Origin of the sequence: Streptomyces glaucus, from assembly GCF_039533365.1 — a bacterium.
GTDB classification, from domain to species: Bacteria; Actinomycetota; Actinomycetes; order Streptomycetales; family Streptomycetaceae; genus Streptomyces; species Streptomyces glaucus.
On the sequence record NZ_BAAATK010000010.1, the window covers coordinates 18509 to 76179 of the forward strand.

Genomic DNA, 57671 nt, shown 5'->3' on the forward strand with positions numbered 1-57671 from the left:
GCCCCCCCGCCCCGCCCGCGTTCCCCCCGCCGCCCGCCGGGCCCGGGGCGCGGGCGCCGCCGGCCGGAAGGCGGCCCGCCCCGCGCCCGAGCGGTCCCCGGCGCCGCCCTCACAGCGCCGCGGCGCCGTGCTCCCGCAACGCCTGGTCGTACTGTTGCAGCACCCACAGCTCGTTCTGCACGGCGGCCAGCTCGGCCGGGTCGCCGTGGGCGCCCAGGCGGGTCAGCCGGCTCTGGATGTCGCGGACGCGGCGCTCGACGGCCCGGCGGCGGACCCGGACCAGCACCTCGCCCGCGTAGACCTCGTCGACCGTACGGCGCATGATCGCCTCGACGGCGAGTTCGGTGACCATCGCGCGGACGGTGTCGTCGGGGGCCGCCTCCCGGACCCGGACCAGGTACTCCTGCGGGTCCGGGACGCCGTACTCCGCGCCGCCCGCGTCCAGGATCGCCTGGCGCACGGCGGCGTACGGCGGGGCGGTGAACTCGTCGACGCCGTACGCGTCGAAGGCCGGGGAGACCAGCTCCGGGCGCTGGAGGGCGAGTTTGAGCAGTTCGCGCTCGGTGGCGTAGACGGGGTTGCGGAGGTTGAGCGCCGGGCCGCGGGGGACGGCCGGCGCGGGGACGGCGGCGTACTGCTGCGCCGGGCGCTGCCCGTTCGCCGGGGCCGGGCCCCGGCCGCCGCGCTCGCGGGCCCAGCGGGCCAGCTGGGCCACCCGCCTGACCACGAACTGCGTGTCGAGGATGCCGAGCATGCCCGCGAGCTGCACGGCGACCTCGTGCTGGGCGCCGCTGTTCTTGATGCGGGCGACGACGGGGGCGGCCTCGTCCAGGGCGGCGGCGCGGCCCGCGGGGGTGTCCAGGTCGTAGCGGCCGACGATCTGGCGCAGGGCGAACTCGAAGAGCGGGGTGCGGGGCTCGACCAGGTCGGCGACCGCCTCGTCGCCCTTGGCCAGGCGCAGGTCGCAGGGGTCCATGCCGTCGGGGGCGATGGCGATGTAGGTCTCGGCGGCGAACTTCTGGTCGTCCTCGAAGGCGCGCAGGGCCGCCTTCTGGCCGGCCGCGTCACCGTCGAAGGTGAAGATCACGCGGGCCGAGCCGTTGTCCATCAGCAGCCGGCGCAGGATCTTGATGTGCTCGCCGCCGAAGGCCGTGCCGCAGGTGGCGATCGCGGTCGTCACACCGGCGAGGTGACAGGCCATGACGTCCGTGTAGCCCTCGACCACCACCGCGCGGGAGGTCTTGGCGATCTCCTTCTTCGCCAGGTCGATGCCGTACAGGACCTGGGACTTCTTGTAGATCGCCGTCTCGGGGGTGTTGAGGTACTTCGGGCCGTTGTCCGCCTCGTGGAGCTTGCGCGCGCCGAAGCCGACGACGTCGCCGCCGATGTCGCGGATGGGCCACATCAGACGGCCCCGGAACCGGTCGATGGGGCCGCGGCGGCCCTCCTGGGACAGGCCGGCCAGCAGCAGCTCCTTGTCGCTGAAGCCCTTGCCGCGCAAGTAGCGGGTGAGGTGGTCCCAGCCCTGCGGGCTGTAGCCGACGCCGAAGTGCACGGCGGCGGCCTGGTCGAAGCCGCGTTCGGCGAGGAAGACCCGGCCGGCCTCGGCCTCGGGGCTGGTGGCGAGCTGTTCGGCGTACCACTCGGCGGCGAGTTTGTGGGCCTCGACCAGGCGGATGCGCTCGCCGCGCTGGTGGGCGGGGTTGTACCCGCCCTCCTCGTAGCGCAGGGTGATGCCGGCCTGGGCGGCCAGGCGCTCGACCGCCTCCGAGAAGGAGAGGTGGTCGATCTTCATCACGAACGTGATGGTGTCGCCGCCCTCCTGGCAGCCGAAGCAGTGGAACAGCCCCTTGCTGGGACTGACCTGGAAGGACGGCGACTTCTCGTCGTGGAAGGGGCACAGGCCCTTGAGGTTGCCGCCGCCGGCGTTGCGCAGCTGGAGGTACTCGGACACCACGGCGTCGATCGGGACCGCGTCCCGTACCGCCTTCACGTCCTCGTCGTTGATCCGTCCTGCCACGGAGTGATTCTACGGGGCGGCACGGACACTCCCGGGGCCGGACGCCCGGTCCCCGGCCGGGGTCCGGTCCGCCGCGCGGCGGGCGGGAAGGCGCCGGCAGGGTCTAGGGGACCAGGCCGTCCAGCGGCACGTGCGGGTCCGCCAGCGCCTCGGTGTCCACCCGGGCCCGGGAACGGATCAGCTTCCGGACCGGCTCCGTGACGTTCCGCACGTTCACGCTCATCCCGGCCAGCACGCGCCCCCGCGCCACCCAGAACGCGACGAACTCCCGCTTCCCCGCGTCGCCGCGGATCACCACCTGGTCGTACGTCCCCGGGGGCGCCCAGCCGCTGTACTCCATGCCCAGGTCGTACTGGTCGGAGAAGAAGCAGGGCACCCGGTCGTAGGTCACCGCACGGCCGAGCATCGCGCGGGCGGCGGCCGGGCCGCCGTTCAGGGCGTTGTCCCAGTGCTCGACGCGCAGCCGGGTGCCGAAGAGCGGGTGCGGGATGGAGGCGACGTCGCCGGCGGCGTGGATGTCGGGATCGGAGGTGCGCAGCCGCTCGTCGACGACGATGCCGCCGCCGTGGGCGCGGTCGGCGATCTCCAGCCCCGCCGCCCGGGCGAGGGCGTCCCGCGGGACCGCGCCGACGGCGGCGAGGACGTCGTGCGCGGGGTGCTCCTCGCCGTCGTCCGTGCGGGCCGCGAGGACCGCGCCGTCCTCGCCGACGATCTCGGTGAGCCGGACGCCGAAGCGGAAGCGGACGCCGCGCTCGCGGTGCAGCTCGGCGAAGAGCTGGCCCAGTTCGGGGCCGAGGGCCGCGTACAGCGGGGTCGGCTCGGGCTCGACGACGGTGACCTCGGCGCCGTACTGGCGGGCCGCCGCCGCGACCTCCAGGCCGATCCAGCCGGCGCCGGCGATCACGATGTGGCCGTTGTCCCGGCCGAGGTTGGCCAGCACGGTCCTGAGGCGTTCGGCGTGGGCGAGGCGGCGCAGGTGGTGCACGCCCAGGAGGTCCGTGCCCGGGACGTCGAGGCGGCGGGGCTCCGCGCCGGTCGCCAGCAGCAGCTTGTCGTAGCGGACGACGGTGCCGTCCTCGCCGAAGCGGACCGTCCTGGCCGTACGGTCGATCGCGTCGACGGTCGCGCCCAGGTGCAGCTCGATGCCGTGGGCGGCGTACCAGGCGGGCTCGTGCACGAAGACGCTGTCGCGTGCCTGCCTGCCGAGCAGGTAGCCCTTGGACAGGGGCGGCCGCTCGTAGGGGTGGTCGCGTTCGTCGCAGATCAGTATCACGCGGCCGGTGAAGCCCTCCGCGCGGAGCGTCCCGGCCGCCCCCACGCCGGCCGGACCGCCTCCGACGACGACGAATGTCTGATCCGCGTCCACCACGTGGTGCCTCCTTCTGGGGTGTCGCCACCTGCGAGCGTCCCGCACGGAGCGTGATGCGGGAAGGGGGAGTGACCCGATCAGGCCACGGAGAGTCACATTCGGGCGTGCCCGTGTCTCCCCCGTCCCGCGCGTCGCACGGGTGTCACGCGCGTCCCGTCAGACGGGCGTGCAGCGAGCGGGCCGAGACGTCGGTGAGGGAGGCGATCTGGTCGACGACGACCCGCTTGCGGGCGCGGTCGTCGGCGGCCCGCTCGAACAGGGCGCGGAACTGCGGGTCCAGGCCGTCCGGGGCGCGGGCGGTGAGCGCCTCGGCCAGTTCGGCGACGACGATCTCCTGCTCGACGCGGAGCCGCTCCTGCTCGGCGCGCTGCATGACGTAGCGGTCGGCGACCGCCTTGAGGACGGCGCACTCCATGCGGGTGCCGCGCGGTACGACGAGTTCGGCGGTGTACCGGGTGAGCCGGCCGCCCCCGTACGCCTGCCGGGTGGCGCCCTCGGCGGCCAGGCAGAACCGGCCGATGAGCTGGCTGGTGGCGTCCTTCAGCCGGGCCTGGGCGAGCGCGGAGCCGTCGTAGCCGTGCGGCCACCACTCCTGGGCGAGGAGGCGGTCGAGCGCCTCGGCCAGTTCCCCGGGGTCGGTGCCGGCGGGGACGTACCGCCCGAGGGCGACCTGGAACACCGTCTGCCGTTCGGTCCCGGAGCGCAGGCAGGCGGGGTCGATGTGGCCGGCGTGCAGGCCGTCCTCCAGGTCGTGCACGGAGTAGGCCACGTCGTCGGACCAGTCCATGACCTGGGCCTCGAAGCAGGTGCGGGTGCCGGGGGCCGCTTCGCGGACCCAGTCGAAGACGGGCCGGTCGTCCTCGTAGACGCCGAACTTCACCGAGGCCGGGTCGGTGGGGTGGGCGCCGCGCGGCCAGGGGTACTTGGTCGCGGCGTCGAGGGCGGCGCGGGTGAGGTTGAGGCCGACGCTGACGAGGCCGCCCGTGCCGGGGTCGGTGACGAAGCGTCTGGGTTCGATGCGGGTGAGCAGGCGCAGCGACTGGGCGTTGCCCTCGAAACCGCCGCAGTCCGCGGCGCACTCGTTCAGCGCCCGTTCGCCGTTGTGGCCGAAGGGCGGGTGGCCCAGGTCGTGGGAGAGGCAGGCGGCCTCGACGAGATCGGGGTCGCAGCCGAGGCTGGCGCCGAGCTCGCGGCCGACCTGCGCGCATTCGAGCGAGTGGGTGAGCCGGGTGCGGGGGCTGGCGTCCCACGCCCGGTGCGGCACGCCCGGGTCGACGACCTGGGTCTTGCCGGCGAGGCGGCGCAGCGCGGCGGAGTGCAGGACGCGGGCGCGGTCGCGCTGGAAGGCGGTGCGGCCGGGGCGTTTGTCCGGTTCGGGGGCCCAGCGGGCGACTGACGCCGGGTCATAGCCGGTGGGGGGTGCGGTGCCTTCCATGGTCCGACAGTAAGGGCACGAGGGGGCCGTGCGCCCGGACATCGGTCCGCCGGGCGCCGGGCGTCGTCACCGGCCGCGCCCGAGCGGGCCGTCGTCCGGGACCGCCGCGTGCCGTGCGGCCCGGCCCGGGCGGTCCCGGGCCGGGCCGGATCCGTCCGCCGGTCAGTCGAACGCGGCGGCGAACATGCCGGGCGCGTAGGAGCCTCCCCGCTGGTGCGTGATCACGGCGAGCCGGTTGGCCGCGTTGATCAGGGCGACCAGGCAGACCAGTGCGGCGGTCCGGTCGTCGTCGTAGTGCTCGCGCACCTGGGCCCAGGTCTCGTCGGACACGCCGTGGTGGGCGTCGGCGAGCCGGGTGCCCTCCTCGGCGAGCGCCAGCGCGGCCCGCTCGGCCTCGGTGAACACGGTGGACTCGCGCCAGGCGGCGACCAGGTGGAGCCGGACCGCGCTCTCACCGGCGGCCGCGGCCTCCTTGGTGTGCATGTCGACGCAGTGACCGCAGCCGTTGATCTGGCTGGCGCGCAACGACACCAGCTCCTGCGTGGACTTCGGCAGCGGAGACTGCTGGACCAGCAGGCCGGCGGCGGCGAACCGCTTGGCGAACCGGGCGGCGACCTCGTTGCCGAACAGGTCGAATCGGGCGTCCATGGCTTCGTCCTCACTCGTGTGCCGTACGGGACGACCACGAGACGCCGGCGGCCCGCTCCCCGTGACGGTCCGGCGGTGTGACGTACGCCACCGCTCGCGGGTGTCACAGGGCCGCGGGGGCCGGCGTCCTGTGCGTATGACATCGTCGAAAGCGCACGAGCGGGAGCGGCCGGTGGGGAGCGGGCACGGCGGGCGCGCCGGGGACACGGCCGGGCGGTCCGCCGGCGGCGGGCGCGCGGACCCCGCCACCGAGATCTTCGTCGCCCACCGCAACCTGCTGTTCACCGTCGCCTACGAGGTGCTCGGCTCGGCCGCCGACGCGGAGGACGTCCTGCAGGAGACCTGGCTGCGGTGGGCGGGTGTCGACCTCGCCGAGGTGCGGGACCGGCGTGCGTACCTGGTCCGGATCGTCACGCGCCAGGCGCTGAGCCGGCTGCGCGCGCTCGGCCGCCGCCGGGAGTCCTACGTCGGCCCCTGGCTGCCCGAGCCGCTGCTGACCGCTCCGGACGTGGCCGAGGACGTCGAGCTGGCCGACAGCGTCTCCACGGCGGTGCTGCTGGTGCTGGAGACGCTCGCGCCGACCGAGCGGGCGGTGTTCGTGCTGCGCGAGGTGTTCGGCCTCGGGTACGACGAGATCGCCGGGGCCGTCGGCAGGAGCCCGGCCGCGGTCCGTCAGATCGCGCACCGGGCCCGGGCGCACGTCGCGGCGCGCCGGCCGCGCGGGTCCGTCTCCCCGGCCGAGACCCGGGACGCGCTGGAGGCGTTCCGGCGGGCGGCCGAGACGGGCGATCTGCAGGGCCTGCTCGACGTGCTCGCGCCGGACGTCGTGCTGATGGGCGACGGCGGCGGAGTCGTGCAGGCCGTGCCGCGGCCCGTCGTGGGGGCCGACAAGGTGGCCCGTCTGCTGATCGCCGGGCTGAGCAGGGCCGCCGCCGCGGTGTCGCTGCGGCCGGCGCAGGTCAACGGCCACCCGGCGCTGGTCTTCCTGGTCGACGGCGCGCTCGACACCGTCGTGACGGCGCGCGTCGACGACGGCCTCGTCACCGGGCTCTACGCCGTGCGCAATCCCGGGAAGCTGGGGCACATGCGGCGAGAGACCGTCCTGTGCCGCCGGACCGGCCGGGCCTCCGGCTGACGGACGCGGCGGGCGCCGCCGCCCGTGCGGCGCGGCGGTGGCGGCCCCGGCCGGCGGCGTCTCCATCGGTGGGCGGGGTCGTCCCTCACCGCGCGCCTCGGGCCGGCGCCGGTTCGGGCCGCGCGGTGGCCGGCGCCGCCAGGGCCCGGTCGTAGCGGTGCAGGATCAGGCGGGCCATCGCCGGGTGGGTGCCCAGCGGGGCCGCCGCCAGCCAGGGGGCCTGGGCCGCGCATTCGGCGGCGAAGCGGCCGGGGGCCGTGAAGTAGGAGGCCAGGGCGACACGGGTGCGGCCCCGGGCGGCGAGGTGCCGGACGGCGTCCTCGACCGTGGGAGCGGCGGCGGAGGCGTAGGCGGGCAGGACGGGGACGCCCAGGCGGGCGGCGAGCAGGCGGGCGGTGCGGTCCGTGTCGGTCCTCGCCTCCGGGTCCCGGGAGCCGGCGGCGGCGAGCACGACGGCGTCGGCGCGGCGGGCGGCGGCGTCCGTACCGGTGCGCCAGCCGGCCTCGACGAGGCGGGCGTGCAGGGCGTCCACGAGGAGGGGGTGCGGGCCGAGCGGGGCGGCCACGCGGGTGCGGGCCGGGGACGCGGCGGCCATCTCGGGGATGTCCCGCTTGACGTGGTAGCCGCGGCTGAGCAGCAGCGGTACCAGGACGGCGTCCGCGTCCCCGAGCGCGGCGAGCGTGTCGGGGAGCAGGGGCGCGTTCAGCTCGATGTGGCCGAGGTGCATGGGCAGGCCGGGGCGCAGCGCGCGGACCCTTGCGAGGAGGGCGCGCACGGTGCCCGGCGCGCGCGGGTCGCGGCTGCCGTGGGCCACGAGCACCAGGGCGGGCGGGCCCGGGCGGCGGCCGGCCGGCGGGAGGGGGCCGCGCCGGGCGGCGGGCCGGCCCCCGGGGTACGCCGTGGCGCCGGGGAGGACCGTGGACGCGCCGCGGGGAGTGTCCGGCCCGTCGGGCCCCGGTTCGCTGATCGCCGTCATGCGTCGATGGTGCGGGTGCGGGATTGCCGCCCCGTTGCGCGGGCGTCACGGGGGTTTTCGGGGGGTTCACGGCGCGGTGCGGAGCCGTGTGAGGCGGCGGGGGGCGTGTCGTACGGCGCCGGCCGGTGCGACGCGGCCCGGTGCCGCGGGGGCTCGGGAGAGATTCCCGTGGGGGCGGGGCGCCGCCTCCCGCGCCCGGGCCTCACGGCGGCCTCACGGCGGCCCCCCGGACGCGGGGAGGTCGCCGTACCGGTCGTGTAACCGGGGCCGGCGCGACGCGTAACACCGGGGACGCAGGCTGAACGGCATGCAGAACTCCGCGACGCCCACGCACTGCCCCTACTGCGCCCTGCAGTGCGGGATGAATCTGACGCCCGCCGCCGACGGGACCGTCGAGGTGACCGAGCGCGCGGACTTCCCGGTGAACCGGGGCGCGCTGTGCGGCAAGGGCCGCACCGCGCCGGCGGTGCTGTCGTCCCGGGTGCGGCTGACCTCCCCGCTGGTGCGCTCCGCGGGCGCGCTGGTGCCCGCCTCCTGGGACGAGGCGCTGGACCGGATCGCCGAGGGGCTCGCCCGCACCCGCGCCGAGCACGGCCCGGACGCGGTCGGGGTGTTCGGCGGGGGCGGGCTGACCAACGAGAAGGCGTACGCGCTCGGCAAGTTCGCGCGGGTGGTGCTGGGCACCTCGCAGATCGACTACAACGGCCGGTTCTGCATGTCGTCGGCCGCGGCGGCCGGCACGAAGGCGTTCGGCCTGGACCGCGGGCTGCCCTTCCCGCTGGCGGACATCCCGCGGACCGGCTGCGTGATCCTCGTCGGCTCCAACCTCGCGGAGACCATGCCGCCGGCGCTGCGGTACCTCACCGAGCTGAAGGACAACGGCGGCACGCTGATCGTCGTCGACCCGCGCCGCACCAGGACCGCCGTCCAGGCCGACCTGCACCTGGCGCCCCGGCCCGGCACCGACCTGGCGCTCGCCCTGGGCCTGCTGCACCTGGTCGTCGCCGAGGGCCGCACGGACGAGGCGTACATCCGGGAGCGGACCGTGGGCTGGGAGGAGGCGCGGGCGGCGGCGATGGCGCACTGGCCGGAGTACGTGGAGCGGATCACGGGGGTGTCCGTGCCGCAACTGCGCCGGGCCGTGCGGATGTTCTGCGAGCCCGAGGCCGCCATGGTGCTCACCGCGCGCGGGCCCGAGCAGCAGTCCAAGGGCACCGACACGGTGGGCGCCTGGATCAACCTGTGCCTGGCGACCGGGCGGGCCGGGCGGCCCCGGTCGGGGTACGGCTGCCTGACCGGGCAGGGCAACGGGCAGGGCGGACGCGAACACGGCCAGAAGGCCGACCAGTTGCCCGGCTACCGCAAGCTGACCGACCCGGCGGCGCGCCGGCACGTCGCCGGGGTGTGGGGCGTGGACCCGGACAGCCTGCCGGGCCCGGGCCGCAGCGCGTACGAGCTGCTGGACGCGCTGGGCACGGACATCAGGTCGCTGCTGCTGATGGGCTCCAACCCGGTGGTGTCGGCGCCGCGCGCCGCGCACGTGGAGGAGCGCGTCCGGTCGCTGGACTTCCTCGCGGTGTGCGACGTGGTGCTGTCGGAGACGGCGGCGCTCGCGGACGTCGTCCTGCCCGTCACCCAGTGGGCGGAGGAGACCGGCACCATGACCAGCCTGGAGGGCCGGGTGCTGCTGCGGCGGCGCGCGATCGCCCCGCCCGAGGGCGTCCGCAGCGACCTGGAGGTGCTGCACGGGCTCGCCGCCCGGCTGGGGGTGGAGAAGGGCTTCCCGGCCGATCCGGAGGAGGTCTTCGAGGAGCTGCGCCGGGCGAGCGCGGGCGGGCCCGCCGACTACTCCGGGATCACCTACCGCAGGCTGGCGGAGGAGAACGGCGTGTTCTGGCCGTGCCCGGCGTCCCCGGACGCGGCGGGCGCCGCGCCCGGCGGGCCGGACGCCCGTCCCGGCGGTCCGGCGCGGGACCGCGCCCCCGCCACGGCCGCGCACCCCGGCACGCCCCGCCTCTTCCTCGACCGGTTCGCCACCGAGGACGGCCGGGCCCGCTTCGTCCCCGTCGCGCACCGGGCGGCCGCGGAGGAACCGGACGAGGAGTATCCCGTGCTGCTGACCACCGGGCGGGTCGTGGCGCAGTACCAGTCCGGCGCCCAGACCCGGCGCGTCGACGAGCTGAACGCCGCCGCGCCGGGGCCGTTCGTGGAGCTGCATCCGCGGCTGGCGGCCCGGCTGGGCGCGGCGGAGGGCGACCCGGTGGCGGTGGTGTCCCGGCGCGGACGGGCCGTCGCGCCCGCCCGCATCACGACCGCCATCCGCCCGGACACCGTCTTCATGCCCTTCCACTGGCCGGGCGAGGGCCGCGCCAACACCCTCACCAACCCCGCCCTCGACCCGGCCTCCCGCATGCCGGAGTTCAAGGCGTGCGCGGTGCGGCTGGAGGCCGTGCGGCAATAGCGCGCCCGCTCGTCCGCCGGTGCTCACCCGGTGCCGGGGGGCCGTGTGCCGCGCCGGTACGCCGTCCAGTCCCCGCCCGCGACGCGCGTGCCCCCGTCGCGCAGCCGCGCGGCGACGGCGGGGGCGGCCAGATACACCCACGCCCGCGCCCGCCCGCCGTCGCCGTCGCGCGTCACCCGGCGCTCGACGCGCTCGTAGAGGTTGCGCGCGCCGCCCGGCGTGTACCCCTCCAGCCGGTCCAGCTCGGCGAGCAGCGCGCGGTACTCCTCCGGCCGTGCGGTGACGAGTTCGCCGTGCACCACGCCGCCGGGTTCCGCCACCGCGTACGGGTAGCCGGGTCCGGCGTACAGCACCGCGTCCCGCAGCCGCGCCGGCTCCTCGGCGCGGGTCCGGCCGCGCAGGAACAGGGCGTGGTGGGGCTCGCCGGGGCGCAGGGTGCCGTAGACGAAGAACGGGAGCTCCGGAGGACTCACGCGGACGATTCTCTCTCCTCGCGCGCCGCCACGGGCCCGCCCCGGTCCCCGGCCCGGCACGACCACGCGCGGAGCACGGTCGCCTCCGGCGCTGCCCGGGACGGCCCTCGCGGGCGCGCGGACGGCCGCGCCGAACGCGGCGCGCGACCCGCACGGGGCGAACGGCACGAAGTGCGCGGCCGTGGCGGCGGCGTGGGGCGCGGCCGGCGCGGGCCGGCCCCGGTCACCCGTTCACCGCCGCGCCCTGCACCCATCGGGTGTTCTTCCGCGACCCGCCCGGCCGCCCCGTGTCGCACGTCGGTGACCTGCTGAAACAGCGGGCGGGCGGGGTGCGGGGCGGCGCCGTCCGACACCCGTTCACCCCATTTCTGACGGTCTTTCAGGAAGCGGGCGGGACCCGGTGCCACTTACCTCGGTAGGGCAGGGACGCGATCACGAAGGAGCCTTGATGCGCCGCACCGCCCGTCTGCTGACCGGGACCGCGCTCGCTTTCACCGCCGCGGGCCTGGCCGCCGTGCCCGCGTACGGCGCGGGCACCGGCGGCCTCCAGGTGTACCCGTCCTCGGCCGTGCCGGGCGGCCGGGTCACGGTGAACACGGCGGCGTGCGGCGACGCCGGCACGATCGCGGGCGACGCCGGCGCGGTCGGCGCGGGCGCCTTCACGCTGGCGCCGAGCACCCACCGGGGCGAGGCGATCGGCCAGTTCCGGGTGCCGCCCGGCGCCCGGCCCGGGACGTACGAGATCGTCGCCACGTGCGCCGGGAGCGGCCGGCGGGTGACGGGCGATCTGGTGGTCACGCCGGCGTCCTCCCGCGCGCAGGTGCATCCCAGAGGAAGCGTGAAGACGGGGGTCGGCGGCGCTCTGGGCCCCGACCCCGTGCAGACCGCGGCCGGTGTGGCGGCCCTCGCCGTCGCCGCCGCGGGCGGTACCTGGCTCCTGCATCGCCGGGCGAGAGGCGACGGGATCTGACGGACACCCTCCGCTGTCCGTCCGCCGGTACCGCAACCCCCTCCCCCTCCGGGTCCGACGCCCCTCGCGGCCCGGAGGGGGCCGGGGCCCGAAGGAGAGGGCTCGTCATGCACAGGGTCGGCGACATCGCCATGGCGGCCGTCACGCTGGTCGCCCTCGGCGCCGGCGCCTGGCTGCTGGTCTGCGGCGCCCCGCACGCCCCGCCGCAGCCGTCCGCCGCCGAGGCCCGTGCCGCGCGGGACGCCGAGCCGCCCGCCGCGCCGGCGCTGCCGCCCTCCCCGCCCGACCGCATCCGCATCCCGGCGATCCGGGTGGACGCCCCCCTCGTGGGTCTGGGCCTCACCCCGTCCGGCGGCCTGGACGCGCCGCCCGCCGCCGAACCGAACCTCGCCGGCTGGTACCAGGCCGGCACCACGCCCGGCGAGACCGGCACCGCGATCGTCGCCGGGCACGTCGACAACGCCGACGGCCCCGCCGTCTTCTACCGCCTCGGCGCCCTGCGGAAGGGCAGCACCGTGGAGGTGGGCCGGCGGGACGGCGGCGTGGCGGTGTTCACCGTGGACGCGGTCGAGGTGTACGCCGCGCGGCACTTCCCCGACGAGCGGGTGTACGGGGCGGCGCGCCGGCCCGAACTGCGGGTCATCACCTGCGGCGGGGGCTACTCACGGAGCACCGGCTACCAGGGCAACGTCGTCGTCTTCGCGCATCTGACGGGCAGCCGGTGAGCCGGCCGCCCGCCTCCCCGGGCCGGCGCGCACGCCCTGCGCGCCCCGGGGAGGCGCCGGGCGGGTCCTAGCCCGCCGCCTCCACCGGCCGCCGGGCGGCCGGCCGCCCGCGTCCCCAGGCGGCCAGCGGCTGAAGCGCGTCGTTGAGGCGTACGCCGTCCCCGGTCAGCGAGTACTCGACGCGGGGCGGCACCTCGTCGTAGGAGACGCGGCGCACGATGCCGTCCGCCTCCATCTCACGCAGGTGGGAGGCCAGCACCTTCTCGGTGATCCCCGGAAGCAGCCGGCGCAGCTCGCCGAAGCGGCGGCGGGGGTGCTCGTGGAGCGCCCAGAGGATCAGCACCTTCCACTTGCCGCCGATCACCTCCATGGCGGTGTCGATCCCGCAGACGTGTCCATCCGGTGCGCCCGGCCGGTTCAGCGTCGTCATGCCCACCCCTTTGACGTGCTCGCTCACCTCAGGGTAACCACCCACTCCGAAGTGCGTACTTGATCACCTCCGGGCCGGCGGCGAACCTGATCGGCATGACACGGAACACGACCGGGAAGACCTCCCTCACCCTGCTGGGCCTCGGCGCGATGGGCACCGCGCTGGCCCGTGCCTGGCTCGCCGCCGGCCATCCGCTCACCGTCTGGAACCGCACCCCGGCCCGCGCCGCGGCGCTCGCCGCCGAGGGCGCGCGGGTCGCGGACGACGCCGCGGCGGCGGTCGCGGCGAACCCCCTGGTCGTCGTCTGCCTGCTGGACGACGCCTCGGTGGACGAGGTGCTGGCCGGCGCCGACCTGGCCGGCCGGGACCTGGTCAACCTGACCTCCGGCACCCCCGCCCAGGCCCGCGCCCGCGCCGAGTGGGCCCGCGAGCGCGGCGCCCGCTACCTGGACGGCGGGATCATGGCCGTCCCGCCCATGATCGGCGTCCCGGAAGCCGGCGGCCACGTCCTCTACAGCGGCTCGCGGGAGCTGTTCGAGCGGCACCGGGAGACCCTGGCCGTCCCGGCCGGCACCACCTACGTCGGCGAGGACGCGGGCTTCGCGGCCCTGTACGACGTGGCCCTGCTCAGCGCCATGTACGGGATGTTCGCCGGGGCCGCGCACGCCTTCGCCCTGATCCGCACGGAGGACATCGACCCCACGGCGTTCGCCCCGCTGCTCGCCGACTGGCTCGTCGCGATGGCCCCGGCGGTCCACCAGACCGCCGGGCAGCTGCGCAGCGGCGACTACACCGAAGGCGTCGCCTCCGATCTCGCCATGCAGGTGGCCGGCGTGCCGACCTTCCTGGACACCGCCGAGCAGCAGGGGGTCAGCACGGAACTGCTGCGCCCCTACTTCGAGCTGATGCGCCGCCGCCTGGCCGAGGGCAGCGGCGCGGAGGGCCTGACGGGCGTGGTCGACCTGCTGGTGCGCTGACCGGCACCGCCGCCCCACGCGTCAGGCGAGCCACTGCTCGTAGGCCAGGTTCGCCACCAGGGCGAAGACCACCGTCAGCAGCACGACGCGCACGAAGCGGCTGCCCCTCTTCAGCGCCGTGCGGGCGCCCAGCATGCCGCCCGCCAGGTTGAACACGGCCATCAGCGCGGCCAGCCGCCACAGCACCGCGCCCTGCCAGGCGAACATGGCGAGCGCGCCCGCGTTGGTGCAGCAGTTGACGATCTTGGCGGTGGCGGAGGCGGTCACCAGGTCCAGGTGCAGGACGGCGGTGAGCGCCAGGACGAGGAACGTGCCGGTGCCGGGGCCGATGAAACCGTCGTAGAAACCGATGCCCAGGCCCGCGAGGCCGATCGCCGCGAGGACCCGGCGGCGGGTGGCCGGGCCGGGCGCGGGGGCCGTGCCGAAGGCGGGGCGCAGGATCACGAAGGCGGCGACCCCGAGCAGCACCACCATGATCACGGGTTTGAGCACCTCGGTGCTCATCCCGGCCGCGAAGAAGGCCCCGGCGGACGACCCGGCGAGGGCGGCCAGCCCGATGCGCACGGCCGTGCGCACGTCCACCGGGGCCTTGCGCGCGTACGTCACCGCCGCGCCCGTCGTGCCGACGATGGCGACCGCCTTGTTGGTGCCGAGCGCGTGCGCGGCCGGGGTGCCGGACGGCAGGCCCAGCAGCAGGACGGGCAGCAGCAGGAGCCCGCCGCCGCCGACCACGGCGTCGATCCACCCGGCGGCGAGCGCAGCGAGGCAGAGCAGGGCGACCATGGCGAGCGTGATGTCGGGCATGGCCGCGACCCTACGGACGGGATGGATGTGCCGTCCAACCAGATGAGGGCTTTCCGAGGTTCGGCCCGTCGTGCGCCCCGGCCCCACCACGCGGCCCGGCCCGCCGCGCGGCCCCTCCCGCGGCCCTCACACCCGCCCCCCGGCCCCGTTGAGGGCAGCGTTCCCCCCGGGAAACAGACGTGATGCGGCCGGGTAACACCGGCACCGCACGCTCAGGGGCATGACCTCGAATACGCGTGTGGTGGTGATCGGCGCCGGCCTCGCGGGCGTCCGGCTCGCCCGGCGGCTCGGCGAGCTCGGCACGCCCGCGCTGCTGATCGGCGAGGAGGAGCACCGGCCCTACAACCGGGTGCTGCTCGCCGAGGTGCTGGCCGGCCGGTACGCCCCCGAGGTGATCGCGCTGCCGGCGCCCGCGGCGCTGACCCGCGCCCGGGTCACCGGCATCGACCGCGCCGGGCGGACCGTGCGCTGCGCGGACGGCTCGGTGATCGCATACGACACGCTGGTCCTGGCGACCGGCTCCAACCCCGTGCTGCCGCCGCTGCGCGGCCTGTTCGGATCCGGCCGCGCGCTGCCCGAGGGCGTGCACGCGTTCCGCACCATGGACGACTGCCTGGGCCTGTCCCGGGCGGTCCGGCCGGGGGTGCGGGCGGTGGTCGTCGGCGGCGGACTGCTCGGGGTGTCCGCGGCGCGGGCGCTCGCGGTGCGCGGCGCGCAGGTCGTGCTCGCCCAGCAGGCCGAGCGGCTGATGGAGCGTCAGCTGGATCCGGCCGCCTCGGGGCTGGTCCGCCGGCACCTGACGGACCTCGGCGTGGAGGTGCACACCGAATGCCGGGTGCGCGACGTGCGCTGCGCCGGCGGCGCGGTCCGCTCGGTGGAGCTGGCCGACGGGTACGCGCTCGACGCCGACCTGGTGGTCCTGGCCTGCGGGGTGCGCCCGCGCACGGGCCTCGCCGAGGAGGCGGGGCTCGCCGTGCGCAAGGGCGTCCTCGTCGACGACGCACTGCGCACCTCCGACCCGCACGTCCACGCCGTCGGCGACTGCGCCCAGCACGCCGGCACGGTGTACGGGCTGGCCGCCCCGGCCCTCGAACAGGCCGACGCCCTGGCCGCGCTGCTGGCCGGGGACACCGCCGCCCGCTACACCGGCACCCGCTCCCTGACCCGGCTCACCCTCGCCGGGCACGGCGGCCCCTTCGACCTCGCCGCGTTCGGCGAGACCGAGGCGCGGCCGGGCGACGACGTCGTCCAGCTCGCCGACGCCACCCGCGGCACCTACCGCAAGGTCGTCGTCCGCGACGACCGCCTGGTCGGCGGGGTCCTCGTCGGCGAACTCGGCACCGTCGGCGCGCTGGCGCGCGCCTGGGAGGGAACGGAGCCGCTCCCCGGCGACGGCCCCCTGCTCCACCTGCTCACCAACGACGGAGGCTCCTGATGACCGCCACCCCGGGGGGCACCCCCACGATCGTGCTCGTCGGCCACGGCATGGTCGGCCAGCGTTTCCTCGAAGCGCTCGCCGAGCGCGGCCTGACCGCCACGCACCGCGTGGTCGTGCTGTGCGAGGAGCCGCGCCCGGCCTACGACCGCGTCCAGCTCACCTCGTACTTCTCGGGCCGGACGCCCGAGGACCTCTCCCTGACCGACATGGCGTTCATCGAGGAGCACGGCATCGAGCTGCGCGTCGGTGACCCCGCCGAGTCCGTCGACCGGGAGGCCCGCAAGGTCACCGCCCGCTCGGGCCTCGTCGTCGGCTACGACGTCCTCGTCCTGGCCACCGGCTCCTACCCGTTCGTGCCGCCGGTGCCGGGCAAGGACGCCACCGGCTGTTTCGTCTACCGCACCGTCGAGGACCTGCTCGCCATCGAGGAGTACGCGAGGACCAGGGCGTCGACGGGAGCCGTCGTCGGCGGCGGCCTGCTCGGCCTGGAGGCCGCGGGCGCGCTCAAGGGCCTGGGCGTCGAGACGCACATCGTGGAGTTCGCGCCGCGTCTGATGCCGGTGCAGGTCGACGAGGGCGGCGGCGCGGCGCTGCTGCGCACCGTCGAGGACATGGGCCTGACCGTGCACTGCGGCACGGGCACCCAGGAGATCGTGACCGGCGAGGACGGCTCGGTCACCGGCATGAGGCTGTCCGACGGCTCCGAGATCGCCACCGACATGGTGATCTTCTCGGCCGGTGTCCGCCCCCGCGACCAGCTGGCCCGCGACTGCGGCCTGGCGGTCGGCGAGCGCGGCGGCGTCGCGGTCGACGAGCAGTGCCGTACGGTCACCGACCCGCGCGTGTTCGCGATCGGCGAGTGCGCCCTGGCCGCCGACGGCCGGGTCTACGGCCTGGTGGCCCCCGGTTACGAGCAGGCCGAGACCGCGGCCGCGACCATCGCGCGGGACGAGGCCGCGTTCACCGGCGCGGACCTGTCCACCAAGCTGAAGCTGCTCGGTGTGGACGTGGCGTCCTTCGGCGACGCGCACGGCACCACCGAGGACTGCCTGGACGTCGTCTACTCCGACTCCCGCGCGGGCCTGTACAAGAAGCTGGTCGTCGGCCGCGACGGCACTCTGCTCGGCGGCATCCTGGTCGGCGACGCGGACGCCTACGGCACGCTGAAGGCGTTCACCGGCTCGGTCCCGCCGGTCCCGCCCGAGTCGCTGGTGCTGCCCGCCGGGGCCGGGGAGCCGGCCCGGCTCGGCCCGTCCGCGCTGCCGGACGACGCGATCGTCTGCTCCTGCCACAACGTCTCCAAGGGCACGATCCGCCGCGCGGTCACCGACCACAAGTGCGCCACCGTGCCCGAGGTGAAGAAGTGCACCAGGGCCGGCACCGGCTGCGGCTCCTGCGTCAAGGTGCTCGGCCGGCTGGTCGAGGCCGAGCTGGAGGCGAGCGGCGTCGAGGTCGACAAGGGCCTGTGCGGCTGCTTCGGGCAGACCCGCGAGGAGCTGTACGAGATCGTCCTCGCCCTGCGGATCACCTCCTACCAGGACCTGCTGGACCGCTACGGCCGCGAGGAGGCCCGGGGCACCGACGGCTGCGAGATCTGCAAGCCGACGGTCGGCTCGATCATCGCCTCCCTCGCCCCGGCGATCGGCGCGAGCGGCTACGTCCTGGACGGCGAGCAGGCGGCGCTGCAGGACACCAACGACCACTTCCTGGCCAACCTCCAGCGGAACGGCTCGTACTCGGTCGTCCCGCGCATCCCCGGCGGTGAGATCGCCCCGGAGAAGCTCATCGTGATCGGCGAGATCGCCCGCGACTTCGGCCTCTACACGAAGATCACCGGCGGTCAGCGGATCGACATGTTCGGCGCGCGCGTCGAGCAGCTCCCGCTGATCTGGGCCCGCCTGGTGGACGCCGGCTTCGAGTCGGGCCACGCCTACGGCAAGTCGCTGCGCACGGTGAAGTCCTGTGTCGGGCAGACCTGGTGCCGCTACGGCGTCCAGGACTCCGTCCGCATGGCGATCGACCTGGAGCTGCGCTACCGGGGCCTGCGCTCCCCGCACAAGCTGAAGTCGGCCGTCTCCGGCTGCCAGCGCGAGTGCGCCGAGGCCCGGTCGAAGGACTTCGGCGTGATCGCCACGGCCAACGGCTGGAACCTGTACGTCGGCGGCAACGGCGGCGCGACCCCGCGCCACGCGGACCTGCTGGCGCAGGACCTGTCCGACGCCGAGCTGGTCCGGCTGATCGACCGGTTCCTGATGTTCTACATCCGCACCGCCGACCGCCTGGAGCGCACCTCCACCTGGCTGGAGCGGATCCCCGGCGGCCTGGACCACGTGCGGGACGTGGTGGTGCACGACTCGCTCGGCATCTGCGCGGAGCTGGAGCAGCTGATGGCCGCCCACGTCGCGCACTACCGCGACGAGTGGGCCGAGACCGTCAACGACCCGGAGAAGCTGGCCCGGTTCGTGTCCTTCGTCAACGCGCCGGACACCCCCGACCCGGTCGTCGCCTTCGTGCCCGAACGCGACCAGATCAAGCCCGACCTGCCGCTGCTGGCCATCGGCACGCGGCCGGCGCGGTCCGAGGAAGCCGCCCTGGAAGGAAGCGCCCAGCGATGACCCTGGCACCCGAGACCACCGACCTGAAGGTCCAGCTCCTGCTGGACGGCGACTGGTTCACGGTCTGCGACCTGAACGCCCTCCTGCCGGGCCGCGGCGTGGCGGCCCTGCTGCCGGACGGCCGCCAGGCGGCCCTCTTCCGCGACCGCGGCGGGGCGCTGTACGCCCTCGACAACCGCGACCCGTTCACCGGCGCGGCGGTCCTCTCCCGCGGTCTGACCGGCACCCACCGGGGCCGCCCGTTCGTGGCCTCCCCGCTGCTGAAGCAGCGCTTCGACCTGCTCTCCGGACAGTGCCTGGACGACGCGACGGTGCGGGTGGCGGCGTACCGGGTGCGGGCCTCGTAGGAAGATTTATTGACCGGTCGTTCTAAACATGCCTAGGCTGCGCCGTGTGGCCAGGACCAAGGAGTTCGATCCGGACGCCGCGCTGCAGTCGGCCCTGGAGCTGTTCTGGCGGCGCGGCTACGAGGCGACGTCGATGTCCGACCTCGTCGAGCACCTCGGCATCGGACGCGCCAGCATCTACGCGACCTTCGGCAACAAGCGCGAGCTGTACCTGAAGGCGTTCGACCGGTACTGCGAGAACCGTGACGCGCTGCTGCTGCGGGAGTTGTCCCGGCCGGGGCCGGCGCTGCCCGCCGTCCGGTCCGTCGTGCGCCGGTTCGCCGACGAGGCGGCCGAGGAGCAGCGGCTGTACGGCTGCTTCGTCACCAACACGGCCGCCGAGCTGGCGCCGCACGACCCGGAGGCGGCCCGCCGCGTCGAGCGGCGGTGGGACCACGTGGAGACCCTGCTGCACTCGGCGCTGGCCCGCGCGCAGGCGCAGGGCGAGCTGCCCGAGGACCGCGACCCGCGCGCGCTCGCCCGCATGCTGCTGGTCGTGACGCAGGGGCTGCGCGTGGTCGGCAAGGCGTCGTCGGACCCGGCCCGCGTCCGGGAGGCGGCGGAACAGGCCCTGGCCCTGCTCGACTGAGGCGCCCCTTCACCGGGGCGCTTTTCCATGCCCGAAAATTGAATCGATCGGTCAAAAAAAGGGGAGATCATGACCCACCGTTTCACCGGCAGGACCGCCCTCGTCACCGGCGCCGGCTCCGGCATCGGCCGGGCCGTCGCCCTGGCGCTCGCCGCCGAGGGCGCGCACGTCGTGGTCGCCGGCCGCCGGCCGGAGCCGCTGGACGGGACGGTGGCGCTGATCGAGCGGGCGGGCGGCACGGCGCTGGCCGTCACCGCCGACGTGGCGCGCGCCGCCGACGTGCGGGCCGTCGTCGACACCGCCGTGGAGCACTTCGGCGGACTCGACGTGGCGGTCAACAACGCGGGCGTCTTCCACGGCGGCAGCCCGCTGGCCGACCTGTCCGAGGAGGACTGGCGCACCCAGCTCGACACCAACCTCACCGGCGTGTTCCTCGCCCTCCAGGCCGAGATCCGCCGGATGCGCACCCAGCCGTCCGGCGGCGCGATCGTGAACATCGCCTCCACCTTCGGCGCGCACCTGCGCCCCGCCGGGGCCGCCGCGTACACCGCCACCAAGGCCGCCGTCTCCGCGCTCACCAGGAGCGCGGCCCGTGACCACATCGGGGACGGCGTCCGCATCAACGCGGTCAGCCCCGGCGCGACCGCCACGTCCATGTCGCTCAGGCCGGGCGAGACCGAGGCCGACCGCGCGGAGCGCATGAAGACGGCGAACCCGCTCGGCCGGGTCTCCGCCGTCGAGGAGGTGGCCGCCGCGGTGCTGTACCTGGCGTCGGACGACGCGGCGTCGGTGGTGGGCGCCGACCTGGTGGTGGACGGCGGCCAGACGGCCTGACCGCCGGCGCACGACCACCGGCCCGCGGTTCGGCGTGCCCACCGCCGCCGCACGCTTCGGCGGCCGCCCGCGCCTCCCGTCCGGCGGCGCGGCCCCCACCCGCCCGTCACGCCCTGTCCACGCCCCGGACACCCCGGGTCACCGAGACGGATAACCCAGCGCCCCTAGGGTCCCTCACCGCACCCCCGATCCCGCCGCCGTCCGGTGGCGGGGCGGTCACGACACCTCTTGGAGCAAGAGTGGAACGTCGTACCCTCCTGCGTGCGGCCGTCGTCGGCGGCTCCTCCGCCGTGCTCGGCGGAACCCTGTGGCGCGGCGCCGCGCACGCCGCCCCCGCCCAGCCCGGCACCGGCCCGTACGGGCCGCTCGGCGCGCCGGACGTCAACGGCGTCCGGCTGCCGAGCGGCTTCACCAGCCGGATCGTCGCCCGGTCCCGCCAGACGGTGCCCGGAACGTCGTACACCTGGCACGACGCCCCCGACGGCGGGGCGTGCTACGCGGACGGCGCGGGCTGGATCTACGTGTCGAACTCGGAGATCAGCCCCGGCGGCGGCGCGAGCGCGGTGCGGTTCTCCGCCACCGGCGCGATCACCGGCGCGTACCGCATCCTGTCGGGCACCCGCACCAACTGCGCGGGCGGCAGGACCCCGTGGAACACCTGGCTGTCCTGCGAGGAGGTCGACCGGGGCTACGTCTACGAGACGGACCCCTGGGGCGTGAAGGCGGCGGTCCGCCGGGACGCCATGGGCCGCTTCAAGCACGAGGCGGCGGCCGCCGACCCGGTCCGCAGGGTCGTCTACCTGACCGAGGACGTCACCGACGGCTGCTTCTACCGCTTCCGCCCGACGACCTGGGGCGACCTCTCCTCCGGCACGCTGGAGGTCATGGTGGCCGGCACCGGCACGTCCGGCCCGGTCGCCTGGGCCCGGGTCCCCGACCCCACCGGCGCGACCGCCACCCGCGACCAGGTCGCCGGCGCCAAGCGGTTCAACGGCGGCGAGGGCTGCTACTACGCGGACGACACCTGCTGGTTCACCACCAAGGGCGACAACCGCGTCTGGCGCTACGACGCGGCCGCCCAGACCATCGAGCTCGCCTACGACGACTCCCTGGTGACGTCCGGCACGGCCCCGCTCACCGGCGTCGACAACGTCACCGGCTCCGCCTCGGGCGACCTGTTCGTCGCCGAGGACGGCGGCACCATGGACATCTGCGTGATCACCCCGGACGGCGTGGTGGCCCCCTTCCTGCGCATCGACGGCCAGTCCGGCTCGGAGATCACCGGCCCGGCCTTCTCCCCGGACGGCACCCGCCTGTACTTCTCCAGCCAGCGCGGCACGACCGGCAGCTCCTCGGGCGGCATCACCTACGAGGTGCGGGGCCCGTTCCGCGCGTGACCGCCGCGCCCGGGCAGCCGCCTTCCCGCCCCTGGTGACCGGGGCGTACGGTCGTCCCCCTCACCCGCCCCTTTCCGCGGGGGACGGCCGTACCGGCGCCCGCGGCGCCTGACGCGCCGGTGCCGGTGACCATCCGCGGACCCGGCCGTTCCTCCCTGTGGGCAGCTCACCCCGACTGCCCGGCCGACGGAAGGAACAGCATCGTGGACATCACCGGGACCGCCGAGCACCTCGAGCGCGTCCTGCCCCGCGCGGAGTGGGTCAGGACGCTCCCCCAGACCATCGTCGCCGCCTGCGTCCTGCTCCACGACCCCGACGACCGGATCCTGCTGCTCCGCTACGCCGGGGGACGGCCGGGCGCCGGGGCCTGGGGACTGCCGGGCGGCATGCTGGACCACGGCGAGGACCCGCTGACGGCGGCCCGCCGCGAGCTGTACGAGGAGACCGGCATCGTCCTGGACCGGGCGCCCCGCCTGATCGGCTACGACCACCGCGCCGACGTCAAGGGCACGGGCCCGGTGCTGGACTTCTACTTCCACGGCGGCACCCTCACCGGCCGGCAGTCCGTGCGGCGCAGCCCCGAGCACGACGCCGACGGCCTCTTCCCGCTCCCCGAGGCGCGCGCCCTCCGCCTCGCCGCCCACCCGGACGCCCTCACCGCCCTGCACACGGCGGCCCGCTCGGGCACGGTGGTGTGCCTGCGGGAGGGCAAGCCGCTGTAGTACGCGGGCGGGGCGGCGCCCCCGCACGGGTGCCGCCCCGCCCTTCGTGTTCCGGAACGCGCCGCCCCGTCGGTGAGGGCCGGGTCCGGGCGCGGTGCCTTCCGGCGGGCCGGCCGGCCTCCGCGCGGGGGCCGGCCGGTGGTCCTGCCGAGGGCTCAGCGGTGGTCGCTGCCCTCCGCCTGCACGGCCGCCCGGCCCGCCTCCAGCCGCGCCACCGGGATGCGGAACGGGGAGCAGGAGACGTAGTCGAGCCCCACCTCGTGGAAGAAGTGGACCGACTCCGGGTCGCCGCCGTGCTCGCCGCAGACGCCGAGCTTGAGGTCGGGGCGGGTGGCCCGGCCGGCCTTCGCGGCGGACGCGACCAGGGAGCCCACGCCGTCCTTGTCGATCGTCTCGAACGGGGAGACGCCGAAGATGCCCTTCTCCAGGTACGCCGTGAAGAAGGAGGCCTCCACGTCGTCCCGGCTGAAGCCCCACACGGTCTGGGTGAGGTCGTTGGTGCCGAAGGAGAAGAACTCCGCCGCCTCGGCGATCTGGCCGGCGGTCAGGGCGGCGCGCGGCAGCTCGATCATCGTGCCGATCGACAGCTTCAGCCGCGTGCCGGTCGCCGCCTGCACCTCCTCGATGACCCGGTCGGCCTCCTCGCGGACGATCTCCAGTTCCTGGACCGTGCCGACGAGCGGGATCATGATCTCGGCCCGCGGGTCGCCCTTGGCCGCCTTGCGCTCGGCCGCGGCCTCCGCGATCGCCCGGACCTGCATGGTGAACAGGCCGGGGATGACCAGGCCGAGGCGCACACCGCGCAGGCCCAGCATCGGGTTCTGCTCGTGCAGGCGGTGCACGGCCTGGAGCAGGCGCAGCTCGTTCTCGTGCGGCTCCTGGCGGGCCTCGGCGAGGGCGACGCGCACCGACAGGTCGGTGATGTCGGGCAGGAACTCGTGCAGCGGCGGGTCCAGCAGGCGGACGGTCACCGGCAGGCCGTCCATCGCCTCGAACAGCTGGACGAAGTCCTGCTTCTGCAGCGGCAGCAGCTCCTTGAGGGACTCCTCGCGCTCGGCCTGGGTGTCGGCCAGGATCAGCCGCTCCACCAGTTCGCGCCGGTCACCGAGGAACATGTGCTCGGTGCGGCACAGGCCGATGCCCTGCGCGCCGAACCGCCGCGCCCGCAGCGCGTCCTCGGCGTTGTCCGCGTTGGCCCGCACCCGCAGCCGGCGCTTGCGGTCGGCGAAGGACATCATCCGGTGCACGGCCTCGACCAGTTCGTCGGCGTCGTCGGCGCCCGGGTGCATCCGGCCCTCGAAGTACTCCACGACCGGGGAGGGCACGACCGGCACCTCGCCCAGGTAGACCCGGCCCGTCGAGCCGTCGATGGAGATGACGTCGCCCTCCTCGACGACGTGCCCGCCGGGGACCGTCATGCGGCGGCGCTTGGTGTCGACCTCCAGCTCCTCGGCGCCGCAGACGCAGGTCTTGCCCATGCCGCGCGCGACCACGGCCGCGTGCGAGGTCTTGCCGCCGCGCGAGGTCAGGATGCCCTCGGCGGCGATCATGCCGTCCAGGTCGTCGGGGTTGGTCTCGCGGCGGATCAGGATGACCTTCTCGCCCGAGCGCGACCACTTCACCGCGGTGTAGGAGTCGAAGACCGCCTTGCCGACCGCGGCGCCCGGCGAGGCCGCGATGCCCCGGCCGATCCGCTCGACCTTCGCGCTCTCGTCGAAGCGGGGGAACATCAGCTGCGCGAGCTGCGCGCCGGTGACCCGCTGGAGCGCCTCCGCCTCGTCGATCAGGCCCTGGTCGACCAGCTGGGTGGCGATGCGGAAGGCCGCGCCCGCCGTGCGCTTGCCGACGCGGGTCTGCAGCATCCACAGCCGGCCACGCTCGATGGTGAACTCGATGTCGCAGAGATCCTTGTAGTGGTTCTCCAGCGTCTCCATGATCTGCAGCAGCTGGTCGTACGACTTCTTGTCGATGCGCTCCAGCTCCGCGAGCGGGACGGTGTTGCGGATGCCCGCGACCACATCCTCGCCCTGCGCGTTCTGCAGGTAGTCGCCGTAGACGCCCTGGTGGCCGGAGGCGGGGTCACGGGTGAAGGCGACGCCCGTGCCGGAGTCCGGGCCCAGGTTGCCGAAGACCATGGAGCAGACGTTGACGGCCGTGCCCAGGTCGTGCGGGATGCGCTCCTGACGGCGGTAGAGCTTGGCGCGGTCGCCGTTCCAGGAGTCGAAGACCGCGCGGATGGCCAGGTCCATCTGCTCGCGCGGGTCCTGCGGGAAGTCCCGGCCGGTCTCCCTCTTGACGATCTTCTTGAAGGTGGTGACCAGCTTCTTCAGGTCGGCGGCCGCCAGCTCGGTGTCGACCGCGACCCCCTTGGCCTCCTTGGCCTTCTCCAGCGCGTCCTCGAAGAGGCCGCCGTCGACGCCGAGGACGGTCTTGCCGAACATCTGGATGAGGCGGCGGTAGGAGTCCCAGGCGAAGCGCTCGTCGCCGGCCTGCCGGGCGAGGCCCTGCACCGACCGGTCGGACAGGCCGATGTTGAGGACGGTGTCCATCATGCCCGGCATGGAGAACTTGGCGCCGGAGCGGACGGAGACCAGCAGCGGGTCGTCCGGCTGGCCGAGCCTCTTGCCCATCCTCTCCTCCAGGGCCGCGAGGTGCGCACTCACCTCGTCACGCAGTGCCGCCGGCTCCTCGCCGCTGTCCAGGTAGACCTTGCAGGCCTCGGTGGTGATGGTGAAGCCCGGCGGGACCGGAAGGCCCAGGTTCGTCATCTCGGCGAGGTTCGCGCCCTTTCCGCCGAGGAGGTCCTTGAGGTCCTTGTTGCCCTCGGTGAAGTCGTAAACGAACTTCACGCCCTCAACGCTCTTACCGTGCTCAGCTACCTGAGGATCTTTGTTTTCCGACACGGGTCTCGTCTCCTGGAGGACGCGGTGGCTGCCCTGACGGCGAGGAACATACCCAGATCGAAGGCGCCTGGGTACGTCCACTTGCGCGTCATGCGCCTGTAACCACCCGTCCGCCACCGGATCGAAAGTCAAGCCGTGGCAAGCGACCGAACACCTGTGTTTTCACTTCTTGAACGGGTCAACCCCCATAGATCGCACAGGGCGCTCAGATGAGCGCCTTTCTTCACGTATGTTTTTGCTCGATGAACGATCAAGAGGTGGCACTCAGTGCCATCCTTTGAGAAGTGCAGCCGCCCATGATCCGCTCATCTGAGCGCAACCCTCATCAAGGGTGGCGAGAATCACGCTGCCACAGACGGGCGGATTTCACCATGCGGACGCGCCCCCGGAACGGGACCGGGAGCGGAAACACGGACGTCACAGGCCGAGCGCGCGCAGCCGCTCCTCCACCCGTTCGGGTGCGTACAGGTGCTCCACGACCAGCGCCCCGGCCCCCACCAGACCGGCCCGCTCGCCCAGCCGGGAGGTGACCACGTCCAGACGGGCGGTGGAGCGCGGCAGCGCCCGCTGGTACAGCAGCTCCCGCACCCCGGTGACGAAGGGCGTCCCGGCCAGGTCGCCCGCGATCATCAGCACCCCGGGGTTGAGCAGCGTCACCACGGTCGCCAGCACGTCCCCGACCAGCCGCCCGGCCTCCCGGGCGAGCGCGACGGCCTCCGGGTGGCCGGCCGCCAGCAGGTCCCGCACGTCCGAGCCGGAGGCCGCCCGCACCCCGGCCGCGGCCAGCCGCCGCGCCACGGCGCCGCCGCTCGCGACGGCGGCCAGGCAGCCGTACGAACCGCACCGGCACAGCGCCTGGGCACCCTGCGGGACCCGGATGTGGCCGATGTCCCCGGCGCCGCCGTCGACGCCCCGGTAGATGCCGCCGTCCACCACGACCCCGGCGCCGATCCCGGTGGACACCTTGACCAGCACGAACGCCGAGCAGTCCGGATGCCCGGCGCGCTGCTCGGCGTACGCCATCAGGTTGGCGTCGTTGTCGACGAGCACCGGCACGCTCCCCGCGCCGGTGTGCTCGGCGAAGGCCCGCGTCAGCCGGCCGCGTATGTCGTAGCCGTCCCAGCCCGGCATGATCGGCGGCTGCACCACCCGGCCGGTCCCGATGTCCACGGGGCCCGGCACCGCGAGCCCGGCCCCGCACACCTCCTGCGCCCGGCGCCCGGCCTTCTCCAGCAGCTCGGCGAACCAGCGGCCCAGTTCGCCGAGGACGGCGTCGGGGCCGTCCTCGACCACGAGCGGGCCGGTGTGCTCGGCCAGGACCTCGCCGGCGAGCGTGAGCACGGCGGCGCGCGCGTGCCGGGTGTCGAGGTCGGCGGCGAGGACGACGGCGTGCTCGTCGTCGAACTCCAGGATGAGGGAGGGGCGTCCGCCCAGCGGGGAGTCCACCGGGCCGCCGGCTCCCTCGCGCAGCCAGCCGGCCCGGAACAGCCGGTCCAGGCGCTGGCCGACGGTGGCCCGGGACAGTCCGGTGGCCCGCTGGAGCGCCCCGCGCGTGGTGGCGCGGCCACTGCGCACCAGTGCGAGCAGATCACCGGCGCTCGCCTGGCCGCCGCCTCTGCCGGTCCGTGCGGGCCGTCCGGTCATGCCCACCCCCTTGCGCTTCTCCATCGTGCATTACATGCTGGGTTTTGCGTGTTAAATAGGCGTAACTCTACGGAAGCCCCGGCCGAACCGATCGGCCGGACGTCCTCGGGGAGCCCCGCGTGGATCGCACGACCCGCTCCGCCACCCGCCCCACCGGGCGGTCAGCCCTCGTCCGCACCGCTTCCCCGCCGGCTCCGCCCGGCCCCGGCGAGCTCACCGGCCGGCCCGGCGTCGCATACGATCCGTCCGCGCCCGCCCCCTCGCTGCGGGCCCGGGCCGTCCGGGTGCTGGAGGACAACTGGACCGGCACGTCCACGGTCCCCTCGCGGAACCTGTATCCGCACCAGTGGTCCTGGGACTCGGCGTTCATCGCGATCGGCCTCCGGCACGTGTCGCCGCTGCGGGCGCAGACCGAGCTGGAGACGCTGCTGAACGCCCAGTGGGGCGACGGGCGCGTCCCGCACATCGTCTTCAACCCCTCCGTACCGCTCGACGCCTACTTCCCGAGCCCCGACTTCTGGCGCTCCTCGACCGCGGGGCGCGCCGCGGGCGCCCCCCGCACCGTACAGACCTCCGGGATCGTGCAGCCACCGGTGCACGCGCTGGCCGCGTGGCTGGTGCACGAGGCCGATCCGGGACTGTCCCGGGCGCGCGGCTTCCTCGCCCGGGTGTACCCGCGGCTCGCGGCCTGGCACCGGTACCTGCTGCACCGGCGGGACCTGGGCGGGGGCGGGCTGGTGTCCGTGGTGCACCCCTGGGAACAGGGTATGGACAACAGCCCCTGCTGGGACCTGCCGCTGTCCCGCGTCGCCCCCGCCCCGGCCCGCTCCTTCCGCCGCGCCGACCTCGCCCACGGCGCCCCCGGGGACCGGCCGACGGACCTGGACTACGGGCGGTACGTGCGGCTGGCGGCGGACTACCGGGACGGCGGCTACCGGGACCGGCCGGGCGGGGGACACGGCGCCGGGGCGGGCGCGTTCGCCGTGGAGGACCCGGCGTTCAACGCGCTGCTCATCGCCTCCGAGCACGCCCTGGCGCGCATCGCCCGCGAGCTGGGCGCCGCCGGGACCGCGCGCCACGCCCGCGCGCGGCGGCTGACGGCGGCCCTGGTCCGGCGGCTGTGGGACCCGGCGGCGGGGATGTTCCTGTGCCGGGACGTGCGCGGCGGGCGGCTCATCCGCGAGCGCGGCGTCTGCGGCCTGGTCCCGCTGCTGCTGCCCGCGCTCCCCCGCGAGATCGCCGCCGCCCTGGTCCGCACGGCCTGCGGGCCGCACTTCGGCCTGGGCGGGGCGGTCCGCCTCGTCCCGAGCCACGACCTGCTCAGCCCGGCCTTCGACCGGCACCGGTACTGGCGGGGCCCGGCCTGGTTCAACGTGAACTGGCTGCTGGAGCGCGGCCTGCGGCTGCACGGCCGGCCCGGCCCGGCCGCCGCCCTGCGCCGGGCGGTCCTGGACACCGCCGACTCCTCCGGCTTCGCGGAGTACGTCGACCCGTACACCGGCGAGCCCCGCGGCGCGGCCGGCTTCGGCTGGACCGCCGCGCTCGCCCTCGACCTGCTGCACGACCGGCCCGCCCGGGACGGGAACGGCGTCCAGCGAACCGAAGGAGGGGACCGAGGATGACGGACCGGCATCATCTGCTCGTGTACGGCGGGACGTTCGCCGCCGTCGGGGACCGCGGGGACATCACCGGCGTACGCGCCGGCAGCGTCCCGGACGGGCTGTTCGTGCGCGACGCCCGGCATCTGAGCCGCTGGCAGCTCACCGTCGACGGCGCCGTGCCCGACGTCCTGACGCCCGTCGCGGACGGGGACACCGCCCGCTGCGTGCTGGTGCCGCGCGGCGGCCGCCAGGAGCCGCCCGCGTACACGCTCTTCCGCGAACAGGCCGTCGGGGAGAGCTCGTTCGTCGAGTCGCTGCGCGTGACCGGCAACCGCCCGGTGCCGACGACGGTCCGCCTCGCCCTCACCGTCGACGCCGACTTCGCCGACCAGTTCGAGCTGCGCTCCGACCACCGCACCTACGCCAAGACCGGCGCCGTCCGCTCCCGCCGGGTCCTCGACGACGGCGTGGAGTTCGCCTACCGGCGCGGCGCGTGGCACTCCTGTACCGCCGTGACCGCCGAACCCGCCCCGGACGGCGTCGAGGAGACCGGCACCGGCGCCCGCCGCCTGGTGTGGACCCTGGAGCTCGAACCGCACGGCACGGCCGAGCTGCTGCTGCGGGTGATGGCCCGGCCGCACGGCGGGAAGCGGACCCTGCGGGTGCCCCGCTCCCCGGCCGCCCTCACCGGCCGGCTCCTCGCCGAGGAGGACGAGTTCACGGCGGGCGTGGCCTTCCCGGCGGGCTGGCCGGAGCTGGCCGCGGCCTGCGCGCGGGGCCTGGCCGACCTGGCCGCGCTCCGGGTCCCGGCCACCGGGCCGGACGGCGAGGAACTGCGCGTCCCGGCGGGCGGCGCCCCCTGGTTCCTGACCCTGCTGGGCCGCGACGCCCTGCTGACGTCGCTGTTCGCCCTGCCCTACCGCCCGCGGCTCGCCGCCGCCACGCTGCCCGCGCTCGCGGCCGTCCAGGCGACCGGGACCGCCGCGCACGCCGTCGCCCAGCCCGGCAAGATCGTGCACGAGGTGCGCCACGGCGAACTGGCCCACTTCGGCCAGGTCCCCTACGGCCGCTACTACGGCTCGGTCGACGCCACCCCCCTGTTCCTCGTCCTGCTCGGCGCGTACGTCGAGCGGACCGGCGACACCGCCCCGGCCCGCCGCCTCCAGCCGCACGCCCGCGCCGCGGTCGGCTGGATGCTGGACCACGGCGGTCTCGCCTCGCGCGGCTACCTGGTCTACCGCCCCGACCGGGGCGGCCTCGCCAACCAGAACTGGAAGGACTCCCCCGGCGCCATCTGCTCGGCCGACGGCACCCGCCCCGGCGGGCCGGTGGCGGCGGCGGGCGCCCAGGGCTACGCGTACGACGCGCTGCGCCGCACGGCGTTCGTCGCGCGCACGGTGTGGCGGGACGAGACGTACGCCGCCCTGCTGGAGCAGGCGGCCGGCGACCTGCGCGACCGTTTCCAGCGGGACTTCTGGATGCCGGAGCACTCCTTCCCGGCGCTCGCCCTCGACGGCGACGGCCGCCGGATCGACGCGCTGGCCTCGGACGCCGGGCACCTGCTGTGGTCGGGGCTGCTGGACAAGGAGTACGGCGAGCTGGTCGGCCGGCGCCTGCTGGAGCCGGACTTCTTCTCCGGCTGGGGGGTGCGCACGCTGGCGGCCGGGCAGCCGGCGTACCACCCGCTGTCGTACCACCGCGGTTCGGTGTGGCCGCACGACAACGCGCTGATCGCGCTGGGCCTGGCCCGCTACGGCCTGCACGACGAGGCCCGCGCGGTCGCGCGCGGCCTGGTCGACGCGGCCACCGCGACCGGCCACCGCCTCCCCGAGGTCCTCGCGGGCTACGACCGCGGCACCCACCCCGAGCCGGTCCCCCATCCGCACGCGTGCGTCCGGGAGTCCCGCTCGGCGGCCGCCCCGCTCGCCCTGCTCACGGCGGTTGGCGGCGCCTAGCACGTCGGCGGGATCCGGTGTCCTGAGCCGGTGGTTGCCGCTGTCCGGGTGTGGCGGCGAGGGCTGAGGCCGACCGGTGGCGGGCTGAGCCGGAGCCGGTGTTCGCCCGGCCCGCGGGCCGGTTCGCCCGGGCGGATCCGCGGCGGCGGATGCGCGACCACGCGCGTGGTCTGCCGGCGCCGGCCGAGCGGAGGAACGGCCGGCGGCCGGCCGGGCGGGCCCGCCGCACCTGCTCCACGGGCCCGCCGGGACGACGGTGCGCGACCACGTCGCCGAACGGCTCGGGCCGGGACCCGTACCGGCCCGGGACCCGGACGTCCGACCGTGACCGCGGCTCCCGTGCCCGGTTCCCCGAACCCTGTGCCCGCCCGCAGGATTCCGGTACCGTCCGGACGTCGGTACGACCACGGGGGGACGCGTGACGGGTACGGGCGAAGAGACCGGCAGACCTGAGTCGAGCTGTCTGATCGGCAGCCGAATGGTCAAGGGCACGCATCCGACGCAGGCCGTGATGAGCGAAACCCTGGCTCTCGCCGAGGACGGCTATGTGCGGGCGACGGCGTACGAAGACGGTTACGTGCTGTCTCCCGGCACACGGAGCGGTGCCGGGCTGCCCCCCGACCGGGCTGCCCTGCTCGGCATGATCCTCGGCGGGGAGGGCGAGCTGCGGCTGCGACGGGAACCCGCTCCGCCGGAGGCGCTCCGCGGCACCAGGATCAGCCTGGCGCGGCTCGAGAAGGGCGTCACCGAGGCCGCCCTCGAGCGCGGCTATCTGAACCGGCCGTACGCCCAGTTGGCCGGCACGGCGATCGCCGTGCTGGCCGGCGCCTTCCTGATGTGGCGGAAGGAAACCGTGACGGCCCTCCTGCTGTGCACGGGAGCGGCCCTGCTGGGCACCTGGTCGCTCGGGAAGACTCGGCTCAGCAAGGCCGGTGTCGCCGAACAACGCCGTCTCCTCGCGCTGCGGGACGGCCTCCGGCGTCCGCGGCCCGCACCTCCGAAGACGGCGCCCGCGTCCGTCCACCGTCTGCTGCCCTGGGCCCTGCTTCTGCTCGACCGCGAGGACTTCGGACGGTGGTACGCCGACAACTTGCTCCACGCCGAGTTGCCCTCGTGGTGGACGCAGGAACCGAACGGCCAGGACCCGATCCTGCGGTTCACCTCCCAGGAAGGCATGAAAGGGCTTCTGCACTCCCTGCTGCACCACGTCGGCCCCTAGGACCGTGTCCTACGCGGTGAGACGTCGCCGAAGTCGGCTCGGGGCGGGGTACGCGGAGTCTGATCGTCCCGGAGCGACCGCTTCCTGACCGCCTACGGCTCCGCCCCGCACCCCCCGGGGCCGGCCGGCCCCGGGGGTGCGGCCTCGCGCGGCCGGTCAGCCGCCCGACGTGTCCAGCTCCGCGTCCTCCCCCACGCCCGCGCAGTCGTAGGGGTCCTTCAGCCAGCCGTCCGGCAGCACCACCCGGTTGTTGCCGGACGTGCGGCCGCGGGGGCCGTCGGCGCCGGCGGGCCAGGGCTGGTCGAGGTCCAGCTGGTCCAGTCCGGCCCGCAGCTCCTCCAGCGAGGAGGTGACCGCGAGCTTCTTGCGCATCTCGGAGCCGACCGCGAAACCCTTCAGGTACCAGGCGACGTGCTTGCGGAAGTCGACGACTCCGCGCTGCTCGTCGCCGAGCCACTCGCCGAGCAGGGTGGCGTGCCGCACCATGACGTCGGCCACCTGGCGCAGGGCGGGGCGGGCGACCTCGTCCGGCCGGCCCTCGAAGGCGGCCACCAGGTCGGCGAACAGCCACGGCCGGCCCAGGCAGCCGCGGCCCACGACCACCCCGTCGCAGCCGGTCTCGCGCACCATCCGCACCGCGTCCTCGGCCGACCAGATGTCGCCGTTGCCGAGCACCGGGATCTCCGGGACGTGCTCCTTCAGGCGGGCGATGGCCTCCCAGTCGGCGGTGCCGCCGTAGTGCTGGGCGGCCGTGCGGCCGTGCAGGGCGATGGCGGTGACGCCCTCCTCGACGGCGATCCGGCCGGCGTCGAGGTAGGTGAGGTGGTCGTCGTCGATGCCCTTGCGCATCTTCATCGTCACCGGCAGGTCGCCGGCGCCGCTGACGGCCTCGCGCAGGATCGCCCGCAGCAGGTTCCGCTTGTAGGGCAGGGCGGAGCCGCCGCCCTTCCGGGTGACCTTCGGGACCGGGCAGCCGAAGTTGAGGTCGATGTGGTCGGCGAGGTCCTCCTCCGCGATCATGCGGACGGCCTTGCCGACGGTGGCCGGGTCGACGCCGTACAGCTGGATCGAGCGGGGGCGCTCGCTGGCGTCGAACCTGATCAGCTGCATGGTCTTGTCGTTGCGCTCGACCAGCGCCCGGGTCGTGATCATCTCGCTCACGAACAGGCCCTTGCCGCCGCTGAACTCCCGGCACAGCGTGCGGAAGGGCGCGTTGGTGATGCCGGCCATCGGCGCGAGGACGACGGGGGGCCGGACCGTGTGGGGACCGATCTGCAAGGGGGGCACGGGCTGGGACATTCCTCCATTGTCACGTACGCCGGCCGGTGCCCGTCCCCGCCTGTGGACAACCCGGGCGGGCGGCCGGACGGATCCGGGTCCGGGTCCGGTCCGGGGCGTCCGCCGCCGGGCGTCCGGACGGCACCGCCGGGCCGGACGCCCCGTCCGGACGCCCGGCGGCGAACCGCGCACAGGTCATTAGTTAACCGCACTATCGACATGCGCGTACGATGGGAGCCATGCCCGAGCTCAGTCACCGCCGGCGTCTGCTCGTGCTCGCGATCTGCTGCATGAGCCTGCTGATCGTGAGCCTCGACAACACCGTCCTCAACGTCGCCCTGCCCGCCATGCAGCGCGAGCTGCACGCGGACACGGCCGGGCTCCAGTGGGCGATCGACGCGTACACGCTGGTCCTGGCCTCGCTGCTGATGCTGGCGGGCTCCACGGCCGACCGGATCGGGCGCAAGCGGGTCTTCATGGCGGGCCTGGTCGTCTTCACCCTCGGCTCGCTGCTGTGCTCCCTGGCGCCGGACCTCCAGTCGCTGGTGGCGTTCCGGGCGGTGCAGGCGGTGGGCGGCTCGATGCTCAACCCGGTCGCCATGTCGATCATCACCAACACCTTCACCGACCCGCGCGAACGGGCCCGGGCCATCGGGGTGTGGGGCGCGGTGGTCGGCATCTCGATGGCGGCCGGGCCGCTGGTGGGCGGGCTGCTGGTGGAGTCGGTCGGCTGGCGCTCGATCTTCTGGGTCAACCTGCCGGTGGGGCTCGCGGCGCTGCTGCTCACCCTGCGCTTCGTCCCCGAGTCGCGCGCCCCGAAGGCCCGCCGCCCCGATCCGCTCGGACAGCTGATGGTGATCGCGCTGTTCGGCTCGCTGACGTACGCGATCATCGAGGCGCCGACCGCGGGGCCCGCGACGGTGGTGCCGTTCGCCGTGGTCGCGTTCGCCGCGCTGCTCAGTCTGCTGGTCTACGAGCCGCGCCGCGCCGAGCCGCTGATCGACCTGCGGTTCTTCCGGTCGGCGCCGTTCAGCGGGGCCACCGTCATCGCGGTCGGCGCGTTCGCCGCGCTGGGCGGCTTCCTGTTCCTGTCGACGCTGTACCTGCAGAACGTGCGCGGGCTCAGCGCCCTGCACGCGGGGCTGTGGATGCTGCCGATGGCCGTGCCGACCTTCCTGTGCGCCCCGCTGGCCGGCCGCCTGGTCGCCGCCCGGGGCCCGCGGCTGCCGCTGCTGGTCGCGGGCTGCGCGATGACCGCGAGCGGTGTGCTGTTCGCCGCGTTCGAGGCGGAGACCTCGAACGTCACGCTGTTCCTCGGGTACGTCCTGTTCGGCGTCGGCTTCGGCTGCGTCAACGCGCCCGTCACCAACACCGCCGTCTCCGGCATGCCCCGCGCACAGGCCGGGGTCGCCGCCGCCGTCGCCTCCACCAGCCGCCAGCTCGGCCAGACCCTCGGCGTCGCGGTGGTCGGCGCGGTGCTGGCGGCGGGGGTCGGCTCGTCCTCCTACCGGGACGTCTTCGTCGCCGCCGCCCGCCCCGGCTGGTGGATCCTCGCCGGGTGCGGCCTGGCCGTCCTCGTCCTGGGCGTCCTGACGACCGGCCCGTGGGCCCGCCGCACCGCGGAGCGCGCCGCCGAGCGCCTGCGGTCGGCGGAGGTGCGCGAGGCGGCGGGCGTCGGCTCCTCCTCCTGACCCGTACGGCGGACTCCCGGCCCGTACCGGCGGACTCCCGGCCCGTACGGCGGGCTCCCGGCCCCACGACAGGCCCCGGCCCCCACGGCGGAGGGGAGGGCCGGCGCCTCGCGTCCGGTCCTCCCCTCGGTTCCGTGCGCCCCGGACGTCACCGCCCCGGCACGGGCATCGCGTCGGCCACCTTCGGCCAGCGCTTCATGACGGCTCCCTCCACGTACGGCAGGGCCCGCTGGCCGGCCAGGGCCAGGGCGATGGCCGCGGCCACGCCCGCCCAGGCGAGGGGGCCGAGCGGGGTGCAGCCGAACAGGCGGCTCGCCCCGGGCGTCTGCACCAGGGCGACCAGCGCGGCGGCCGAGCCCAGCGACGTGGCCCGCACCAGGTTGCTGCCGCGGCGGTCGGCGAGCGTCTGGGCGAGCTGCGTGCCGACCACGGCGCACAGGGCCATCGTCGTCGAGCGGCGTGCCGTGCCGGGCGTGAACCGGCCGAACAGCCAGGCGGCGGTCGCGCCGAGACAGGTCGTCAGCGCCCGGTGCCGGATCTGCCGGATCAGCGGCTCGCCCAGGACCGCCGTGCCCAGGGGTTCGTCCGTGCCGGCGGCCGCCGTGCCCTCGCCGTCCTCCGTCTGCCCGGCCTCCTGGGGCGTCACCGCCACCGCCATCGCCGGGAACAGGTCCGTGAACAGGTTCACCAGCAGCATCTGCCGGGTGGACAGCGGCGCGGCGCCGGACAGCACGGTGCCGACGATGCCGAAGCCGACCTCGCCCGCGTTGCCGCCGATCAGGATGGCGATGGCGTCGGCGACGCTGTGCCACAGGGCGCGGCCCTCCTGGACGGCGTCCACCAGCACCAGCAGGTCGTCCCCGGTGACGACGAGGTCGGCGGCGTTGCGCGCGGCGGCCGAGCCGCGGGCGTGGATGCCGACGCCGATGTCGGCGGCGCGGATGGCCGCGGCGTCGTTGGCGCCGTCGCCCACCATGCCGACCACCCGGCCCGCGTCCCGCAGCGACTCCACGACCTGGAGCTTCTGCTCGGGCGCGACCCGGGCGACGACGTCGGCGTCGCGCAGCATCCGGGAGCGTGCCGACCGGTCCGCGGCGGCGAGTTCGTCGCCGGTGACCACGTTCGCGTCCTCCGGCCAGCCCAGCTCGGCGGCGATGGCGCGGGCGGTCTGCGGGTGGTCGCCGGTCAGCACCACCGGCCGCACGCCCGCCTCGCGCAGTCCGCGCACCAGGTCCGGGGACGTCTCCCGGGCCACGTCCGCCAGCGCGAGCAGCCCGGCGAACCCCAGCTCCAGCTCCTCCAGGGGCCGTTCCAAGACCTCCGCCGGGCTCTCGTCCGGCCGCAGCGGGCGCTCGGCCACCGCGAGCACGCGCAGGCCGTCGGCGGCCAGCGCGTGCGCCGTGTCGGAGGCGTGGGAGGGCAGGCCGGCGCAGGCGGGCAGCACGGTCTCCGGGGCCCCCTTGACCACGAGGACCGGGGAGTCGTCCCCGGCGCGGCCCACGGCGGCGGCGTACCCGCGGGAGGTCTCGAACGGCAGGCCCTCGTCCTGGGTCCACCGCGGGTCGGGTCCGGCGGCGTCCAGCACCGCCTCGTCGGTGGCGTGCGTCGGCCGGGTGGCGGAGTCGCCGTTCAGCCGCGGGCAGGCGCGCGCCGCGGCCCGTACCACGTCGGCGACCTCGGGGGCGTCCACCGGGTGGACCGTGCCCCCGGTGTCGGAGACCCGCACCAGGCGCAGCCGGTTCTCGGTGAGGGTGCCGGTCTTGTCGAAGCAGATGGTGTCCATGCGGCCCAGCGCCTCCAGGGTGCGCGGGGTGCGCACCAGGGCGCCGCGGCGGCCGAGCCGGCGGGCCGCCGCGAGCTGCGCCACCGTCGCCACCAGCGGCAGCCCCTCGGGGACGGCGGCCACCGCGACCGCCACGCCGCCGCTGACCGCCTGCCGGATGGGCGTGCCGCGCAGCAGCGAGATCCCGGTCACCGCGGCCCCGCCCGCCAGGGTCAGCGGCAGTGCCTTGCGGGTGAGCTCCTGGAGCCTGGCCTGGACCCCGGCGGCCGACGGCGTGCGCGCGGCGAGGGAGACGGCGCGGGCGGCCTCGGTGCGCTCGCCGGTGTCCACGACGACGGCCCGGGCGCGGCCGGCGACCACAGTCGTGCCCTCGAAGACCATGCAGTGCCGCTCGGCCACGGGCGCGGACGGCGTCGGGTCGGTGCCCTTGTCCACCGGCAGGGACTCGCCGGTCAGCGCGGACTCGTCGACCTCCAGGCCGTCCTCCCACAGCAGCCGGGCGTCGGCGGGCACGACGTCGTCCGTCTTCAGCTCGATGATGTCGCCGGGGCTGAGCCTGGCGGCGTCCACGAGGTGCGGCTCGCCGGGGGCGTCCGGCGCCGCCTCGTCGGTGACCCGGGCCTTCTGCTTCTGCTGGGCCAGCAGCCCGGCCAGCGCCCGCTCGGCCCGCAGCCGTTGCACGCCGCCGACCAGCGCGTTCAGGTCGAGCGCGCCGACCACCAGCAGGGCGTCCACGACGGAGCCGAGGATGGCCTCCGCGGCCGAGCCGACCGCGAGGACCGGGGTGAGCGGGTCGTCGAGTTCGTTGCGCACGGCCCGCGCCAGGTCGACCGCCCCCTTGACCGGTTTCAGCGCGGGCACCCGGCCGGCCCGGCCGGCCAGCGCGCGCAGCCGCGCGGTCGCCTGCTCGGCGAAGGACGGCTCGTGCTCCTGCGCCGTCTCGTGGGCCAGCCGCTCGCGCACGTCCTCGGGGTCCAGCTCGTGCCAGGCCACCCGGGCCCGGGGGTGCGGGGGGCGGGCGAACGCCACGCCGAGGGCCGCGCGCGCCCCGGACAGCAGGGCCGCCGCGGCGGCCACGTCGACCGGCGCGTGCCGCAGCCCGGGCAGCGGTGTGCCGTCGCGCCGCCGGGACTCGCCGACGGCCACGAGCAGTCCGGACAGCGCGGCGCCCGAGCGGGCCAGGACCTGCGACCGGCGGCCGACCCCGCGGGCCGCCGGCACCGCCCGCAGCAGCCGCCACACGTCGGCCAGGCCGTTCGGCGCGAGCACGTCCGCGCTCCACGCCACCGGGCAGGTCCCGTCGGCCAGGGCGACGGCCACGTCGCCGGCGAGCAGCCCGGACAGCACCTCGCCGTCGTCGCCCGGCAGGGGCCGTACGACGGTGACGACGCCGCCGCCCTCCTCGCGCAGCTCGCGCACCACCTCGGCGAGCGACCGGTCCGCGCCGGCCATCTGGTCGGCGAGCCCGCTGAAGTCGGCCAGCGCCGGGTCCTCCACCATCACCACGCGCAGCCCGGCACGCCGGGCCGCGTCCAGGACGGCCTCGGCCCACGGGTCGGCGCCCGCGCCGGGGGTGCGCAGCGCGCTCGGGTGCAGGACGACGGTGCCGGCCATCTCCAGCTGCCGCAGCCGTTCCGGGGCGCGCACCAGCAGGCCCGTGCGGGACAGCGCGCCGCTGAGGACGGCGTGGAAGGCGGCGGGCCCGTACCGGGCGGCCTTGGGCGAGCCGGCGAGCACCGCCTCCGCCGCCTCGGCCACCTCGTGCTTGACGAGCAGCGTCGCCACCGCGCCCAGCACACTGCCGGTCGAGGCGTGGGCGGCGTACTCCTGTGCGGGGGAGGTGCGCAGCGGCGGGCGCAGGGCGGGGTCGCCGGCCAGGCTGTCCCGGTCCGGTGCGCACAGCCGGTCGTGCACCACTTCGAACTCGGCCGAACGGGCCACCGCGTCCGCCAGCTGGCAGGTGCGCAGGGCCGCGTCCAGCACCAGCGAGGTCGGGCTCTGCCCGGCGCCGTGCACGGCCGCGTTGGCGGCGGCCAGCACCAGTTCCATCCGGGTGTCGCCGAGCCGGGCGCGCAGCCAGGCCCGGAAGGCGGGGTTCTCCCGCAGCAGCGTCACCACGGCGGTCACCAGCCGCGGCGTCGCCGGCAGGCGCAGCGCGGACGCGGCCGTCGCCGCCGCGGTGCCCAGCGCGTCGACCGCGAACGCCGCCACGGCCGTGCGCACCGCGGTCGGGTCGCCCGGGTGGACGAGTCCCTCGACGTCGTCGGCCGCGTCGGCCCGCACCAGCCCGTGCCGTTCGGCCAGCGCGGTGGCCCGCTCCACCACCCGGTCGCCGAGCGCCTCCTCGGTCGCGGTCACCACCAGCCGGGACAGTCCGCTGTCCCAGTACGCGAGCGCCACGTCCGGGTGTTCGGCCAGCGCCGCCGCCACCCGTCGCGCCGCCTTCTCCAGCCCGTCCGCGCCCCGGACCCGGTCGTTCCCGGCGGCGGGCCTGAGGGCGAGGTGGGCCCGCGCCCCGGCCCGCCAGTTCCGGGTGCCGCCCGGCAGCGCGGCGCGGGCGACCCGCGCCGCGCGCGCCGCGAAGTCCGCGCCGCGCACCGCGGCCCGCGCCGTCCCGGCCACCGCCCCGGCGGCCATGCCCGCCGCGGGCGCGGCGCCGCGTGCGAGCAGCCGGGGCCCGGCCAGCACGAATCCGGCCGCGGAGTCCCGCGTCAGCGTCAGAAGTCCGCCCATCTCTCGCCCTCAGCCTGTCTTCCGGGAACCTCACCTCGCGGAGCACCACTCTCCGGAAGGTTCGTGTTCCCGCACCGGGGAGGGTCATCCCGCCGATGCGGCAGTCCTTTCCGACCTTTCCGACGCGATCGCGTGCAGCCGCCGCAGCCGCTCCCCGGTCTCCTCGTCGGCCGGCACGTACGTCACCATCCGCGGGCCCGTCTCGGGGGTGAGCCACAGGTCGGTGTGGTCGACCACGAGGCGGCCGACGTACCGGTTGAGGAATTCCTTCCGCTTGCTGCGGTGCGCCCTGACCTCGTGCCGCTCCCAGGCCTCGCGGAACTCGGGGGACTCGGTGCGCAGCCGTTTCAGCAGCGTCTTCCAGGCGGGCTCGCCGAGGTGGCCGGCCATCGCGGCGCGGAACCGGGCCGCCATCAGCCGCTGGACCTCCTGCAGGTGCACGATCGAGGAGCGCCACTCCTGGTGCGTGTAGCACAGGAGCATGCAGTTGCGGTCCTCGGCGGGCACCGCGTCCAGGTCGCACAGCAGCAGTCCGTAGGTGCGGTTGTAGGCGAGGATGTCGTACCGGCTGTTCTGCAGGCAGGCCGGGTAGGGCTCCAGCTGCTCCAGCAGGGCCCGCAGCGCCGGGGTGACCGACGGGCAGGCGTGCGCCGGGCTCGGGTCGACGGCCCCGGCCAGCTGGAAGAGGTGGGCGCGCTCGCTGGCGTCGAGCAGCAGGGCGCGGGCGAGGGCGTCGAGGACCTGCACGGAGACCTGGATGTCGCGGGCCTGCTCCAGCCAGGTGTACCAGGTGACGCCGACGGCGGAGAGCTGGGCGACCTCCTCGCGCCGCAGCCCCGGCGTGCGGCGCCGGCGACCGCGCGGCAGGCCGACCTGCTCGGGCGTGATCCGCTCACGGCGGCTGCGCAGGAAGGCGGCGAGTTCGTGCCGCCGCACCGCCGAGGCGGCCGTCCGGGAGGCCTCGGGCGCGCGGAGCGGCGTCTGCCGGGCCGGGATCGTCGTCTCCTGGGCCGGGATCGTCGTCATGGCTCCCAGCCTGCCGTCGCCCGCATCCTGTTTCCAGGTACTTCCACTACCAGGACAACGGCACTCTGGTACCCGTCTGAGGGGCGCCGCAGCCTCGTTCCGTGACCGAAACCATCACTTCACGTCCCGTCCGGCCGTCCGCGGAGCCACCCGTGCTGGGCGGTCCCGGACTGTTCACGGTGCTGCTGGCCGCGGCACTGCCCCTCGTCGACTTCTTCATCGTCAACGTCGCCCTGCCCGCCGTCGGCGCGGACCTCGCCGCGAGCGAGGCGGTCCTCGAACTCGTCGTCGCCGGGTACGGGGTGGCGTACGCCGTCCTGCTCGTCCTCGGCGGCCGGCTCGGCGACCTGTTCGGCCGGCGGCGGCTCTTCCTGGGCGGCATGGCGGCCTTCGGGCTGACCTCGCTGGCGTGCGGGCTGGCGCCGGGGGCCTGGTGGCTGGTGGCGGCCCGGGTCGCGCAGGGCGCGTCGGCCGCCGCGATGCTGCCGCAGGTGCTCGCCACCATCCAGGCCACCACGTCCGGGCCGCGGCGCGCGAAGGCCATGGGCCTGTACGGCGCCACGGCCGGGCTGTCCATGGTGGCCGGCCAGATCCTCGGCGGGGTCCTGGTCGCGGCGGATCTCGCGGGCGCCGGCTGGCGTTCGGTGTTCCTGGTGAACGTGCCGGTGGTGCTCGTGGGCCTGCTGCTGGCCGCCCGCACGGTCCCGGAGACCCGCGCGCCGCGCCCGGAGCCGGTGGACGGCCCCGGCACGGTGCTGCTCGCGCTGGCGCTGCTGACGCTGCTGGCCCCGCTCACCGAGGGCCGGTCGGCGGGCTGGCCGCTGTGGACGTGGCTGTCGCTGGCGGCGTTCCCGGGCGTCGCGGCGGCGTTCTGGGCGGTGGAGCGCCGGGCGGACGGCCGGGGCCGTACGCCGCTGGTGCCGCCGAGCCTGTTCGCGCTCGCGTCGTTCCGGCGCGGGCTGGTGCTGATCCTGCCGTTCTCGGTCGGCTTCAGCGGCTTCATGTTCGTGATCGCGGTGGCGCTGCAGCGGGGCGCGGGCCTCGGCCCGGTCGCGGCGGGTCTGGCGCTGGCGCCGCTGGCGGTGGTGTTCTTCGCCTTCTCGCTGGCGGGTCCGCGCCTGGTCGCCCGGTACGGCGGGCGCGTGGTCCCGGCGGGCGCGGTGCTCCAGGGCGTCGGCGTGGCCCTGATGGCGCTGGCGGCCTGGCGGCGGTGGCCGGACCTCGGCTTCGTCGAGCTGCTGCCGGGCGCGGCGGTGGCCGGGGCGGGGCAGGCGCTCCAGCTCCCCGTCGTCTTCCGGATCGTGCTGTCCGAGGTGCCGCCCGACCGCGCCGGTGTCGGCGGCGGCGTCATGACCACCGCCCAGCAGGCGTCCCTGGCGCTGGGCGCGGCCCTGCTCGGCTCCCTGTTCCTGTCCCTGACCGAGCGCATGGGCATGCGCGACGCCCTGGTGACGACGCTCCTGGTCCAGCTGGCGGGCGTGGCCCTGACCGGCCTGCTGAGCCTGCGGCTGCCCCGGGAGGTCAGCTGAGCGGGCGCGGGGGTCCGCCCCGGGAGCCCGGGCCGGGCCCGCCGGGCGGCGGGATCGGGGACCGGTGCGTCCTACGCCCGCAGCCCCCGCACGATCAGGTCCACCACGGCCGCGAACTCCGCCTCGGCCGCCGGCCGCTCCCACTCCCGCGCGTGGCAGGGGTCGTGGAAGCGGACGGTGGCCTGGAAGACCGCGCCGGCCGCGGTGGCCGGGTCGGCGGCGGCGAAGGTGCCGTCCGCCGTGCCCGCCTCGATGATCCGGGTCAGCTGCGCGGTCAGGTCGGCGAGGTGCTCGCCGACCGCCGTGCCGCTCTCGGCGGTCAGCACCGAGTACGTGGCGAACAGCTCCGGGTCGTCGCCCGCCTTGCGGCGCTTGGCGTCGAACAGGGCGGCGAGCCAGTCCCGCAGCCGGCTCTCCGCGTCGCGGTCCGCGGCGGCGATCCCGGACAGCGCCTCGGAGGTCCGGTCCAGCCACCGTTTGGTGACCGCCTCCCGCAGCGCCGCCTTCGTGCGGAAGTGCCGGTAGACGCTGCCGTGGCTGACGCCGAGCGCGCGGGCCACGTCCACCACGGTGGCCTTGGCCGGTCCGTGGCGGCGCAGCACCTCCTCGGTCGCTTCGAGGATGCGCTCGGCGGTCAGGGTCTCGGAGGTCGGTGCCATGCCAAGACCGTACCCAACGGCCGGATCAGCGTTCGACCTGCGCCAGCTGGGCGGCGGCGTAGCGCTCGCCGGCCGCGGCGCCGGGCGGCACGGCCTCCTCGATGGCGGCGAGGTCGGCCTCGTCCAGCGTCACGTCCAGCGCGCCCAGCGCCTCGGCGAGCCGGTCGCGGCGCCGGGCGCCCACGAGCGGCACGATGTCCTCGCCGCGCGACAGCACCCAGGCGATGGCGATCTGCGCGACGGTGACGCCCTTGCCCTCGGCGATCTTGCGCAGCGCTTCGACGAGGTTCAGATTGTGCCGCAGGTTCTCGCCCTGGAAGCGCGGCGAGTGGGCCCGGAAGTCGTTCGGCGCGAGCTGCCGGTCCTGGGTGAAGTGCCCGGAGATCAGCCCGCGGGACAGGACGCCGTAGGCGGTGATGCCGATGCCCAGTTCGCGGGTGGCCGGCAGGATCTCGTCCTCGATGCCGCGGGAGATCAGGCTGTACTCGATCTGGAGGTCGGCGATCGGGGCGGTGGCGGCGGCCCGGCGGATCGTCCGCGCGCCGACCTCGCTCAGGCCGATGTGGCGCACGTACCCCTTCTCGACCAGTTCCGCGATCGCGCCGACCGTCTCCTCGATCGGCACGTCGGGGTCGAGCCGGGCGAGCCGGTAGACGTCGATGTGGTCCACGCCCAGGCGCTGGAGCGAGTAGGCGGCGAAGTTCTTCACCGCGGCGGGGCGGCCGTCGTATCCCGACCAGCCGCCGTCCGGGTCGCGCAGGGCGCCGAACTTCACGCTGACCAGGGCCTGTTCGCGGCGGGCGGCGGGCGCGGTGCGCAGGGCCTCGCCGATCAGCAGTTCGTTGTGGCCCATGGCGTAGAAGTCGCCGGTGTCGAGCAGGGTGACGCCGGCCTCCAGCGCGGCGTGGACGGTGGCGATCGACTCGGCGCGGTCCGCCTCGCCGTACAGCGCGGACATGCCCATGCAGCCGAGGCCGAGGGCGGAGACCTGGGGGCCGGTGGTTCCGAGGGAACGGGTTTGCATGAGGACTCCTGGGGATGCCGTGAAGGTGACCTGTTCCCAGCCTGGCACGACGGCTGACAGATTTCAATATCTGTCAGCTGTTATCTGTCATCCCTCGTCCGCGATCCGCCGCCGCGCCGTTCCCGGACACGCGAAGGCCCCCGGTACGGATCCACGGGGTGGATCCGTACCGGGGGCCTGTCGGCGCGGGACCGGCTAGCAGCCGATCAGGCGGCCGGCGAGGTAGCCCTCGATCTGGTCCAGCGACACGCGCTCCTGCTTCATCGAGTCCCGCTCGCGCACGGTCACGGCGTTGTCGTCCAGCGTGTCGAAGTCGACCGTCACGCAGTACGGCGTGCCGATCTCGTCCTGGCGGCGGTAGCGGCGGCCGATCGCGCCGGCGTCGTCGAACTCGATGTTCCAGTGCTGGCGCAGGGCCTGCGCGAGACCCTTGGCCTTCGGCGACAGCTCCGCGTTGCGGGACAGCGGGAGCACCGCGACCTTCACCGGGGCGAGGCGGTGGTCGAGCCGCAGCACGGTCCGCTTCTCCAGCTTGCCCTTGGCGTTGGGCGCCTCGTCCTCGACGTAGGCGTCGAGCAGGAAGGCGAGCATGGTGCGGCCGACACCGGCCGCGGGCTCGATGACGTACGGAGTCCAGCGCTCGCCGGCCTCCTGGTCGAAGTAGGACAGGTCCTGGCCGGAGGCCTTGGCGTGGGACGACAGGTCGTAGTCGGTGCGGTTGGCGACGCCCTCCAGCTCGCCCCACTCGCTGCCGCCGAACTGGAAGCGGTACTCGATGTCGGCGGTGCGCTTGGAGTAGTGGGAGAGCTTCTCCTTGGGGTGCTCGTACCAGCGCATGTTCTCCTCACGGAGACCCAGGCCGGTGTACCAGTTCCAGCGCTGCTCCATCCAGTACTCGTGCCACTTCTCGTCCTCGCCCGGCTTGACGAAGAACTCCATCTCCATCTGCTCGAACTCGCGGGTGCGGAAGATGAAGTTGCCGGGCGTGATCTCGTTGCGGAACGACTTGCCCATCTGGGCGATGCCGAACGGCGGCTTGCGGCGCGAGGTGGTCTGCACCTGGGCGAAGTTGGTGAAGATGCCCTGCGCGGTCTCCGGGCGCAGGTAGGCGATGGAGCCGGAGTCCTGCGTCGGGCCGAGGTGGGTGGACAGCAGGCCGGAGAACTGCTTGGGCTCGGTGAACTGGCCCTTGGTGCCGCAGTTGGGGCAGTTGATGTCGGCCAGGCCGTGCTCGGGGGCGCGGCCCTTCTTCTCCTCGTAGGCCTCTTCCAGGTGGTCGGCGCGGAACCGCTTGTGGCAGGAGGTGCACTCGGTGAGCGGGTCGGTGAAGGTGGCGACGTGGCCGGAGGCGACCCAGACCTCGGGGGCCAGGATCACGGACGAGTCGATACCGACCACGTCCTCGCGCGACGTCACCATGTAGCGCCACCACTGGCGCTTGATGTTCTCCTTGAGCTCGACACCCAGCGGTCCGTAGTCCCAGGCGGCGCGCTGACCGCCGTAGATCTCACTGCAGGGGAATACGAAGCCACGGCGCTTGCTCAGGCTGACGATGGTGTCGATCTTGTCGGCGGCCACGGTGCTCTCTTCATTACGACGACGGGCGTTGAAGCGAGACGCTTCACAGCGAATGCCTCAGCGTACCGGCGGGAACTGGCCCGCTTCCAAATCGGTCCGCCCCAAGGGCTCCGCGGGCCCTTTGTTGACAACGGTTTCCACATTTGTTGAAAATGACTGTCATGAACGTACGACGACGCCAGATATCCGGCATAGCGGTCACCGCGGCCGCCACCCTCGCCCTGGGAACCCTCACCGCCTGCTCCGGCGACAGCTCGGCGGCGGGCGGCGCGGGCAACACGGACAAGTTCGACGTCGTCGCGTCGTTCTACCCGATGCAGTTCCTCGCCGAGCGGATCGGCGGGGACCACGTGCACGTCACCACCCTCACCGCACCCGGCCAGGAGCCGCACGACCTGGAGCTGAGCACCAGGCAGACCGCCGAACTCGGCGAGGCCGACGCGGTGCTGTACCTCAAGAGCCTCCAGCCGGCCGTCGACGAGGCCGTCGCCCAGTCCGGGGTCGGGACGAAGATCGACGCCGCCGCCCTGACCACCCTGGAGGACCACGGCGACGTCGAGCACCGCCACGAGGGCGAGGAGGCCCACGCCGAGGAGGGGCACGAGGAGCACTCCGAGGAGGCCCACGCCGAGGAGGAGCACGCCCTCGACCCGCACGTCTGGCTCGACCCGGTGAAGTACGCCGAGATCGCCGAGGGCGTCGCCGAGGCCTTCCAGAAGGCCGACCCGGACCACGCCGCGGACTACCGGAAGAACGCCGCCGCCCTCACCCGCGAGCTGGACGAGCTCGACACCCGCTACGCGGACGGCCTGAAGAACACGAAGACCAAGGTCTTCTTCACCCACCACGCCGCCTTCGGCTACCTCGCCGAGCGCTACGGCCTGACCCAGGAGGCCATCTCCGGCCTCGACCCGGAGAGCGAGCCCAGCCCGGCCCGGATCAAGGAGCTCCAGGAGGAGGCCAGGGCCGACGGCGTCACCACCGTCTTCTACGAGACACTGGTGTCCGACAAGACCGCGAAGACCCTCGCCCGGGACGCGGACCTGAAGACGGATGTCCTCGACCCGCTGGAGGGCATCACCGACAAGTCCGAGGGCGACGACTACTTCCAGGTCATGGAATCGAACCTCGAGGCGCTCCAGCAGGCCCTGGGAGCCAAGTGACCGACCATCGGAGGGCGGCATGACCGAGCCCGTCATATCCCTGCGCGGCGTCCGCGCCGAGCTGGGTTCGCGCCCCGTCCTGCGCGGCATCGACCTCACCGTGCACCGCGGTGAGGTCGTCGCGCTGCTCGGCGCGAACGGCTCCGGCAAGTCGACGGCCGTGCGCAGCGTCATCGGCCAGGTGCCGGTCAGCGCCGGCGAGATCGAGTTGTTCGGCACGGACCGCAGGCGCTTTCGCGACTGGGCGCGCGTGGGCTACGTCCCGCAGCGCACCACCGCCGCGGGCGGCGTGCCCGCCACGGTGAACGAGGTGGTCTCCTCGGGCCGCCTCTCGCGCACCCGCTTCGGCGTCTTCCGCAAGGCCGACCGCGCGGCCGTGCGCCGCGCCCTGGACCTGGTCGGCATGGCGGACCGGGCGAAGGACTCGGTGGGCGCCCTGTCCGGCGGCCAGCACCAGCGTGTGCTGATCGCCCGCGCGCTCGCCCCCGAGCCCGAGCTGCTGATCATGGACGAGCCGATGGCGGGCGTCGACCTGGCCAGCCAGGAGGTGCTCGCGGCCACCCTGCGCGAGCAGGTCGCCCAGGGCGCGACCGTCCTGCTGGTCCTGCACGAGCTGGGCCCCCTGGAGCCCCTGATCGACCGGGCGGTCGTCCTGCGCGACGGCTGCGTGCTGCACGACGGCCCGCCCCCGAAGGCCGTCGGCCAGCACGCGCTGCCCGGCCACGACCACGTGCACCCGCACGCACCGGCGGGCGCCGAACCGATCCGCACGGGACTGCTGAGCTGATGGAGATCCTGAACTACGCCTTCATGCAGCGGGCCCTGCTCGCCGCCGTCCTGGTCGGCGTCACGGCCCCCGCCGTCGGCGTCTACCTGGTCCAGCGCCGCCAGGCCCTGATGGGCGACGGCATCGGCCATGTGGCGATGACCGGCGTCGGCCTCGGCTTCCTGCTGTCCTGGTCCCCGGTGTGGATGGCGACGCTGGTCTCCGTCCTCGGCGCGGTCCTCATGGAGCTGATCCGCTGGTACGGCCGCACCCGCGGCGACATCGCCCTCGCGATGCTCTTCTACGGCGGCATGGCCGGCGGCGTGATGTTCATCAACCTGGCGCCCACCGGCTCCAACGCGAACCTCACGTCGTACCTGTTCGGCTCCCTGTCGACGGTGAGCGAGTCGGACGTGACGGCGATCTGCCTGCTGGCCGCCTTCGTGGTCCTGGTCACCCTGGGCCTGCGCCGCCAGCTGTTCGCGGTCAGCCAGGACGAGGAGTTCGCGCGGGTGACCGGCCTGCCGGTGCGCGCCCTGAACCTGCTGACGGCGGTGACGGCGGCGGTGACGGTGACGGTCGCGATGCGCGTCGTCGGCCTGCTGCTGGTCTCGGCGCTGATGGTGGTCCCGGTGGCGGCGGCCCAGCAGCTGAGCCGCAGCTTCGCGGCCACGTTCGCGATCGCCGTCGCCATCGGCGTGGCCGTGACCCTCAGCGGCACGATCACCTCGTACTACCAGGACGTGCCGCCCGGCGCGACGATCGTGCTGCTGACCATCGGCGCCTTCGTCCTGCTGACCGCGCTGGCCGCCCCGCTGGCCCGCCGGCGCGCACGGGCACTGGCCGCCGCCCAGCCCCCCGGCGACCCTGCGGAATGCGCGATTCCGGCCAGTCGCGGGGCTGAGCGCGGGGCCGGTGTCTGACCGGGCTGGCACAATGGCCCGGCAGGACGCAGACGTGAGGAGGCAACCGGTGACGACCGCTGGACCGTCCGTGAAGGGCCGCGCCACCCGGCAGCGCGCCGCCGTGGCGGCGGCCCTCGAAGAGGTCGACGAGTTCCGCAGCGCGCAGGAACTCCACGACATGCTCAAGCACAAGGGCGACGCGGTCGGGCTCACCACCGTCTACCGCACGCTCCAGTCCCTCGCCGAGGCCGGCGAGGTCGACGTCCTGCGCACCTCCGACGGCGAGTCCGTCTACCGCCGCTGCTCCACCGGCGAGCACCACCACCACCTGGTCTGCCGCGGCTGCGGCAAGGCGGTCGAGGTGGCGGGCCCGGCCGTGGAGAAGTGGGCCGAGGCCATCGCCGCCGAGCACGGGTACGTGAACGTGGCGCACACGGTGGAGATCTTCGGCACGTGCGCGGAGTGCGCGGCGAAGTCGTAGCGCCCGGCGGACGCCGGGGGGCGCGGGCCCCCCGGAATTCCCTCCCCTTACTGCTGCCTGCCCTCCATCGCCAGCAACTCCTCGTTCGGGACGGCCCCGCCGAACCGCCGGTCGCGGGAGGCGAACTCCACACAGGCCCGCCACAGGTCACGCCGGTCGAAGTCGGGCCACAGCACGTCCTGGAAGACCATCTCGGCGTACGCGCTCTGCCACAGCAGGTAGTTCGAGGTGCGCTGCTCCCCGCTCGGCCGCAGGAACAGGTCCACGTCCGGCATGTCCGGGTAGTACAGGTACTTCGCGAAGGTCTTCTCCGTGACCTTCGACGGGTCGAGCCGCCCCGCCCGCACGTCCTCGGCGATGGCCTGCGCGGCGTCCGCGATCTCCGCCCGGCCGCCGTAGTTCATGCAGAAGTACAGGGTGAGCCGGTCGTTGTCCTTGGTCTGCTCCTGGGCGACCTGGAGCTCCTTGGCCACCGACTTCCACAGCTTGGGCATCCGCCCCACCCAGCGCACCCGCACGCCCAGCTCGTCGAGCTGGTCGCGGGTTTTGCGGATGAAGTCCCGGTTGAAGTTCATCAGGAAGCGCACCTCGTCCGGGGACCGCTTCCAGTTCTCGGTGGAGAAGGCGTACAGGGAGATCGCCCCGACGCCCATCTCGATCGCGCCCTGCAGCACGTCCAGCACCCGCTCGGCGCCGACCTTGTGCCCCTCGGTGCGCGGCAGCCCGCGCTCCTTGGCCCACCGTCCGTTGCCGTCCATGACGATCGCCACATGGCTCGGGATCAGCTCCCCGGGGAGCTTCGGGGGCCGCGCGCCGGACGGGTGCGGCTCCGGCGTCCTGTACTCCCGGCGCTGACGCCCCAGGAACCCGCGTACGGCCATGTGCTTCTCGTCTCCTCAGACTCGCTTACTTTTCCACGTACCGAAGGGAGCGCAGCCCGCGCTCCAGGTGCCAGTGCAGGTAGGCGGACACCAGTCCGCTGCCCTCCCGGACGTACCGCGGCTCGCACGCGTCCGCGGTCTCCCAGTCTCCCGTCAGCAGCGCCCCGAGCAGCTCCAGGGCCTGCGGCGACGGTACGACGCTGCCGGGCACCCGGCAGTCGACGCAGACCGAGCCGCCGGACGCCACCGAGAAGAACCGATTCGGCCCCGGCATGCCGCACCGGGCGCAGTCACCGAAGCTCGGGGCGTACCCGTTGACGGCGAGGGAGCGCAGCAGGAAGGCGTCCAGGACGAGGTGCGGGGCGTGCTCGCCGCGGGCGAGCGTGCGCAGCGCCCCGACCAGCAGCAGGTACTGCTGGACCGCCGGCTCCCCCTCGTGGTCGGTGAACCGCTCGGCGGTCTCCAGCATGGCCGTCCCGGCGGTGTAGCGGGCGTAGTCGGTCACGATCCCGCCCCCGTACGGGGCGATGGTCTCGCTCTGCGTGCACAGCGGCAGCCCGCGCCCGACCAGTTCGCTGCCCTTGGCGAAGAACTGCACGTCGACGTGGGAGAAGGGCTCCAGCCGCGCCCCGAACTTCGACTTGGTGCGCCGCACGCCCCGCGCCACGGCGCGTACCCGTCCGTGACCGCGGGTGAGCAGCGTGATGATCCGGTCCGCCTCGCCCAGCTTCTGGGTGCGCAGCACGATGCCGTCGTCGCGGAACAGACTCATGGCCCCATTCTCCCGCACGCCGGACGTGCGCCGGGCCGCGCCCCGGGAACGGGCCCGGGGCGCGCGGCCTCGGTACGGGCGTCACGGGACCTCACCGCGGCTGCGGGCGTTCTCGTACGCCGTCGCCGCGCTGAGCCGCTCGGCGAGGGTGGCGCGACGCACGGCGCGCGGCTCCGCGTCCCACTCCTTTCCGCCCCCGTGCGGACGCAATTGCACATAGGGTCCCTCGTGGCCCATGACGATGCCGACCCGGCCCGTACACGTGTCCACGACGTACGCTCCGACGGGCGGCCTCATCGCAGCACCGCCGCGAGCCGCCGGGCGGTGTCCACCGAGCACCGGCCCAATTCGACGAGCGGACTGGGCGCTTCCCGCGCAAGACTCACCGGGTCCAACCCGAGTGACGGCAGAGTAATTCCGGCCTTCGCCAACGCCGTCCGCAATTCTTTCACCGTTTCCTCCGCTTCTTCGACGCAGTGCGCCGAGCGTTGTGCCGTCACCGTGCTCCCCTTCCTTTTTCATTCTCACTCTTCCCGCCCCTGGAGTGCCGTCTCACTTCTACACTCGGCAGACACCCGCGCCCTACAAGTGCAAAGTTCAACAAGGAAGTTGCCCATGGCCAACGCTTCACGAATGGCGGCGTGGGAGTTCTCCGGAACGGAACTGAAACGCCGCCACGAGAATGCGGAACTCACCCGGACCGAGCCGGGAACACGGATATTCGCGTCCGGCGGCCGCACCGGCCAGTTCGAACAGGCGATTCGGAAGCCTCGGGAGGAGGCGGCGCGGCGGATCGACGGGGTACTGAAAACCGACGGTATTTTCGAGCGGCTGCACCGCAAGCCGATTGCCGACCGGCGCCACGCGGATTACTTCGCGGCGACCGCGGAGCTGGAGCGACTCGCGGCCGGGATCCGCGAGTTCGCGCCTGCGCTGATTCCCTGCGCTGATTCCCGGACCGCTGCGGACGGCTACGTGTGCGAGAGCCGTCACGGTGACGACGAACCCGTTCGCGCCGGACGGGCCCGTGGAGGACAAGGCGTCCGGCCGCGCGGAGCGCGCGGACATTCCCGAGGACGCTGCACGCCCTGCGTATCGGGTGTTCCCGCACGAGAACGTACCGCGTATCCCGGTCGGCGGTCCGGCCGCCATGGCCGAGCGGTCGCAGCACGTCGCGGCACCGGCCGGGGAGCGGACGGTGCCGGCGCAGGTGCTGCCGTACGCGGCGGGGCGTCCTCCGTCATGACCGGCGACTCGCGGATCACGGAATGCGAGGACGCGCCGCCGACGGGCCCCGCGGAAGCGGCGCATCCGGGGAATCCGCCGGCCGATCCGGCCGTGGGGGCACGGGCACGGCCGGCATACGATCCGCCCGGGGCCGCCGCGCCGTCGCCGGAGGCGCCCCCGTCCGTCGAGCGGTGACTCGGGGCGGGGGCGAACGGTGTGCCCCCACCCCGTCGGAGCGGCCCGGCCTGCCGGTGAGGCGCGGGACCGCGCTCCGCTCGCCGTCAGTCCTGGCGGACGACGTTCGTGCCGGGGCCGCCGGAGAGGGTGTCCGTGCCGGGCCCTCCGTACAGCTCGTCGTTGCCGCTGTTGCCGTAGATCGTGTCGTTGCCGCTGTTGCCGTACAGGACGTCGTTGCCCGTGCCGCCGTAGAGGAAGTCGTTGCCCCGGCCGCCGTACAGGCGGTCGTCGCCGGCCTCGCCGTGGATCGTGTCGCTGCCGTCGCCGCCGGACAGGTCCTGGTTCCCCGCGCCGCCGTGGATCACGTCGTCGCCGGCGCCGCTGTCGACGGAGCCGTCCTCGCCGTCCGAGAAGATCACGTCGTCGCCGTCGCCGCCCTGCGCGATGGTGCCGTCGGCGGCGTGGATCGTGTCGGCGCCTTCGTCGCCGTACACGACTCCGGCGCTGCCGACCGTCAGATCGTCGTCGCCCGCCCCGCCCGAGACGGTGTTGCCGTCGGTGCTGCCGGCGTGGGTCGCCGTGTCGTTGCCGTCGCCCAGTTCGATCCGGGCGTGATAGTAGGTCTGGCCGGTGGCGTTGTGGTAGGCGAGGGCGTCGTCGCCGTCGCCGAGTATCGCGTCTAAGGTCGGGTACGGGTCCCGGCTCTCCGGGGTGGCGATCGTGCAGGAGACCTTGGTGCGGTCCGCGTCGTCCGGGTGGGTGCAGCCGTCCCCCGCGTCGATCGGCACCTCGTCGTCGATCACGTAGGTGATCTCGGTGCGTCCCTCGCTCGCCGACGCGTCGACGGTCACCTTGTTGGCCTGGCCCGGGGCGGCCGTGTAGACGATCGCGCGATCGTACGGGCGGAGAGCGGCGGTCGCCGACGGCGTCCCGGCGCCGGCCTGGCCCGCCAGGACGAACGGAACGGCCAGCCCCGCGCCGAGAGCGAGCGTCAGCGCCGCCGCGGTACGGGATCCCCGACGGCTGGCGTGGTGGGAGAACATGACACGGCCTCCATGAGGTGAACGGGTTCCTTACACCCGCATGTGACTGCCGGAGCGGACCGTCGGTTGCGTTCCGGCTCGCCCGGGAACACGGCGGCGGATCCCCGGCGCGGACCGCGGCGAAAGCGCTGACCAGGGGTGTTGACCCGGTCCTGCACGATGCGCCATCCGCCCGCAAGACGTCGTTCGACGCGAATTCACCGGAATGGGACGGATGTTTCCCGAGGAGGAACCGGAGTCGTGAGCGGCCGGAGCGCCGGGCGGGGGGAGGAGGAGCGGTGCGCCGCTGTTCCCGGGCCCCTGGCCGTGGCGGTCCGTGCGCGGGGCACGCCCGGGGAGCGGGTGGGGACGGGCTGCGCGACGGTCCGGGGTGCACGGAACCCGCCGGAGGGGACGGCCGCGTCACCGGCAGGAGCGGAGCGGGCCCGGATCCGTGGTCCCCACCCCTACGGGATCCCCCTGGGGCAGACCCCCGCCCGGCACGGCCGCCGGCCGGATGGGCCCGGCCCCGGCGGTCCGGGAGGCTCCTCCCATGAAGCCGATCACGAGAACCGTCGCCCTCGCCTCCGCCTCCGCCGCCTTGCTCGCCCTCGCCGCACCCCTGAACGCCTCCGGCGCGCCCGGCCCGTCCCGAGCGGTCGCCGCACCGCCCCTGTCCTGGGGAGCCTGCGAAGGCTCCGGTCTCGACCCCCGGCAGCGGTGCGCCACCGTCGAGGTGCCCCTGGACCACGCCCATCCGGACGGGCGGACCGTCGGCATCGCCGTCTCCCGGATCCCCGCCGAGAAGCCCGCCGCCCGCCGCGGCGCGCTGCTGCTGATCCCCGGCGGTCCCGGCGGCAGCAGTCTGAACGACCCGTCGGGCAAGGGGCGGAAGCTGCCGCAGGAGGTGCGGGACGCCTACGACCTGATCGGGTTCGCGCCCCGCGGCAACGCCCCGTCCACCCCCGTCGGCTGCGGGCTCGACCGCGCCGACCTGGCCCTGTCCAAGCTGCGGCCCTGGCCCGCCCCGGACGGCTCCGTCGACGAGAACATGGCCGTCGCGCGGCGCGTGTCCGCGGCCTGCGCGCGCAACGGCGGCGAGCTGGTCAAGCACATCAGCACCGCCGTCAACGCCCGCGACATCGACCGCGTCCGGGCCGCCCTCGGCGAGCGGAGGATCTCCGCGTGGGGCGTGTCGTACGGCACGTACGTCGGCGCCGTCTACGCCCAGCTGTTCCCGCACCGCACCGACCGCATCGTGCTGGACAGCAACGACAACCCCGACCCGGTGCGGGTGCAGCGCGCCTGGCTCGCCGCGTACGAGAACGGTGTCGAGGACGTCTTCCCCCACTTCGCCGCCTGGGCGTCGGCGCCCGGCAACCCGGACCGGATCGCCGGGACGGCCGCCGAGGTGCGGCCGCTGTTCCTGGACCTGGCCGCCCGCCTGGACCGCGAGCCGATCCCCTGGCCGGGCGCCAACCCCGAGGAACTGAACGGCAACGTGCTGCGCCAGACCATGCTGGACAGCCTGTACCGGCCCAGCGGCTACCCCACCCTGGCGAAGCTGATCCGGGCGGCTCGCAAGGGCACCGTGCCGCCCGCTCCCCAGACCCCGCCGGAGGCGGCCCTGCAGAACGTCACCGCGGTCAGCGTCGCCACCGTCTGCAACGACGCCGCGTGGCCCGCCTCCGCCGCCGCCTACGAGCGGGACGTCGCCAGGAGCCGGGTCACCCACCCGCTCACCGCGGGCATGCCCCGCAACGCCCTGGTCTGCGCCGCCTGGCCGTACCCGCCGAAGGAGGCGCCCGTGCGGATCACCGACCGGGGGCCGTCCGACGTCCTGCTCGTCCAGAACGAACGGGACGTGGCCACCCCGCTCAGCGGCGCCCGCAAACTCCGCGCGGCGCTCGGCCGGCGTGCCGTCATGGTGACCGTGGACTCCACCGGCCACGGCGCCTACCTCGCCCACGGCAACGCCTGCGGCGACCGCACCGTCTCCCGCTTCCTGGCCACCGGCGAGCGGCCCGCCGCGGACGTCCGCTGCCGCTGAGCGCCGCCCCGTGAGCGGGCCGCGGCGCGCCCGCCGGCCCGCTCGTCCCCGTCGCCCGGCGAGGACGGGGCCGCGCGGGCGGTCGCGGCGGAGGTCGCGCACCAGGACGATCCCCGCGCCGCGGGGCAGCACGTCCCGGCCGGCCCATCACACGATGCCGGCGAACGGCTCCTCCGGGTCGCCGCCGTGCGGGCGGGTGCAGCACCCCACGGTGTCCAGCGCGGCGTCGTCGACGCTCAGCAGCGCCTTCCGCCGGGCCGCGGCCCCCGCGCCGCCCGCGCCGCGATCCCGCGGAAGTGGACCGCCATCGCGCGCTGGGCCGCCTCGACGTCCCGGGCGCGCAGGGCGCCGACGATGGCGCGGTGACGGCGGACGGTGACCTCGGCGGGCGGGTCGGGCCGGCCGCGGGTGCCGGCGACGCGGCGGAAGACGGCCCAGAACGCGCCGAGCAGCTGCGGCACCAGCGCGTTGCCGAGCGGCGCGTACAGCAACTCGTGGAACTCCCGGTCCAGTTCGGGGAAGGGCCGGCCGGTGCGGCCCGCCCGCTCCATGCGGTCCACCACCGCCTCCAGCCGGTCGAGGTCGGCGTCGGTGAGGACGCGCGCGCTCCGCCGGATCAGGCCCTCCTCCAGCGCCTCCCGGACCTGGAGGATCTCGGCGAGGGCGGCGGTGTCGTCGTCGTGCCGGGCCAGGGCGCGGAAGGTCAGGCCGTCGACGAGCGGGGTCAGCGAGGCCTGGCCGACGTAGGTGCCGTAGCCGTGCCGGATGTCGACGATGTCGAGGGCCTGGAGCGCCTTGAGGGCCTCGCGGACGGAGTTGCGGCTGGCGCCGAAGGCCGCCATCAGCTCCGTCTCCGTGGGCAGCGGGGCGCCGGCGCCGAGCCTGCGGTCGAGGATGAGCTGCACGACCTGGCGCTGTATCCGGCTGCTCCGGGGCTCCTCGGCCATGCGCCGCATCGTACGCGCCCGGGACGTCGGACGTCCCACCTCCGGCGGCATCCGGGAGAGCGCCGGAACCGGCGGGGCGCCGATCCGGCCATCGGGCGGCACCATTGGTCCGACCTGTGGCGGTTGCGCCATTCGTGCGCGATCCCTTGACCGCCCCCACGGCCCCTCCTATGGTCGCGCTGACCGCAGGACGTAGGACGTCGTACCTCCTCTCTCACCACGTGCTCCGCCTTCCCACGAGTTCTCTGCCCGCTCCCTCTCCCCGCAGGAGGAACCGTGCGCGACGTGATCCGTGACGTGCCGGCGCCGCACCGCCGGACGTTCCTGAAGCACACCGGCGCGCTGGGCGCGGCGGCCGCCGTGACGGCGTCGCTGGGGGCCTGCGGCGGGCCGGAGTCCACCAACGACACCGGCGGCGGGGAGGGCGGCCCGGACCGGACGCTGACGGCGGTCATCGGGTACGGCAACGACGGCAGCTGGGACCCGACGCAGACCGCGTCCGCGTTCTGCATGGCCGCCAACCACCACATCTACGAGGGGCTGCTCGACACCGACCCGATCTCCCGCGAGCCGTACGCGGCGCTGGCGACGCGGGTGCCCGAGAACCCGGACGGCACCTCGTGGCGGTTCACGCTGCGGGCGGGCGCGACGTTCCACGACGGCAAGCCGGTCACCGCCGACGACGTGGTGTTCGTCTTCGACCGGATCCTCGACCCGGACACCCAGACCCTCGCCAAGGGCTTCTTCGCGAGCTGGCTGGAGGAGGTCCGGAAGGTCGACGCGCGGACCGTGGAGCTGGTGCTGAAGTTCCCCTTCCCGGACGGGCTGTCGCGGCTGACGCTGGCGAAGATCATGCCGAAGCACGTGTTCTCCCGGCCGGGCGCGTGGAACGAGGCGATCAAGGGGCTGGCGGTCGGCTCGGGGCCGTACCGGCAGACCGCGCACCACCCGAAGTCCAACACCACCTTCGAGGCGTTCGACGGCTACAACGGCCCGCGCAAGCCCGCCTTCAAGCGGATGAACTGGCTGACGATCGTGGACGCGGCGCCGCGCGTCGCGAAGATCTCCGGGGGCGGGGCGGACGCGCAGATCGCCGACAACATCCCGTACGCCAACATCGGCCGGCTGGAGAGCAGCGGGCTGACGGTCGCGGGCGGGGCCGGGATGAACAACCTGTTCCTGATGTTCAACACCCGGCGCAAGCCCTTCGACGACGTGCGGGTGCGGCAGGCGCTGCGCTACGCCATCGACACCGAGAAGATGGTCGAGGTGGCGCTCAAGGGGCACGGGACGCCGTCCACGTCGTTCCTGGACGAGGCCAACCCCTGCTACCGGCGGGCGAAGACCGTCTACGACCACGACCCCGAGCGGGCGAAGGCGCTGCTGCGCCAGGCCGGGGTCGACGGACTGGAGATCGACCTCCTCGCGGTGAACGTGAGCTGGATCGCCGACTGCCTGCCGACCGTCAAGTCCTCCTGGGACGCGATCGGCGTGCGCACCACCCTGTCGCCGCAGGAGACCACGGCCGTCTTCACCAAACTGGACCAGAAGCAGGACTACCAGGTCGTCGCCGCCGCCTCCAACCCCAACCAGTTCGGCCTGGACGCCGATCTGATCATGCGTTACAACTACGGGCCCGGCAACCTGTGGATGCAGTACACGCGCTGGGCCGGGCACCCCGTCGCCGAGCGGCTGTTCCGGGACATGGACGCCGCGACCCGGGAGGCGGACCCGGAGCGGAAGAAGGCGATGATCCAGGATTACATCGACGTCGTCGCCGAGCAGGCCGTGCTCTACCCGGTCGTCCACAACGAGCTGATGACGGCCTGGGACCCCGACCAGCTCACCGGGATAAGGGCCCAGCCCTACCCCGGCATCAACCTCCTCCAGGCCAAGTGGGCCTGAGGGGTCCCCGGTGATCGCCGTCGCCCGGATCCTGCTCCGCCGCGTCGCCCTGCTGGTGCCGCTGCTGCTCGGCATCGTGCTGTTCGTGTTCCTGGTGATGCGGTTCTCGGACGTCGACCCGGCGTCCGCGTTCTTCCAGGGCGCCAACCCGACGCCCGAGCAGCTGCACGACTTCCGCGAGGAGCACGGCCTGCTCGACCCGCTCCCCGTCCGCTACCTGCACTTCGTCGGCGATCTGCTCCACGGCGACCTGGGCACCAGCGCCCTGACCCGCGCCCCGGTCGCCGACCAGGTCACCACCGCGCTGCCGCTCACCCTCCAGCTGACCTTCCTCGGGCTCGGCATCGC

At 74.7% G+C, this 57671-nt stretch carries 47 protein-coding genes (1 of these 47 cut by a window edge); 25 read left to right on the forward strand and 22 right to left on the reverse strand.

Going from position 1 to position 57671, the window contains the following annotated elements; all coding sequences use genetic code 11:
* Positions 1-109 precede the first annotated feature (109 nt).
* From dnaG to ABD363_RS10155, 4 genes are all read right to left on the reverse strand, one after another.
* On the reverse strand, positions 110-2020 hold the full coding sequence (gene dnaG / locus ABD363_RS10140) for a DNA primase (RefSeq protein WP_344601858.1): 1911 nt from the start codon (positions 2018-2020) through the stop codon (positions 110-112).
* Positions 2021-2123: 103 nt separating this feature from the next.
* Positions 2124-3389 carry an NAD(P)/FAD-dependent oxidoreductase gene (locus ABD363_RS10145; protein WP_344601860.1) on the reverse strand — a complete coding sequence of 422 codons (1266 nt, stop codon included), beginning with the start codon at positions 3387-3389 and terminating at the stop codon, positions 2124-2126.
* 142 nt (positions 3390-3531) lie between these two features.
* Complete coding sequence (locus ABD363_RS10150) at positions 3532-4824, reverse strand: deoxyguanosinetriphosphate triphosphohydrolase (protein ID WP_344601862.1); 1293 nt, start codon at positions 4822-4824, stop codon at positions 3532-3534.
* A gap of 162 nt (positions 4825-4986) precedes the next feature.
* The gene (locus tag ABD363_RS10155) at positions 4987-5472 is read right to left on the reverse strand and encodes a carboxymuconolactone decarboxylase family protein (protein WP_344601864.1); all 486 of its coding nucleotides are present in this window, start codon (positions 5470-5472) and stop codon (positions 4987-4989) included.
* A gap of 136 nt (positions 5473-5608) precedes the next feature.
* Between ABD363_RS10155 and ABD363_RS10160 the strand changes: the two genes are divergently transcribed.
* A complete protein-coding gene (locus ABD363_RS10160) occupies positions 5609-6607 on the forward strand; it encodes an RNA polymerase sigma-70 factor (protein WP_344601866.1) in 999 nt (332 codons plus the stop codon).
* Between the two features lie 85 nt (positions 6608-6692).
* Here the strand turns inward: ABD363_RS10160 and ABD363_RS10165 are convergent, their stop codons facing one another.
* Positions 6693-7574, reverse strand: a complete 882-nt coding sequence (locus ABD363_RS10165) for a sirohydrochlorin chelatase (RefSeq protein ID WP_425577967.1) — start codon at positions 7572-7574, stop codon at positions 6693-6695.
* 316 nt (positions 7575-7890) lie between these two features.
* Here ABD363_RS10165 and ABD363_RS10170 point away from each other — a divergent pair, with 316 nt between their 5' ends.
* Positions 7891-10044 carry a molybdopterin oxidoreductase family protein gene (locus ABD363_RS10170; protein WP_344601870.1) on the forward strand — a complete coding sequence of 718 codons (2154 nt, stop codon included), beginning with the start codon at positions 7891-7893 and terminating at the stop codon, positions 10042-10044.
* Between the two features lie 23 nt (positions 10045-10067).
* Here the strand turns inward: ABD363_RS10170 and ABD363_RS10175 are convergent, their stop codons facing one another.
* Complete coding sequence (locus ABD363_RS10175) at positions 10068-10517, reverse strand: gamma-glutamylcyclotransferase family protein (protein ID WP_344601872.1); 450 nt, start codon at positions 10515-10517, stop codon at positions 10068-10070.
* Between the two features lie 448 nt (positions 10518-10965).
* On the opposite strand from ABD363_RS10175, the gene ABD363_RS10180 reads away from it, so the two are divergent.
* Together ABD363_RS10180 and ABD363_RS10185 are read left to right on the forward strand one after the other, a co-directional pair.
* On the forward strand, positions 10966-11487 hold the full coding sequence (locus ABD363_RS10180; RefSeq protein ID WP_344601875.1) for a hypothetical protein: 522 nt from the start codon (positions 10966-10968) through the stop codon (positions 11485-11487).
* 107 nt (positions 11488-11594) lie between these two features.
* Positions 11595-12212 (forward strand): class F sortase, encoded by a 618-nt coding sequence (locus ABD363_RS10185; protein ID WP_344601877.1) that lies wholly within the window; start codon positions 11595-11597, stop codon positions 12210-12212.
* 67 nt (positions 12213-12279) lie between these two features.
* Here ABD363_RS10185 and ABD363_RS10190 read toward each other — a convergent pair whose 3' ends face one another.
* Positions 12280-12642: a winged helix-turn-helix transcriptional regulator gene (locus ABD363_RS10190; protein ID WP_344601879.1), complete on the reverse strand. Its 363-nt coding sequence runs from the start codon at positions 12640-12642 to the stop codon at positions 12280-12282.
* A gap of 95 nt (positions 12643-12737) precedes the next feature.
* On the opposite strand from ABD363_RS10190, the gene ABD363_RS10195 reads away from it, so the two are divergent.
* On the forward strand, positions 12738-13619 hold the full coding sequence (locus ABD363_RS10195; protein ID WP_344601881.1) for an NAD(P)-dependent oxidoreductase: 882 nt from the start codon (positions 12738-12740) through the stop codon (positions 13617-13619).
* 21 nt (positions 13620-13640) lie between these two features.
* On the opposite strand, the gene ABD363_RS10200 is transcribed toward ABD363_RS10195, so the two are convergent.
* Positions 13641-14423, reverse strand: a complete 783-nt coding sequence (locus ABD363_RS10200; protein ID WP_344601883.1) for a sulfite exporter TauE/SafE family protein — start codon at positions 14421-14423, stop codon at positions 13641-13643.
* 220 nt (positions 14424-14643) lie between these two features.
* Here ABD363_RS10200 and ABD363_RS10205 point away from each other — a divergent pair, with 220 nt between their 5' ends.
* From ABD363_RS10205 to ABD363_RS10235, 7 genes are all read left to right on the forward strand, one after another.
* Complete coding sequence (locus ABD363_RS10205; protein ID WP_344601885.1) at positions 14644-15858, forward strand: NAD(P)/FAD-dependent oxidoreductase; 1215 nt, start codon at positions 14644-14646, stop codon at positions 15856-15858.
* On the forward strand, positions 15858-18476 hold the full coding sequence (gene nirB / locus ABD363_RS10210; RefSeq protein WP_344601887.1) for a nitrite reductase large subunit NirB: 2619 nt from the start codon (positions 15858-15860) through the stop codon (positions 18474-18476). Before ABD363_RS10205 ends, nirB begins: the two co-directional genes overlap by 1 nt.
* Complete coding sequence (nirD, locus tag ABD363_RS10215; RefSeq protein WP_344601889.1) at positions 18473-18823, forward strand: nitrite reductase small subunit NirD; 351 nt, start codon at positions 18473-18475, stop codon at positions 18821-18823. Before nirB ends, nirD begins: the two co-directional genes overlap by 4 nt.
* 46 nt (positions 18824-18869) lie before the next feature.
* A complete protein-coding gene (locus tag ABD363_RS10220) occupies positions 18870-19451 on the forward strand; it encodes a TetR/AcrR family transcriptional regulator (RefSeq protein ID WP_344601891.1) in 582 nt (193 codons plus the stop codon).
* Between the two features lie 69 nt (positions 19452-19520).
* Positions 19521-20285: an SDR family NAD(P)-dependent oxidoreductase gene (locus tag ABD363_RS10225; RefSeq protein ID WP_344601893.1), complete on the forward strand. Its 765-nt coding sequence runs from the start codon at positions 19521-19523 to the stop codon at positions 20283-20285.
* A gap of 239 nt (positions 20286-20524) precedes the next feature.
* Entirely contained in the window at positions 20525-21682 is a 1158-nt protein-coding gene (locus ABD363_RS10230) for an alkaline phosphatase PhoX (protein ID WP_344601894.1), read from the forward strand.
* 203 nt (positions 21683-21885) lie between these two features.
* Entirely contained in the window at positions 21886-22404 is a 519-nt protein-coding gene (locus ABD363_RS10235; protein ID WP_344601895.1) for an NUDIX hydrolase, read from the forward strand.
* A 155-nt stretch (positions 22405-22559) separates the two neighbouring features.
* Here the strand turns inward: ABD363_RS10235 and ppdK are convergent, their stop codons facing one another.
* A complete protein-coding gene (gene ppdK, locus ABD363_RS10240) occupies positions 22560-25307 on the reverse strand; it encodes a pyruvate, phosphate dikinase (RefSeq protein WP_344601897.1) in 2748 nt (915 codons plus the stop codon).
* A 417-nt stretch (positions 25308-25724) separates the two neighbouring features.
* A complete protein-coding gene (locus tag ABD363_RS10245; RefSeq protein ID WP_344602107.1) occupies positions 25725-26951 on the reverse strand; it encodes an ROK family protein in 1227 nt (408 codons plus the stop codon).
* A 119-nt stretch (positions 26952-27070) separates the two neighbouring features.
* On the opposite strand from ABD363_RS10245, the gene ABD363_RS10250 reads away from it, so the two are divergent.
* The 3 genes from ABD363_RS10250 (at position 27071) to ABD363_RS10265 (ending at position 31726) form a co-directional block, all read left to right on the forward strand.
* Complete coding sequence (locus tag ABD363_RS10250; protein ID WP_344601899.1) at positions 27071-28573, forward strand: MGH1-like glycoside hydrolase domain-containing protein; 1503 nt, start codon at positions 27071-27073, stop codon at positions 28571-28573.
* Positions 28570-30507 carry an amylo-alpha-1,6-glucosidase gene (locus ABD363_RS10255; RefSeq protein ID WP_344601901.1) on the forward strand — a complete coding sequence of 646 codons (1938 nt, stop codon included), beginning with the start codon at positions 28570-28572 and terminating at the stop codon, positions 30505-30507. The genes ABD363_RS10250 and ABD363_RS10255 overlap by 4 nt, the downstream gene beginning before the upstream one ends.
* A 511-nt stretch (positions 30508-31018) precedes the next feature.
* The gene (locus tag ABD363_RS10265) at positions 31019-31726 is read left to right on the forward strand and encodes a hypothetical protein (RefSeq protein ID WP_344601903.1); all 708 of its coding nucleotides are present in this window, start codon (positions 31019-31021) and stop codon (positions 31724-31726) included.
* Between the two features lie 156 nt (positions 31727-31882).
* Here the strand turns inward: ABD363_RS10265 and dusB are convergent, their stop codons facing one another.
* A complete protein-coding gene (dusB, locus tag ABD363_RS10270; protein ID WP_344601905.1) occupies positions 31883-33025 on the reverse strand; it encodes a tRNA dihydrouridine synthase DusB in 1143 nt (380 codons plus the stop codon).
* Between the two features lie 218 nt (positions 33026-33243).
* On the opposite strand from dusB, the gene ABD363_RS10275 reads away from it, so the two are divergent.
* Positions 33244-34695, forward strand: a complete 1452-nt coding sequence (locus ABD363_RS10275) for an MFS transporter (protein WP_344601907.1) — start codon at positions 33244-33246, stop codon at positions 34693-34695.
* Positions 34696-34843: 148 nt separating this feature from the next.
* Here the strand turns inward: ABD363_RS10275 and ABD363_RS10280 are convergent, their stop codons facing one another.
* Positions 34844-39211, reverse strand: coding sequence for a cation-translocating P-type ATPase (locus tag ABD363_RS10280; RefSeq protein ID WP_344601909.1), 4368 nt, complete (start codon positions 39209-39211; stop codon positions 34844-34846).
* Positions 39212-39295: 84 nt separating this feature from the next.
* Positions 39296-40237, reverse strand: coding sequence for an MmyB family transcriptional regulator (locus tag ABD363_RS10285; protein WP_344601911.1), 942 nt, complete (start codon positions 40235-40237; stop codon positions 39296-39298).
* A 101-nt stretch (positions 40238-40338) separates the two neighbouring features.
* Between ABD363_RS10285 and ABD363_RS10290 the strand changes: the two genes are divergently transcribed.
* A complete protein-coding gene (locus ABD363_RS10290) occupies positions 40339-41766 on the forward strand; it encodes an MFS transporter (protein ID WP_344601913.1) in 1428 nt (475 codons plus the stop codon).
* A 71-nt stretch (positions 41767-41837) separates the two neighbouring features.
* Here ABD363_RS10290 and ABD363_RS10295 read toward each other — a convergent pair whose 3' ends face one another.
* The 3 genes from ABD363_RS10295 to ABD363_RS10305 form a co-directional block, all read right to left on the reverse strand.
* Entirely contained in the window at positions 41838-42425 is a 588-nt protein-coding gene (locus ABD363_RS10295) for a TetR/AcrR family transcriptional regulator (protein ID WP_344601915.1), read from the reverse strand.
* A 25-nt stretch (positions 42426-42450) separates the two neighbouring features.
* Positions 42451-43449 carry an aldo/keto reductase gene (locus tag ABD363_RS10300; protein WP_344601917.1) on the reverse strand — a complete coding sequence of 333 codons (999 nt, stop codon included), beginning with the start codon at positions 43447-43449 and terminating at the stop codon, positions 42451-42453.
* Positions 43450-43644: 195 nt separating this feature from the next.
* Positions 43645-45027: a glycine--tRNA ligase gene (locus tag ABD363_RS10305; RefSeq protein WP_344601919.1), complete on the reverse strand. Its 1383-nt coding sequence runs from the start codon at positions 45025-45027 to the stop codon at positions 43645-43647.
* A 161-nt stretch (positions 45028-45188) separates the two neighbouring features.
* Between ABD363_RS10305 and ABD363_RS10310 the strand changes: the two genes are divergently transcribed.
* The 4 genes from ABD363_RS10310 to ABD363_RS10325 are packed head-to-tail and all read left to right on the forward strand — an operon-like array spanning position 45189 to position 48342.
* A complete protein-coding gene (locus tag ABD363_RS10310; protein WP_344601921.1) occupies positions 45189-46190 on the forward strand; it encodes a zinc ABC transporter substrate-binding protein in 1002 nt (333 codons plus the stop codon).
* A gap of 19 nt (positions 46191-46209) precedes the next feature.
* Entirely contained in the window at positions 46210-46977 is a 768-nt protein-coding gene (locus tag ABD363_RS10315; protein WP_344601923.1) for a metal ABC transporter ATP-binding protein, read from the forward strand.
* Positions 46977-47879: a metal ABC transporter permease gene (locus ABD363_RS10320; protein WP_344601925.1), complete on the forward strand. Its 903-nt coding sequence runs from the start codon at positions 46977-46979 to the stop codon at positions 47877-47879. The genes ABD363_RS10315 and ABD363_RS10320 overlap by 1 nt, the downstream gene beginning before the upstream one ends.
* Positions 47880-47928: 49 nt before the next feature.
* Positions 47929-48342, forward strand: a complete 414-nt coding sequence (locus tag ABD363_RS10325; protein ID WP_344601927.1) for a Fur family transcriptional regulator — start codon at positions 47929-47931, stop codon at positions 48340-48342.
* A 47-nt stretch (positions 48343-48389) separates the two neighbouring features.
* Here the strand turns inward: ABD363_RS10325 and ABD363_RS10330 are convergent, their stop codons facing one another.
* From ABD363_RS10330 to ABD363_RS10345, 4 genes are all read right to left on the reverse strand, one after another.
* Positions 48390-49223, reverse strand: coding sequence for an isoprenyl transferase (locus ABD363_RS10330; RefSeq protein ID WP_344601929.1), 834 nt, complete (start codon positions 49221-49223; stop codon positions 48390-48392).
* A 25-nt stretch (positions 49224-49248) separates the two neighbouring features.
* Positions 49249-49995, reverse strand: a complete 747-nt coding sequence (recO, locus tag ABD363_RS10335; protein WP_344601931.1) for a DNA repair protein RecO — start codon at positions 49993-49995, stop codon at positions 49249-49251.
* An 81-nt stretch (positions 49996-50076) separates the two neighbouring features.
* A complete protein-coding gene (locus ABD363_RS10340; RefSeq protein ID WP_344601933.1) occupies positions 50077-50292 on the reverse strand; it encodes a hypothetical protein in 216 nt (71 codons plus the stop codon).
* Positions 50289-50495, reverse strand: coding sequence for a hypothetical protein (locus tag ABD363_RS10345; protein WP_344601935.1), 207 nt, complete (start codon positions 50493-50495; stop codon positions 50289-50291). Before ABD363_RS10345 ends, ABD363_RS10340 begins: the two co-directional genes overlap by 4 nt.
* Before the next feature lie 115 nt (positions 50496-50610).
* On the opposite strand from ABD363_RS10345, the gene ABD363_RS32605 reads away from it, so the two are divergent.
* Entirely contained in the window at positions 50611-51417 is an 807-nt protein-coding gene (locus ABD363_RS32605) for a transcriptional regulator (protein ID WP_425577961.1), read from the forward strand.
* Positions 51418-51503: 86 nt separating this feature from the next.
* Here ABD363_RS32605 and ABD363_RS10360 read toward each other — a convergent pair whose 3' ends face one another.
* Positions 51504-52442: a calcium-binding protein gene (locus ABD363_RS10360; RefSeq protein ID WP_344601941.1), complete on the reverse strand. Its 939-nt coding sequence runs from the start codon at positions 52440-52442 to the stop codon at positions 51504-51506.
* Positions 52443-52974: 532 nt separating this feature from the next.
* On the opposite strand from ABD363_RS10360, the gene ABD363_RS10365 reads away from it, so the two are divergent.
* A complete protein-coding gene (locus tag ABD363_RS10365) occupies positions 52975-54471 on the forward strand; it encodes an alpha/beta hydrolase (protein WP_344601943.1) in 1497 nt (498 codons plus the stop codon).
* A 236-nt stretch (positions 54472-54707) separates the two neighbouring features.
* Here ABD363_RS10365 and ABD363_RS10370 read toward each other — a convergent pair whose 3' ends face one another.
* Complete coding sequence (locus ABD363_RS10370) at positions 54708-55427, reverse strand: FadR/GntR family transcriptional regulator (protein ID WP_344602109.1); 720 nt, start codon at positions 55425-55427, stop codon at positions 54708-54710.
* Between the two features lie 267 nt (positions 55428-55694).
* Here ABD363_RS10370 and ABD363_RS10375 point away from each other — a divergent pair, with 267 nt between their 5' ends.
* Positions 55695-57323, forward strand: a complete 1629-nt coding sequence (locus tag ABD363_RS10375; RefSeq protein ID WP_344601945.1) for an ABC transporter substrate-binding protein — start codon at positions 55695-55697, stop codon at positions 57321-57323.
* Positions 57324-57333: 10 nt separating this feature from the next.
* Positions 57334-57671, forward strand: partial view of an ABC transporter permease gene (locus tag ABD363_RS10380; protein ID WP_344601947.1) — the 5' portion only. The gene runs 625 nt beyond the window's last position; the window shows 338 of its 963 coding nt (coding positions 1-338); the start codon lies at positions 57334-57336; its stop codon lies off the right edge, out of view.

Coding starts and splice junctions, on each gene's coding strand:
- ABD363_RS10370 (WP_344602109.1), bottom strand. CDS start 55,427: ATGCGGCGCATGGCCGAGGAGCCCCGGAGCAGCCGGATACAGCGCCAG.
- ABD363_RS10160 (WP_344601866.1), top strand. CDS start 5,609: ATGACATCGTCGAAAGCGCACGAGCGGGAGCGGCCGGTGGGGAGCGGG.
- ABD363_RS10225 (WP_344601893.1), top strand. CDS start 19,521: ATGACCCACCGTTTCACCGGCAGGACCGCCCTCGTCACCGGCGCCGGC.
- ABD363_RS10255 (WP_344601901.1), top strand. CDS start 28,570: ATGACGGACCGGCATCATCTGCTCGTGTACGGCGGGACGTTCGCCGCC.
- dusB (WP_344601905.1), bottom strand. CDS start 33,025: ATGTCCCAGCCCGTGCCCCCCTTGCAGATCGGTCCCCACACGGTCCGG.
- ABD363_RS10170 (WP_344601870.1), top strand. CDS start 7,891: ATGCAGAACTCCGCGACGCCCACGCACTGCCCCTACTGCGCCCTGCAG.
- ABD363_RS10265 (WP_344601903.1), top strand. CDS start 31,019: ATGAGCGAAACCCTGGCTCTCGCCGAGGACGGCTATGTGCGGGCGACG.
- ABD363_RS10315 (WP_344601923.1), top strand. CDS start 46,210: ATGACCGAGCCCGTCATATCCCTGCGCGGCGTCCGCGCCGAGCTGGGT.
- ABD363_RS10275 (WP_344601907.1), top strand. CDS start 33,244: ATGCCCGAGCTCAGTCACCGCCGGCGTCTGCTCGTGCTCGCGATCTGC.
- ABD363_RS10205 (WP_344601885.1), top strand. CDS start 14,644: ATGACCTCGAATACGCGTGTGGTGGTGATCGGCGCCGGCCTCGCGGGC.
- ABD363_RS32605 (WP_425577961.1), top strand. CDS start 50,611: ATGGCCAACGCTTCACGAATGGCGGCGTGGGAGTTCTCCGGAACGGAA.
- ABD363_RS10150 (WP_344601862.1), bottom strand. CDS start 4,824: ATGGAAGGCACCGCACCCCCCACCGGCTATGACCCGGCGTCAGTCGCC.
- nirB (WP_344601887.1), top strand. CDS start 15,858: ATGACCGCCACCCCGGGGGGCACCCCCACGATCGTGCTCGTCGGCCAC.
- ABD363_RS10200 (WP_344601883.1), bottom strand. CDS start 14,423: ATGCCCGACATCACGCTCGCCATGGTCGCCCTGCTCTGCCTCGCTGCG.
- ABD363_RS10195 (WP_344601881.1), top strand. CDS start 12,738: ATGACACGGAACACGACCGGGAAGACCTCCCTCACCCTGCTGGGCCTC.
- ABD363_RS10360 (WP_344601941.1), bottom strand. CDS start 52,442: ATGTTCTCCCACCACGCCAGCCGTCGGGGATCCCGTACCGCGGCGGCG.
- ABD363_RS10155 (WP_344601864.1), bottom strand. CDS start 5,472: ATGGACGCCCGATTCGACCTGTTCGGCAACGAGGTCGCCGCCCGGTTC.
- nirD (WP_344601889.1), top strand. CDS start 18,473: ATGACCCTGGCACCCGAGACCACCGACCTGAAGGTCCAGCTCCTGCTG.
- ABD363_RS10320 (WP_344601925.1), top strand. CDS start 46,977: ATGGAGATCCTGAACTACGCCTTCATGCAGCGGGCCCTGCTCGCCGCC.
- recO (WP_344601931.1), bottom strand. CDS start 49,995: ATGAGTCTGTTCCGCGACGACGGCATCGTGCTGCGCACCCAGAAGCTG.
- ABD363_RS10185 (WP_344601877.1), top strand. CDS start 11,595: ATGCACAGGGTCGGCGACATCGCCATGGCGGCCGTCACGCTGGTCGCC.
- ABD363_RS10180 (WP_344601875.1), top strand. CDS start 10,966: ATGCGCCGCACCGCCCGTCTGCTGACCGGGACCGCGCTCGCTTTCACC.
- ABD363_RS10340 (WP_344601933.1), bottom strand. CDS start 50,292: ATGAGGCCGCCCGTCGGAGCGTACGTCGTGGACACGTGTACGGGCCGG.
- ABD363_RS10280 (WP_344601909.1), bottom strand. CDS start 39,211: ATGGGCGGACTTCTGACGCTGACGCGGGACTCCGCGGCCGGATTCGTG.
- ABD363_RS10245 (WP_344602107.1), bottom strand. CDS start 26,951: ATGACCGGACGGCCCGCACGGACCGGCAGAGGCGGCGGCCAGGCGAGC.
- ABD363_RS10330 (WP_344601929.1), bottom strand. CDS start 49,223: ATGGCCGTACGCGGGTTCCTGGGGCGTCAGCGCCGGGAGTACAGGACG.
- ABD363_RS10310 (WP_344601921.1), top strand. CDS start 45,189: ATGAACGTACGACGACGCCAGATATCCGGCATAGCGGTCACCGCGGCC.
- ABD363_RS10295 (WP_344601915.1), bottom strand. CDS start 42,425: ATGGCACCGACCTCCGAGACCCTGACCGCCGAGCGCATCCTCGAAGCG.
- ABD363_RS10285 (WP_344601911.1), bottom strand. CDS start 40,237: ATGACGACGATCCCGGCCCAGGAGACGACGATCCCGGCCCGGCAGACG.
- ABD363_RS10300 (WP_344601917.1), bottom strand. CDS start 43,449: ATGCAAACCCGTTCCCTCGGAACCACCGGCCCCCAGGTCTCCGCCCTC.
- ABD363_RS10365 (WP_344601943.1), top strand. CDS start 52,975: ATGAAGCCGATCACGAGAACCGTCGCCCTCGCCTCCGCCTCCGCCGCC.
- ABD363_RS10190 (WP_344601879.1), bottom strand. CDS start 12,642: ATGACGACGCTGAACCGGCCGGGCGCACCGGATGGACACGTCTGCGGG.